55 protein-coding genes (1 of these 55 cut by a window edge) are annotated in these 56,743 nt (G+C 68.8%); 40 read left to right on the forward strand and 15 right to left on the reverse strand.

All coding sequences use genetic code 11. The annotated features are described in order from the left end of the window. Positions 1 to 163 precede the first annotated feature (163 nt). The 3 genes from IEZ09_RS27390 (at position 164) to coaD (ending at position 2,064) form a co-directional block, all read left to right on the forward strand. Positions 164 to 847, forward strand: coding sequence for an SDR family NAD(P)-dependent oxidoreductase (locus IEZ09_RS27390; protein ID WP_189256651.1), 684 nt, complete (start codon positions 164 to 166; stop codon positions 845 to 847). 126 nt (positions 848 to 973) lie between these two features. Beyond that, positions 974 to 1,528 (forward strand): 16S rRNA (guanine(966)-N(2))-methyltransferase RsmD, encoded by a 555-nt coding sequence (rsmD, locus tag IEZ09_RS27395; RefSeq protein ID WP_189256652.1) that lies wholly within the window; start codon positions 974 to 976, stop codon positions 1,526 to 1,528. A gap of 53 nt (positions 1,529 to 1,581) precedes the next feature. Beyond that, on the forward strand, positions 1,582 to 2,064 hold the full coding sequence (coaD, locus tag IEZ09_RS27400; protein WP_189256653.1) for a pantetheine-phosphate adenylyltransferase: 483 nt from the start codon (positions 1,582 to 1,584) through the stop codon (positions 2,062 to 2,064). On the opposite strand, the gene IEZ09_RS27405 is transcribed toward coaD, so the two are convergent. Continuing rightward, positions 2,061 to 2,453 carry a GNAT family N-acetyltransferase gene (locus tag IEZ09_RS27405; RefSeq protein ID WP_189256745.1) on the reverse strand — a complete coding sequence of 131 codons (393 nt, stop codon included), beginning with the start codon at positions 2,451 to 2,453 and terminating at the stop codon, positions 2,061 to 2,063. The genes coaD and IEZ09_RS27405 overlap by 4 nt on opposite strands. 148 nt (positions 2,454 to 2,601) lie before the next feature. Between IEZ09_RS27405 and IEZ09_RS27410 the strand changes: the two genes are divergently transcribed. The 6 genes from IEZ09_RS27410 to mutM all read left to right on the forward strand — a co-directional run bounded on the left by IEZ09_RS27410 (position 2,602) and on the right by mutM (position 6,120). Next, positions 2,602 to 3,318 (forward strand): ATP synthase subunit B family protein, encoded by a 717-nt coding sequence (locus tag IEZ09_RS27410; RefSeq protein WP_189256654.1) that lies wholly within the window; start codon positions 2,602 to 2,604, stop codon positions 3,316 to 3,318. Positions 3,319 to 3,466: 148 nt separating this feature from the next. Further along, a complete protein-coding gene (locus tag IEZ09_RS27415; protein WP_189256655.1) occupies positions 3,467 to 4,048 on the forward strand; it encodes a YceD family protein in 582 nt (193 codons plus the stop codon). 2 nt (positions 4,049 to 4,050) lie between these two features. Next, the gene (gene rpmF / locus IEZ09_RS27420) at positions 4,051 to 4,233 is read left to right on the forward strand and encodes a 50S ribosomal protein L32 (protein WP_189256656.1); all 183 of its coding nucleotides are present in this window, start codon (positions 4,051 to 4,053) and stop codon (positions 4,231 to 4,233) included. Between the two features lie 16 nt (positions 4,234 to 4,249). Then, the gene (rnc, locus tag IEZ09_RS27425; RefSeq protein ID WP_189256657.1) at positions 4,250 to 5,053 is read left to right on the forward strand and encodes a ribonuclease III; all 804 of its coding nucleotides are present in this window, start codon (positions 4,250 to 4,252) and stop codon (positions 5,051 to 5,053) included. Between the two features lie 7 nt (positions 5,054 to 5,060). Next, positions 5,061 to 5,261, forward strand: coding sequence for a hypothetical protein (locus tag IEZ09_RS27430; protein WP_189256658.1), 201 nt, complete (start codon positions 5,061 to 5,063; stop codon positions 5,259 to 5,261). Between the two features lies 1 nt (position 5,262). Continuing rightward, the gene (gene mutM, locus IEZ09_RS27435) at positions 5,263 to 6,120 is read left to right on the forward strand and encodes a bifunctional DNA-formamidopyrimidine glycosylase/DNA-(apurinic or apyrimidinic site) lyase (RefSeq protein ID WP_189256659.1); all 858 of its coding nucleotides are present in this window, start codon (positions 5,263 to 5,265) and stop codon (positions 6,118 to 6,120) included. On the opposite strand, the gene IEZ09_RS27440 is transcribed toward mutM, so the two are convergent. Beyond that, positions 6,121 to 7,347: a toll/interleukin-1 receptor domain-containing protein gene (locus IEZ09_RS27440; protein ID WP_189256660.1), complete on the reverse strand. Its 1,227-nt coding sequence runs from the start codon at positions 7,345 to 7,347 to the stop codon at positions 6,121 to 6,123. An 84-nt stretch (positions 7,348 to 7,431) separates the two neighbouring features. Between IEZ09_RS27440 and IEZ09_RS27445 the strand changes: the two genes are divergently transcribed. Continuing rightward, complete coding sequence (locus IEZ09_RS27445) at positions 7,432 to 7,758, forward strand: PadR family transcriptional regulator (protein ID WP_167976464.1); 327 nt, start codon at positions 7,432 to 7,434, stop codon at positions 7,756 to 7,758. Next, a complete protein-coding gene (locus IEZ09_RS27450; RefSeq protein WP_189256661.1) occupies positions 7,755 to 8,855 on the forward strand; it encodes a DUF1700 domain-containing protein in 1,101 nt (366 codons plus the stop codon). Before IEZ09_RS27445 ends, IEZ09_RS27450 begins: the two co-directional genes overlap by 4 nt. A gap of 34 nt (positions 8,856 to 8,889) precedes the next feature. Here the strand turns inward: IEZ09_RS27450 and IEZ09_RS27455 are convergent, their stop codons facing one another. Continuing rightward, entirely contained in the window at positions 8,890 to 9,330 is a 441-nt protein-coding gene (locus IEZ09_RS27455; protein WP_189256662.1) for a MarR family winged helix-turn-helix transcriptional regulator, read from the reverse strand. A gap of 329 nt (positions 9,331 to 9,659) precedes the next feature. On the opposite strand from IEZ09_RS27455, the gene IEZ09_RS27460 reads away from it, so the two are divergent. Both IEZ09_RS27460 and IEZ09_RS27465 read left to right on the forward strand, forming a co-directional pair. Then, positions 9,660 to 12,149, forward strand: coding sequence for a sensor histidine kinase (locus IEZ09_RS27460; protein ID WP_229813006.1), 2,490 nt, complete (start codon positions 9,660 to 9,662; stop codon positions 12,147 to 12,149). Beyond that, a complete protein-coding gene (locus IEZ09_RS27465) occupies positions 12,146 to 12,826 on the forward strand; it encodes a response regulator (protein WP_189256664.1) in 681 nt (226 codons plus the stop codon). Before IEZ09_RS27460 ends, IEZ09_RS27465 begins: the two co-directional genes overlap by 4 nt. A gap of 34 nt (positions 12,827 to 12,860) precedes the next feature. Here the strand turns inward: IEZ09_RS27465 and IEZ09_RS27470 are convergent, their stop codons facing one another. Beyond that, positions 12,861 to 13,361 carry a hypothetical protein gene (locus IEZ09_RS27470; RefSeq protein WP_189256665.1) on the reverse strand — a complete coding sequence of 167 codons (501 nt, stop codon included), beginning with the start codon at positions 13,359 to 13,361 and terminating at the stop codon, positions 12,861 to 12,863. Positions 13,362 to 13,538: 177 nt separating this feature from the next. Here IEZ09_RS27470 and IEZ09_RS27475 point away from each other — a divergent pair, with 177 nt between their 5' ends. Further along, complete coding sequence (locus IEZ09_RS27475) at positions 13,539 to 13,988, forward strand: hypothetical protein (protein WP_189256666.1); 450 nt, start codon at positions 13,539 to 13,541, stop codon at positions 13,986 to 13,988. Here IEZ09_RS27475 and IEZ09_RS27480 read toward each other — a convergent pair. Next, a complete protein-coding gene (locus tag IEZ09_RS27480; RefSeq protein WP_229813007.1) occupies positions 13,982 to 14,704 on the reverse strand; it encodes a CAP domain-containing protein in 723 nt (240 codons plus the stop codon). The two genes, IEZ09_RS27475 and IEZ09_RS27480, sit on opposite strands and share 7 nt — an antisense overlap. Positions 14,705 to 14,785: 81 nt before the next feature. On the opposite strand from IEZ09_RS27480, the gene IEZ09_RS27485 reads away from it, so the two are divergent. Genes IEZ09_RS27485 through smc form a run of 4 tightly spaced genes read left to right on the forward strand, consistent with a single transcriptional unit; the run spans position 14,786 to position 19,923 of the window. Continuing rightward, on the forward strand, positions 14,786 to 15,058 hold the full coding sequence (locus IEZ09_RS27485; protein WP_189256667.1) for an acylphosphatase: 273 nt from the start codon (positions 14,786 to 14,788) through the stop codon (positions 15,056 to 15,058). Between the two features lie 33 nt (positions 15,059 to 15,091). Then, complete coding sequence (locus IEZ09_RS27490; protein WP_189256668.1) at positions 15,092 to 15,598, forward strand: sigma-70 family RNA polymerase sigma factor; 507 nt, start codon at positions 15,092 to 15,094, stop codon at positions 15,596 to 15,598. After that, on the forward strand, positions 15,595 to 16,227 hold the full coding sequence (locus tag IEZ09_RS27495) for an anti-sigma factor family protein (RefSeq protein WP_189256669.1): 633 nt from the start codon (positions 15,595 to 15,597) through the stop codon (positions 16,225 to 16,227). The genes IEZ09_RS27490 and IEZ09_RS27495 overlap by 4 nt, the downstream gene beginning before the upstream one ends. Positions 16,228 to 16,287: 60 nt before the next feature. Beyond that, on the forward strand, positions 16,288 to 19,923 hold the full coding sequence (smc, locus tag IEZ09_RS27500; RefSeq protein ID WP_189256670.1) for a chromosome segregation protein SMC: 3,636 nt from the start codon (positions 16,288 to 16,290) through the stop codon (positions 19,921 to 19,923). Between the two features lie 236 nt (positions 19,924 to 20,159). On the opposite strand, the gene IEZ09_RS27505 is transcribed toward smc, so the two are convergent. The 3 genes from IEZ09_RS27505 to IEZ09_RS27515 form a co-directional block, all read right to left on the reverse strand. Further along, entirely contained in the window at positions 20,160 to 20,873 is a 714-nt protein-coding gene (locus IEZ09_RS27505) for a lysophospholipid acyltransferase family protein (protein WP_189256671.1), read from the reverse strand. Positions 20,874 to 20,897: 24 nt separating this feature from the next. Continuing rightward, positions 20,898 to 21,236 (reverse strand): hypothetical protein, encoded by a 339-nt coding sequence (locus IEZ09_RS27510; RefSeq protein WP_189256672.1) that lies wholly within the window; start codon positions 21,234 to 21,236, stop codon positions 20,898 to 20,900. Positions 21,237 to 21,311: 75 nt separating this feature from the next. Then, positions 21,312 to 21,737 carry a tetratricopeptide repeat protein gene (locus tag IEZ09_RS27515; RefSeq protein ID WP_189256673.1) on the reverse strand — a complete coding sequence of 142 codons (426 nt, stop codon included), beginning with the start codon at positions 21,735 to 21,737 and terminating at the stop codon, positions 21,312 to 21,314. Between the two features lie 66 nt (positions 21,738 to 21,803). Here IEZ09_RS27515 and IEZ09_RS27520 point away from each other — a divergent pair, with 66 nt between their 5' ends. Next, positions 21,804 to 22,727 carry a GNAT family N-acetyltransferase gene (locus IEZ09_RS27520; protein WP_189256674.1) on the forward strand — a complete coding sequence of 308 codons (924 nt, stop codon included), beginning with the start codon at positions 21,804 to 21,806 and terminating at the stop codon, positions 22,725 to 22,727. Here IEZ09_RS27520 and IEZ09_RS27525 read toward each other — a convergent pair. Together IEZ09_RS27525 and IEZ09_RS27530 are read right to left on the reverse strand one after the other, a co-directional pair. Further along, positions 22,677 to 24,236: a sodium:solute symporter gene (locus tag IEZ09_RS27525; protein ID WP_189256675.1), complete on the reverse strand. Its 1,560-nt coding sequence runs from the start codon at positions 24,234 to 24,236 to the stop codon at positions 22,677 to 22,679. The genes IEZ09_RS27520 and IEZ09_RS27525 overlap by 51 nt on opposite strands. Beyond that, on the reverse strand, positions 24,224 to 25,345 hold the full coding sequence (locus IEZ09_RS27530) for an anhydro-N-acetylmuramic acid kinase (RefSeq protein ID WP_189256747.1): 1,122 nt from the start codon (positions 25,343 to 25,345) through the stop codon (positions 24,224 to 24,226). The genes IEZ09_RS27525 and IEZ09_RS27530 overlap by 13 nt, the downstream gene beginning before the upstream one ends. Before the next feature lie 120 nt (positions 25,346 to 25,465). On the opposite strand from IEZ09_RS27530, the gene ftsY reads away from it, so the two are divergent. Both ftsY and IEZ09_RS27540 read left to right on the forward strand, forming a co-directional pair. Beyond that, positions 25,466 to 26,719, forward strand: coding sequence for a signal recognition particle-docking protein FtsY (gene ftsY, locus IEZ09_RS27535; RefSeq protein WP_189256676.1), 1,254 nt, complete (start codon positions 25,466 to 25,468; stop codon positions 26,717 to 26,719). Positions 26,720 to 27,308: 589 nt separating this feature from the next. Further along, complete coding sequence (locus IEZ09_RS27540; protein WP_189256677.1) at positions 27,309 to 27,965, forward strand: YdcF family protein; 657 nt, start codon at positions 27,309 to 27,311, stop codon at positions 27,963 to 27,965. A 102-nt stretch (positions 27,966 to 28,067) separates the two neighbouring features. On the opposite strand, the gene IEZ09_RS27545 is transcribed toward IEZ09_RS27540, so the two are convergent. Beyond that, the gene (locus IEZ09_RS27545; RefSeq protein WP_189256678.1) at positions 28,068 to 28,808 is read right to left on the reverse strand and encodes an IclR family transcriptional regulator; all 741 of its coding nucleotides are present in this window, start codon (positions 28,806 to 28,808) and stop codon (positions 28,068 to 28,070) included. 76 nt (positions 28,809 to 28,884) lie between these two features. Between IEZ09_RS27545 and aceB the strand changes: the two genes are divergently transcribed. From aceB to IEZ09_RS27565, 4 genes are all read left to right on the forward strand, one after another. Next, positions 28,885 to 30,369: a malate synthase A gene (gene aceB, locus IEZ09_RS27550; protein WP_229813008.1), complete on the forward strand. Its 1,485-nt coding sequence runs from the start codon at positions 28,885 to 28,887 to the stop codon at positions 30,367 to 30,369. Then, positions 30,369 to 31,538, forward strand: coding sequence for a DUF6986 family protein (locus IEZ09_RS27555; RefSeq protein WP_189256679.1), 1,170 nt, complete (start codon positions 30,369 to 30,371; stop codon positions 31,536 to 31,538). Before aceB ends, IEZ09_RS27555 begins: the two co-directional genes overlap by 1 nt. 75 nt (positions 31,539 to 31,613) lie before the next feature. Then, positions 31,614 to 32,081, forward strand: a complete 468-nt coding sequence (locus IEZ09_RS27560) for an Imm1 family immunity protein (protein ID WP_189256680.1) — start codon at positions 31,614 to 31,616, stop codon at positions 32,079 to 32,081. A gap of 30 nt (positions 32,082 to 32,111) precedes the next feature. Continuing rightward, complete coding sequence (locus tag IEZ09_RS27565) at positions 32,112 to 33,410, forward strand: FAD-dependent oxidoreductase (protein WP_189256681.1); 1,299 nt, start codon at positions 32,112 to 32,114, stop codon at positions 33,408 to 33,410. Here the strand turns inward: IEZ09_RS27565 and pucL are convergent. Next, a complete protein-coding gene (pucL, locus tag IEZ09_RS27570) occupies positions 33,337 to 34,215 on the reverse strand; it encodes a factor-independent urate hydroxylase (protein ID WP_189256682.1) in 879 nt (292 codons plus the stop codon). The two genes, IEZ09_RS27565 and pucL, sit on opposite strands and share 74 nt — an antisense overlap. Before the next feature lie 5 nt (positions 34,216 to 34,220). After that, positions 34,221 to 34,742, reverse strand: a complete 522-nt coding sequence (gene uraD / locus IEZ09_RS27575; protein ID WP_267899906.1) for a 2-oxo-4-hydroxy-4-carboxy-5-ureidoimidazoline decarboxylase — start codon at positions 34,740 to 34,742, stop codon at positions 34,221 to 34,223. Positions 34,743 to 34,824: 82 nt separating this feature from the next. Between uraD and IEZ09_RS27580 the strand changes: the two genes are divergently transcribed. The 7 genes from IEZ09_RS27580 to IEZ09_RS27610 all read left to right on the forward strand — a co-directional run bounded on the left by IEZ09_RS27580 (position 34,825) and on the right by IEZ09_RS27610 (position 43,050). Next, a complete protein-coding gene (locus tag IEZ09_RS27580; RefSeq protein WP_189256683.1) occupies positions 34,825 to 35,571 on the forward strand; it encodes a hydroxypyruvate isomerase family protein in 747 nt (248 codons plus the stop codon). After that, a complete protein-coding gene (locus IEZ09_RS27585) occupies positions 35,568 to 36,425 on the forward strand; it encodes an NAD(P)-dependent oxidoreductase (protein WP_189256684.1) in 858 nt (285 codons plus the stop codon). Before IEZ09_RS27580 ends, IEZ09_RS27585 begins: the two co-directional genes overlap by 4 nt. A gap of 1 nt (position 36,426) precedes the next feature. Then, positions 36,427 to 38,127: a glyoxylate carboligase gene (gene gcl, locus IEZ09_RS27590; RefSeq protein WP_189256685.1), complete on the forward strand. Its 1,701-nt coding sequence runs from the start codon at positions 36,427 to 36,429 to the stop codon at positions 38,125 to 38,127. Then, complete coding sequence (locus IEZ09_RS27595; protein WP_189256686.1) at positions 38,124 to 39,128, forward strand: glycerate kinase family protein; 1,005 nt, start codon at positions 38,124 to 38,126, stop codon at positions 39,126 to 39,128. Before gcl ends, IEZ09_RS27595 begins: the two co-directional genes overlap by 4 nt. Before the next feature lie 5 nt (positions 39,129 to 39,133). Beyond that, entirely contained in the window at positions 39,134 to 40,438 is a 1,305-nt protein-coding gene (allB, locus tag IEZ09_RS27600; protein WP_189256687.1) for an allantoinase AllB, read from the forward strand. After that, on the forward strand, positions 40,435 to 41,427 hold the full coding sequence (gene alc, locus IEZ09_RS27605) for an allantoicase (protein ID WP_189256688.1): 993 nt from the start codon (positions 40,435 to 40,437) through the stop codon (positions 41,425 to 41,427). Before allB ends, alc begins: the two co-directional genes overlap by 4 nt. 114 nt (positions 41,428 to 41,541) lie before the next feature. Beyond that, positions 41,542 to 43,050, forward strand: a complete 1,509-nt coding sequence (locus tag IEZ09_RS27610) for an alpha/beta fold hydrolase (protein ID WP_189256689.1) — start codon at positions 41,542 to 41,544, stop codon at positions 43,048 to 43,050. Between the two features lie 51 nt (positions 43,051 to 43,101). On the opposite strand, the gene IEZ09_RS27615 is transcribed toward IEZ09_RS27610, so the two are convergent. Next, positions 43,102 to 43,815 carry a hypothetical protein gene (locus IEZ09_RS27615; RefSeq protein WP_189256690.1) on the reverse strand — a complete coding sequence of 238 codons (714 nt, stop codon included), beginning with the start codon at positions 43,813 to 43,815 and terminating at the stop codon, positions 43,102 to 43,104. A 240-nt stretch (positions 43,816 to 44,055) separates the two neighbouring features. On the opposite strand from IEZ09_RS27615, the gene IEZ09_RS27620 reads away from it, so the two are divergent. From IEZ09_RS27620 to IEZ09_RS27645, 6 genes are all read left to right on the forward strand, one after another. Further along, complete coding sequence (locus IEZ09_RS27620) at positions 44,056 to 45,393, forward strand: ammonium transporter (protein ID WP_189256691.1); 1,338 nt, start codon at positions 44,056 to 44,058, stop codon at positions 45,391 to 45,393. Beyond that, positions 45,390 to 45,728: a P-II family nitrogen regulator gene (locus IEZ09_RS27625; protein ID WP_189256692.1), complete on the forward strand. Its 339-nt coding sequence runs from the start codon at positions 45,390 to 45,392 to the stop codon at positions 45,726 to 45,728. Before IEZ09_RS27620 ends, IEZ09_RS27625 begins: the two co-directional genes overlap by 4 nt. 19 nt (positions 45,729 to 45,747) lie before the next feature. Then, complete coding sequence (locus IEZ09_RS27630; protein ID WP_189256693.1) at positions 45,748 to 48,072, forward strand: [protein-PII] uridylyltransferase; 2,325 nt, start codon at positions 45,748 to 45,750, stop codon at positions 48,070 to 48,072. Between the two features lie 303 nt (positions 48,073 to 48,375). Then, positions 48,376 to 49,404: a hypothetical protein gene (locus IEZ09_RS27635; RefSeq protein WP_189256694.1), complete on the forward strand. Its 1,029-nt coding sequence runs from the start codon at positions 48,376 to 48,378 to the stop codon at positions 49,402 to 49,404. Positions 49,405 to 49,471: 67 nt separating this feature from the next. After that, positions 49,472 to 50,032, forward strand: a complete 561-nt coding sequence (locus IEZ09_RS27640) for an AAA family ATPase (RefSeq protein WP_189256695.1) — start codon at positions 49,472 to 49,474, stop codon at positions 50,030 to 50,032. After that, positions 50,029 to 50,643 carry an HAD family hydrolase gene (locus tag IEZ09_RS27645; RefSeq protein WP_189256696.1) on the forward strand — a complete coding sequence of 205 codons (615 nt, stop codon included), beginning with the start codon at positions 50,029 to 50,031 and terminating at the stop codon, positions 50,641 to 50,643. Before IEZ09_RS27640 ends, IEZ09_RS27645 begins: the two co-directional genes overlap by 4 nt. On the opposite strand, the gene IEZ09_RS27650 is transcribed toward IEZ09_RS27645, so the two are convergent. After that, entirely contained in the window at positions 50,636 to 54,238 is a 3,603-nt protein-coding gene (locus IEZ09_RS27650; RefSeq protein WP_189256697.1) for an nSTAND1 domain-containing NTPase, read from the reverse strand. The two genes, IEZ09_RS27645 and IEZ09_RS27650, sit on opposite strands and share 8 nt — an antisense overlap. Positions 54,239 to 54,338: 100 nt before the next feature. On the opposite strand from IEZ09_RS27650, the gene ffh reads away from it, so the two are divergent. Together ffh and IEZ09_RS27660 are read left to right on the forward strand one after the other, a co-directional pair. Beyond that, complete coding sequence (gene ffh, locus IEZ09_RS27655; RefSeq protein ID WP_189256698.1) at positions 54,339 to 55,889, forward strand: signal recognition particle protein; 1,551 nt, start codon at positions 54,339 to 54,341, stop codon at positions 55,887 to 55,889. A 2-nt stretch (positions 55,890 to 55,891) separates the two neighbouring features. After that, positions 55,892 to 56,743: the 5' portion of an amidohydrolase family protein gene (locus IEZ09_RS27660; protein WP_189256749.1), read on the forward strand. Its footprint extends 204 nt past the window's final position; 852 of the gene's 1,056 nt are visible here — the first part of the coding sequence; its start codon is at positions 55,892 to 55,894; its stop codon lies off the right edge, out of view.

Raw genomic sequence — 56,743 nt, forward strand, 5'->3', positions numbered from 1 at the left:
CCTCCCTGGGCGCGGCGAACGATCAGGCACGACTCGTGACGGGACCCACCCCACCAGCCGGGTATGCCAAGGACTGCTCGGCTGCGCCATCGCTTGGGCTCGCCTTCGGCTTCGCGGTTGATCAGTTGCGTAGGTTGGAGGCATGACTACTTCGGGGGAAGTAATGCGCACTGCTGTTGTCACGGGTGGTGGTACTGGGATTGGCCGGGCCATCGCCCTGGAGCTTGTCGAGCAAGGGCTGGACGTCACCATCACCGGGCGTCGGGCGGAAGTGCTGGCCGAGGTGCCGGGGGTGAAGTACGTCGCCTTCGACGCCACCGACCCGGACGCGGTGGCGAAGGCGTTGGACAGCCTTCCGTCCAAGGTGGACGTTCTGGTCAACAACGCGGGCGGCAACATCAGCCACGACGACACCAAGTCGAGGTGGCTCGCCAACTACGAGGCCAACGTCATCAGTGCTGTGCTCGTCACGGAGGCGCTCGCGCCCAGGTTCGCCGACAACGGTCGCGTGATCAACATCGGGTCGATCGCGGGGCGGCGGGGTGGTGGCAGCTACGGGGCCGCGAAGGCCGCGATCGAGGCGTGGACGGCGGATCTCGCCGGTGAGCTGGGGCCGCGCGGGATCACGGCCAACGTCGTGTCGCCCGGGTTGATCGTTGACACGGAGTTCTTCGGCGACTCGATGACCGAGGAGAGGTTGAACACCCTGATCGGGCAGACCAAGAACGGGCGGGCCGGTACGCCTCGGGACGTGGCTGCGCTGGTGGCGTTCCTCGCGTCGGAGCACGCGGGGCACATCACCGGGCAGGTGCTCGCGGTCAACGGTGGGGCGCACCTGGGGCGGTAGTGCGGAGTCGGCGGACGGTTCGACCGGATGCGTTCGTAAGGGCGCACGACCGCCAGCGTGCAGAGGCAGTCGCCGGAGTCGCGGTGGCGGGTCATGCGCACAGGATGCACCTGGGACGATGAGCGGGTGACGCGAATTGTTGCCGGGACCGCGGGAGGCCGTCGGCTCAAGGTGCCGCCCAAGGGGACCAGGCCCACGTCCGAGCGGGTCAGGGAGGCGCTCTTCAGCTCGCTGGAGTCCATGATGGACCTCGACGGCGTGAAGGTGCTGGACCTCTACGCGGGGTCTGGGGCCCTCGGGTTCGAGGCGTTGAGCAGAGGGGCCGGGCACGCGACGTTCGTGGAGTCGGATCGGCGGGCCGCCGAGGTGCTCAAGGCCAATGCGAAGGAGCTCGGGTTCGGCAACACGACGGTGGCGAACCGCACGGCCGAGGCGTACGTCACGGCCGAAGGGGAGAAGTTCGACGTCGTGTTCGCCGATCCGCCGTATGCGGTGACGGACGACGAGTTGAAGAAAGTGCTGCACGGGCTGGCGCATCGGCTCGCGGGGGACGCGGTGCTCATCGTGGAACGTGCTTCGCGAAGCAACGAACCAGCGTGGCCTGATCAAGTAGAACCCTTGCGTGCCAAGCGATATGGCGACACGGCGGTGTACTGGGGACAGGTGCGTTCCGATGGGTGACGAGAACCACGGACACGCCTGGAGGCGTCCGATCGGGTGCTAACGTCCGCCTCATGACGCGTGCCGTGACGCCCGGCTCCTACGACCCGGTAACCAACGGTCACCTGGACATCATCGGGAGAGCAGCGCATCTCTTCGATGAGGTCGTTGTCGCCGTGCTCATCAACAAGACCAAGCGCACGCTGTTCTCCGTCGAAGAGCGGATCGAGATGCTGCGCGAGGTCACGGCGCCGTGGCCGAACGTCCGGGTGGACTCCTGGCACGGCCTGTTGGTCGACTACTGCCGCGAGAACGACATCAAGGCGATCGTCAAGGGGCTGCGCGCCGTCAGCGACTACGACTACGAGCTGCAGATGGCGCAGATGAACCACCAGCTCACCGGGGTCGACACGCTGTTCATGCCGACCACGCCCGCCTACTCGTTCGTGGCGTCCTCGCTGGTCAAGGAGGTCGCGACGTACGGGGGAGACGTGTCGTCGCTGCTGCCGAAGAGCATCGAGAAGCGTCTCCAGCAGCGCCTCGACGAGAACCGTTAAAGAGGAAGCTTCATCCCCACGTGCGACGCGGTGAAGCCGAGTCGCTCGTAGAAGCGGTGCGCATCGACGCGTGACGCGTCGGTGGTGAGTTGAACCAGGCCGCAACCGCGGGCGCGGGCCTCGTCGATCGCCCATGTCACGAGGCGCTCGCCCAGGCCGTTGCCGCGCTGGTCCGAGCGCACCCGGACGGCCTCGACGGTCGCGCGGGTCATGCCCTGGCGGGACAGGCCGGAGGTGAACGTGAGCTGCAGCGTGCCCACCACCTCGCCGTCGGCCTCGGCCACGGCGAGGAACTGGTGCGGGTCGGCGTCGATCACCTCGAACGCCTTGAGGTAGGCAGGGTCGCCCGGCTTCTCGCGCGTGGCGCCCAGCGGATCGTCGGCGAGCATTGCCACGATCGGGTCGACATCGGTGGCGGTGGCCCGCCTGATGGTGAAGGTCACGGCAAATCCTGACACGCCCTGCCGATCTCCCTCTTTCGGGGAGATCGGCAGGGCACACTTGTGGGTGGGAGTCACAGGGGTTAGGGAGTGAGACGTGTACCGGGTGTTCGAGGCACTCGACGAGCTCGTCACGATCGTCGAGGAAGCGCGCGGAGTTCCGATGACCTCGGGCTGCGTGGTGCCGCGCGGTGATGTGCTCGAACTGCTCGACGACGTGCGCGACGCGATCCCCGCGGAGCTCGACGACGCGCAGGACGTGCTGGACCACAAGGACGAGCTGGTCGGCAAGGCCAAGCACGAGGCAGAGGCCGGGGTGTCGAAGGCCCGTGCCGACGCCGAGCGGATCCTCGCGGAGGCCCAGGCCGAGGCGGAGGCCATGCTGTCCGACGCCCGCGCCCGCGCCGAGCGGATGATCGCCGAGGCCGAGGACCAGGCGGAACGCACCGTCGCCGCCGGTCGGCAGGAGTACGACGACCTGGTCGGCCGCGCGCACAGCGAGGCGGAGCGGATGATCCAGGCCGGTCGCGCCAACTACGAGCGCGCCACCGAGGACGGCCGTGCCGAGCAGGCGAGGCTCGTCAACGAGCAGGAGGTCGTCCGGGCCGCGCACGCCGAGGCCGCGCGGGTGCTCGACGCCGCGCAGAACGAGGCCATCCGGCTGCGGTCGGAGTGCGACGCGTACGTGGACGGCAAGCTCGCGGACTTCGAGGACCTCCTCGCGCACACGCTGCGGTCGGTCGGCAAGGGCCGTTCGCACCTGCGCGGACCCGCCGTCGCGGGGGCCGCGGCGCCGTTCGACTACGGTGCCTGACGAACCAGCCGGCTTCAGGCACGACTGAACGTGTGATTCGCGCTACGTCTGACAGGTGCGATCACCTGCCGATTTCACGCGTGAGCCCGTCGTCCCGTACCCTGGACCGGCTGGACGTGGTAGGTCCCCGCCGGCAACCAATCTGATCATGACTGAGCATCGTCACGCGTCCACGCGTCCCACAGCATCAGGGCCCTGGGTCATCGACACCAGGGACCTCGGCCGTCGCGCCGGGTCGAGCCGACCCTTCGTCCGGTCGGTTCCCGCGGCAGGTGTGGGGCTGCTCGGCGTCATCGCGGTGCCGGATGGCGGAGAGGTGGAGCTCGACCTCCTGACCGAGTCGGTCGTGGAGGGTGTGCTCGTGTCGGGGACGGCGTTCGCCAAGGTCGAAGGGGAGTGCTCGAGGTGTCTCGAGCCGCTCGCCGACGAGGTCGAGGTCCGGATCACGGAGCTGTACGCGTGGCCGGACAGCACCACGGACGAGACCACTGATGAAGACGAGGTCAGCCGGATCGAGAACGATCTGATCGACCTCGAGCCTGTGGTGCGGGACGCCATCGTCCTCGCGCTGCCGCAGGTGCCGCTCTGCGAGCCGGACTGCAAGGGGCTTTGCTCCGAGTGTGGCGGCAGGTGGGCGGAGCTCGGGCCCGACCACGGGCATGAGACGATTGACCCTCGGTGGGCCGCGTTGCAAGAGCGGTTCAGCGATGACAACAACGAGGAGAAGTAGTCGTGGCCGTCCCGAAGCGGAAGATGTCGCGCGCCAACACCCGTGCGCGCCGTTCCCAGTGGAAGACGTCTGCCGTGCACCTGGTGGCGTGCTCCAACAAGGCTTGCCGCCAGCCGAAGCCGCAGCACGTCGCCTGCCCGGCCTGTGGTCAGTACGCTGGCCGCCAGGTCGCTCAGCCGGCCTGATCTCCTCGGTTTCGTAGTGGGGGGAAAGCCGCCGCGCGCTCCGCAAGCTGACCGCGCGACTTTGCTCGAGGCGCTCGGCGTCCACCTGGACGCCGAGCTGCTCGCGCTCGCACTCACCCACCGGTCGTACGCGTACGAGAACGGCGGTCTGCCGCCGAACGAGCGTCTCGAGTTCCTGGGAGACGCCGTGCTCGGGTTGGTCGTCACCGACCACCTCTACCGCACCCATCCCGACCTTCCAGAGGGTCAGCTCGCGAAGCTCCGCGCCAGCGTGGTGAACATGCACGCACTCGCGGGCGTGGCGCGTGACCTGGGCGAAGGCGGGCTCGGTGCACACCTGCTGCTCGGCCGCGGCGAAGAGCTGACCGGCGGCAGGGACAAGGCGAGCATCCTCGCCGACGGCCTCGAAGCCGTCATCGGTGCGGTGTACCTGCAGTTCGGTATCGATACCGCACGAACGTTCGTTCACCGGCTGTTCGATCCACTCTTGGCCAAAGCTCCGCTTCTGGGTGCTGGACTGGACTGGAAGACAAGCCTGCAGGAGCTCACCGCCCAAGCCAGCCTCGGCGTCCCGGAATACCGCGTGGACGACCAGGGGCCGGACCACCGCAAGGAGTTCACCGCCACGGTGCTCGTCGGTGGCCAGCCCTACGGCAAGGGTGATGGGCGCACCAAGAAGGAAGCCGAGCAGAAAGCCGCCGAGGCGGCTTATCATGTTCTGTCGGAGCGGGTCAAGGCCGAGCAGGAGTCGGCCGCATCCGCAAACGGACAGAACGGCGCCTCGGTGACGCCAGGGACCCTCCCATCCGAGGAAGACTGAGAACGCAATGCATGCGACCAGGTACCGCACGAACCGCCGCAGCCGCTCCGCTCGCGGCCCGTTGAACACCTCCCGCAGCGGAGGAATCCAGGGACTTGTGCTGGTCAGGGACACGAGCCGGGCTGGCGTATGGGTGCTCAAGCCCACCAAGCCGCAGGCCGCCGTGATCGAGGCGCAGCCCGTCGACGAGGGCAAGTCCGAAGACTGACGTGCCCGAACTCCCAGAGGTCGAGGTAGTCCGCCTCGGCCTTGAAGCTCACGTCGCCGGACGGGTCATCTCCTCGGTGGAGGTCCTCCATCCGCGAGCCATCCGGCGACACGACCTGGGCTCCGCGGACTTCTGCGCGCGCCTGGCAGGCCAGCCCATGGCCGCCGCCAGGCGCCGCGGCAAGTACCTCTGGGTGGAACTGGCCGACAAAGCCGCCATGCTGGCCCACCTGGGCATGAGCGGCCAGATGCTCGTCCAGCCGTCCTCGGCCCCGGACGAGAAGCACCTTCGCGTCCGGTTCCGGTTCGCTGACGGCGGGCCGGAGCTGCGCTTTGTCGACCAGAGAACCTTCGGCGGTCTCGCGCTGGCCGAGCTGGTCGAGGTCGACGGCACCCTCGTTCCCGACTCGGTCGCCCACATCGCGCGCGACCCGATGGACCCTCTGTTCTCCCGTGATGCTGCCGTGCGCGCGTTGCGCCTGCGTCACACGGAGATCAAACGTGCTCTGCTGGACCAGACGCTGGTCTCCGGCATCGGCAACATCTACGCCGACGAGGCGCTGTGGCGAGCCAAGCTGCACGGCACCCGGATGACGGACAAGCTGACCAAGGCGAAGGCCGCTGAGCTGCTGGATCACGCCACGGACGTGATGCGGGAGGCGCTCGGCCAGGGCGGCACCTCGTTCGACGCGCTGTACGTCAACATCAACGGGCAGTCCGGCTACTTCGACCGGTCGTTGAACGCCTACGGCCAGGAGAACGAGCCCTGCAAGCGGTGCGGGACGGCGATCGTCCGCGAGCCGTTCATGAACCGGTCGTCGTTCTCCTGCCCGCGCTGCCAGCCGCGCCCGCGGACCTGATCAGAGCTTGTCCAGGATGCGCTGGGCCTGGGCGTGCACCTCGTCGGCCAGGGTCTGCCGCACCCACCGCTGCCTGCGAAAAGCCGCCTCGACGGTGACCGCCGCGACGCTCGCGAGGACCACGACCAGCGCGACCGTCGTCGTCATTCCCACGATCGCCGCCGCCCACGCCGCGTAGAGCGTCAACGCCGCCGGCTGATCGCTGACCAGCCAGATCCACCGTCCGCGGTTCGCGTCCCTGGAGAGCACGTCGGCGGCGTTCTCCAGGTGCCGGACGTGCCATCTGATGCGTTGCTCGTCGCCGGTGGCGAGCTTGCGGCGCAGGCGTTCGAGCTCCCGGCGCACCGGGGCGGCCCGCACCGGCTCCGGCAGCCTGGCCGGCCAGTCCCGCTCGCGGTCCAGCTCGGCGCGGTACTGGCGGATCACGAGGAAGACCAGCTGGAGAGTGGCCAAACCGGTGACGAAGATCAGGAACGGGCGCAGCTGGGGCGCCACCGGCGAGCTGAACACCACAGCCACGGTCAGCGCGACCAGGAAGATGCCGCCGGGAACGCCCACCCACAGGTAGTACCGGGTGGGGTCGAAGTCGTGCACCAGCCGTTCGCTCTCGTTGATCGGCTTGCGGGCCAGTGACACGACGCCAACGGAGATCATCACGGCGATCAGCACCGCCGTGCCGAAGCCCGAGGCGTAGATCGCGACGTCGTCCGGCACGAGCAGTGCCGCCGCGGCGAACGCCACCGCCGCCGCGGTGATCGCGAGCGGGCCCGTCCACCGGCGACGCGGTGTCTGGCGGACGGCGGTGGACCTCTGCAGCGGGTCACCGATCACGTCGAGCAGCGCGTCCAGGTCGTCGCCGACGGCCTGGAGATGAGCGAACTCCCGGATCGAGCGAGGCAGCTCCTGCGCGGTGGGCATCCTGGCGCCGGCCAGCAGCAGCGGAATGATCGTCTTGCCCTCGGCGAACGCGTGCTCGATCTCCCAGCGCACCCAGTCGGTGCCCGAGCGCAGGTCCTGCACCCACTCGGAGTGGACGATCGCGATCACCACGTCCGCCCGGTCGAGGTGGCGGCGCAGCCGGTTGGGGTAGCGCTCGCCCGGGTTGATCGACGTGACGTCGAGGAACACGTTTCCGCTGGTGAAACGCGAGGCCAGCCGCTCGTGCAGGGCCACGGCGAAGGCGTCGCGCGCCGGGTGCCGCCGGTAGTTGATGAAGACGCCCCCCATGCCGCGACACGGTAGCGCTAACGCATTCGACAGTACTGTGTGATGCGTAGTAGTGTCCACGGCGCAAGAGTGGTCGGAGGGGTCATGGACACGAGTCAACTGCTCAAAGGGGTGCTGGACCTGGCCGTGCTTGCGGTTCTGCGCAAGGACGACGGCTACGGGTACGACGTGGTGCGCAGACTGCGCGCCGGGGGGTTGAACGACGTGGGGGACGCGTCGGTCTACGGCACGCTGCGGCGCCTCTACAACGCGGGGCTGCTGACCTCGTACGTGGTGCCGAGCGAAGAGGGGCCGCACCGCAAGTACTACAGCATCAACGAGACCGGGCGGGCGCGCCTGGCTGAGTCGAGGGAGACGTGGAGGTCGTTCGCGAGCACGCTGGACGGCCTGCTCGAGGAGGTCGCAGCATGAACACGCAAGCACTCGGTGTCGAGCACTACCTGGCCGGGATGCGTGCGGCCCTCGACGACCTGCCGCCCGCCGAGGTCGCCGAGATCATGGAGGACGTCGAGGCGCACGTCGCCGAGCTGTCCACCGAGCTGGGGGAGAACGAGACCCTCGAGCAGCGGCTCGGGCCTCCTGAGCGGTACGCGCAGGAGCTCCGGCAGGCCGCGGGCTACCCGCCGCGGACCGAACGGCTGCCGGTCACGACCAAGAAGCCCCTGGTGACCAGGCCGCGGGCGGCGGCGTGGGGGCTTGCCATCGCCACGGGGATCACGCTGCTCGTGGGGGCCAGCACGTTGCGGGAGCCGGTGTTCCTCCTCCTGCTGCCGGCGGTGATCCTGGTGCTCAGCCTCGCGCTGGTGCACGACCGCGGCCCGGCGCAGGCCGAGATCATGGACCTGCCGGAGACCCGCCGGATCCAGCAGTGGCTGACGCCGGAGGAAGGCACGCCGGCGGAGCGGGCGATCACCTACCTGAAGTCGCTGCAGCCCGCGTGGTGGCTGGCGCGGGCCGTCCTGCTCGGGCTCGCGGCAGTGTTGCTCGCCGGCCGCGACATCCCCGGGTTCCTGTTCCTCGCCGCGATCGCCGTGATCTCGGTGTTCGCGGGGCCACGCGCCAAGGTCGACCGGCGGTGGCTGTGGTTCAGCCTGCCGGCGTCCGCGCTGGCGGTCGGGTTGGTGTTCCAGGTGGTCGACGTGGTGGCGAACAACCTCGCGTACAACACGTCGCGGCAGTCGTACCCGGCGCCGATGGTGGAGACGTACGAGAACATCTACGCGTACGACGAGAACGGCAAGTTGCTGACCAACGTGCTGTTGTACGACCAGGACGGCAATCCCATCAACGCGTCCCGCCAGTACTACGGCTGCAACGGAAGTGGCCCGGAACCGATGATTCCGGCTAACAGGTATCCGCGACCGAAGATCGACTACGAAAACGGCACCTGTTACACCGTGGCACCGAGCGTGTCCGCTCCGTCATCAACGCCGAGTACGCCGCCTTCGAGTTCTGGAAGCGCACCTTCCAGCTCGGTGGCACCCACTTCTGTGTCACCCAGCAAGTAAAGGCGAGGAGCGGGACCTGTCGGGGGTCCCGCTCCTACTTGTTTTCCTGCGGTTCCGCCAGGTGGCGCAATACCGGCATGGCCGAACGCAGGAGGTCTCTGTCTTCCGGCGAAAGTTCGGACATTCTTTCACTCAATAGTTCGGCCTCGCCGTGAGCCAGCGACAGGATCGTCTCCCTGCCGACTTCGGTGAGCACGACTATCGTCGCCCTGCCGTCGGCGGCATCGGGCTCTCTGCGGACGAGTCCGGTGGACTCGAGGCTGGTCACGACCGTTGTCGCGGTCGGCTGCGAACACAGCGCGCGCACCGCGATCTCGCCGATCCGCATCGGGCCGTGGGCGCTCAGTTCTGACAGCACCAATAACTGGGTGGGTTGCAAACGACGGGCCGGAGCGGCCTGTCGAAGACTTCGCACCAGCCGGTGCACGGCCACCACGAGTTGAAGAGCCTCGTGGTTGGTGACGGTGGTGGGCATCGTTTCTCCGCGCGCATGTGATTGTCCGAATTCGGACACGAACCCTGGAACTTTCCCTCATTCACGCTCCGCGCGCTATCCGCCAACTGCCGATAACCCATTCGGCCGTTGTGGTGACGCGGGGTGTCACGGCGCGCGTCCGGCACAGTTAAATGTCCTGGTAAACGGCGTAAAAAGCGCACGGAGGCTCACTCGAACGGGCGCCGTGCTGAAGCATGATTCAACGAGACAGATCTCCGGTCAAAGGTGTGGGAAGGAGCACGTGTGTAGCGGGCGGCGCAGCGCGTACCCCCGAACAGCCCACGGGGGGCCAGGAGCAGACTGGTCCGGTGAGTGCGAAACCCAGGCGTGGTGAGCTCCGGATCTACCTCGGAGCCGCTCCCGGTGTCGGCAAGACGTTCTCGATGCTCGGCGAGGCGCATCGGCGGCGGGAACGCGGCACAGATGTGGTCATCGGATTTGTGGAGACCCACGGCCGGGCGAAGACCGCTGAACTGGTCGACGGCCTGGAAATCGTGCCGCGCCGGCACTTGACGCACCGCGGTGTCGAACTCACCGAGATGGACGTCGACGCCGTGCTGGCCCGCGCGCCCGAGGTGGCCGTCGTCGACGAACTCGCGCACACGAACGCGCCCGGATCCCGTAATGCAAAAAGGTGGCAGGACGTCGAGGAACTCCTCGAAGCCGGGATTGACGTGCTCTCGACCGTCAACGTGCAGCACCTGGAATCGCTGAACGACGTCGTGCACCGCATAACGGGCGTAGCGCAGCAGGAAACCGTGCCCGACGAGATCGTGCGCAAGGCCGACCAGATGCAGCTCGTCGACCTCACGCCGGAAGCGCTGCGCCGGCGGCTCGCCCACGGCGACGTCTACGCGGCGCACAAGATCGACGCGGCGCTCGGCAACTACTTCCGCGTCGGCAACCTCACCGCTCTCCGCGAACTCGCGCTGCTCTGGGTCGCGGACCAGGTCGACGTCGCGTTGATGCGCTATCGGGCCGAACAGCAGATCACGGACACATGGGAGACACGCGAACGCGTCGTCGTGGCGATCACCGGCGGCAATGAGAGCGAGACGCTCATCAGGCGCGCGCGTCGCATCGCCACGCGCGCGGGTGGCGACCTTCTGGTCGTGCACGTGCTCAGAGGTGACGGGCTCGCGGGAGCCGACCCTCACGCCCTGACGAAGTACCGCAAACTCGCGGAGGACGTCGGCGCCACCTTCCACACCGTTGTCGGCGATGACGTACCGACGGCGTTGCTGGAGTTCTCGCGCGGCGTGAACGCCACACAGCTCGTGCTCGGCACCTCGCGCCGTTCACGGTTCGCGCGCGTGTTCTCCGCAGGTATCGGCTCCACGGTCGTTCAGGAGTCCGGCGCGATCGACGTGCACATGGTCACGCACGAGGCGACGACCAGCGGCTGGCGCGCACGGTTCGTGGGCAGCCCGCTCAGGCCCACCAGGCTCGCGTGGGGATGGTTCCTCGCGATCGCCGGCCCAGCGGTCGTGACGGTGGCCGGCACGTCGTTGCACCACCACCTGAACTTCTCCACGAACGTCATCGCGTACCTGCTGGTCACGCTGGTGGTCGCGATCGTCGGCGGACTCGGCCCGGCGATCACGGCGGCGTTGGCCAGCGCGTTGTTGCTGAACTACTTCTTCACCGAGCCCCTCTACACGTTCACGATCGACGCGCAGCAGAACGTGCTCACCTTCTTCGCGATGATCGTCGTGGGCGTCACCACCGCGATGGTCGTCGACAACGCCGCTCGCCGCGCCGCACAAGCAGCGCGCGCACGCACCGAGGCAACGCTTCTCGCGTCGTACGCGCGCACCGTGCTCACGAACCCGTATCCGCTCGCACGGCTGCTGGAGAAGGTGAAGGAGAACTTCGGTCTGACGTCGGTCGCGCTGCTGGAGCGTGTCGACGGCGAGTGGGGACGCGTCGCGTGCGTCGGTGCGAGCCCGTGCGACGAGCCCGATGACGCGGACGTCGACATCGCCGTGACCCCGGACGTGCACCTGGCGTTGCGCGGCCGCTCGCTTCCCGCGTCCGACCGTCGCGTCCTGGAGGCGGCGGCGGGCCAGGCGCTCCTGGCGTTGCGGCAGCAGCGCATGGCCGACCAGGCCCTCGAAGCCCAGCGGCAGGCGTCCAGGACCGAACTGCGCACGGCGCTCCTGAACGCTGTCGGCCACGACCTCCGCACACCCCTGACGTCGATCAAGGCCGCCGTGGGCTCGTTGCGCGACCCGGAGCTGCGGCTGTCGGAGTCGGACACGGCGGAGCTGCTGGAGGCCGTCGAGGAGTCCGCGGACCGCCTGACCGCCCTGGTCGACAACCTGCTCGACTCCTCCCGGCTCGCGACCGGCGCCGTCGAGCCGCAGTTCCGCGCCGTCGGCTACTACGAGGCCGTGGCACGGGCGCTGAGCGGCCTGCACGGCGACATCGAGGTCGACGTCCCCGAGTCGCTCCCACCCGTGCGGGCCGACGTCGGTCTCCTCGAACGGGTGATCGCGAACGTCGTCGGCAACGCGCTGCGCTACGCGGGCGCCGTGGCGCTGCGCGCGTCGGCGCACGGTTCCGACGTGGAGCTGCGCGTGGTGGACCACGGCCGCGGCCTGCCGAGCGGTACGGCGGAGGAGGTGTTCGCCCCGTTCCAGCGCCTCGGCGACCGCACGCCGGGTGGCGTTGGTCTCGGTCTGAGCGTGGCGAAGGGCTTCACCGAGGCGATGGACGGCACGATCACCATGGAGGACACGCCCGGCGGCGGCCTCACCGTGGTGATCTCACTCCCGGCCGATGAGAGGGCTTCGTGACGAAAGTACTGGTGGTCGACGACGAACCGCAGATCGTGCGCGCACTGCGGATCAACCTCGCGGCCCACGGCTACGAGGTCCTCACGGCCCACGATGGCGTCACGGCGCTGAAGCTCGCCGCCGACGGCAAGCCCGACGTCGTGGTCTTGGACCTGGGTCTACCGGACATGGACGGCGCGGACGTCATCGCCGGTCTGCGCGGCTGGACCACCCTGCCGATCATCGTGCTCTCCGCCCGCACCGACTCGTCGGACAAGGTCGACGCCCTCGATGCCGGTGCCGACGACTACGTGACGAAACCGTTCGGCATGGACGAGCTCCTCGCCCGGCTGCGCGCCGCCGTCCGCCGCTCGGCCGTCGCGGGCCCCGAGGACGAGCCGGTCGTGAGGACCGCCTCGTTCACCGTCGACCTGGCGGCCAAGCGGGTGTTCAAACAGGACGTCGAGGTCCATCTCACCCCGACCGAGTGGGGACTGCTGGAGGTCCTCGCGCGCAACGCCGGAAAGCTCGTCGCGCAGAAGCAGCTGCTGCGCGACGTCTGGGGGCCCGCGTACGAAAAGGAGACCCACTACCTGCGGGTCTACCTCGCGCAGCTGCGGCGGAAGCTGGAGCCGGAACCCGCACGGCCGCGGCACCTGCTGACCGAGCCCGGCATGGGCTACCGGTTCGAGCTGTAACCGCGCGCTCTGCACACCGGTCGCGCCGTGCCGGTCAGGGCTTCGGGTCCGGCGTGGCCGAGCTGGAGCTGGAGGACGACGGCGGCGGGGTCGTCGGCGACGCCGAAGAAGAAGAGGTGGACGCCGGCGGTTCCGTCCACGACGTGGGCGGATTGCTCTGCGTCTGCGTCGGCTCACCGGGGTTGGTCGTGAGCTGCGGCTGTTGCTGCTGCGGAGCACCTGGCTTTGGCTGCTCGTTCGGGCGCGCCGCCTGCTTGCGGTCCGGCTTGGCCGACGACGCGGGCGCGCCGGAGGACACGGTGACGACGACCGTGCTGGTGCTGCCGTCGGGGGCCACGCTGGTGATGGTCTGGACGACGTCCGCGGACGTGCGTTCCGGGTTCGCCTCCTGACCGCTCGCGGCGAGCATGGAGGCGACCGTGGCGAACAGCGTCGCCACCACCACGCCGCCCGCAGCCAGCATCACGGCCGTGCCGACGCGCTTCTTCGGCGGTGCGGCGTCGGTTGGTGACTGCGGATGATCTTCCTCGAACACACCCATCTCCTCGTGGGAAACCCGGTCGGATGGACTTGCGTTCGAGTTATCGGCGGAAACGCACCAAAGCCTCAGCGACGCCACACCTTCGTGTAGCTCTGCGTCACGAGGCGGTGACTGGCGTAACTCTAGGAGTTCGTCGTCGTTGTTGTCGGGTCCGTCGTCGTGGTGGTCGTCGTGACCGGATCGGGCCTCGTGGTCGTCGGGACCGGGTCCTGCTTCGTGGTCGACGTGACGGCCGGCGGCGGGTCATCGGTCGTGACGGTGGTCGTGGTGCCGTCAGGACGCGTGATGGTGGTGACGCGCGGGTTCTTCTTCGGCGTCGTCGTGGTGGCCGTCGGGCTCTCCGAGGAAGAGGACGACGAAGTCAGCTCGACCGAAGACGTGGTCGCGGACGTCGGCACGATGCTCAGGGCGTCGCGCACGGCCTCCTTGCGCGGCGGCTGGGTCGACGGCGTCTCGGAGGCGTTGTCCGAGCCCGCCGCGAGCGAGGCGACGGCGGCGAAGATCGTCGCCAGAACGACGCCGGACGCGGCGAGGATGATCTGCGGTGCACCGCGAAAGCGCGAGCGCGAGTCCGGTTCCGGGCTCTCGTACACGAAGTTTCCCCTGCTCAACCGTCAGTAGCCGAAGTTCTGGGTCCAGTAGTTGCCGCGGGTGTCAAGACCCAGGCCCATCGTCGTGAACTCGCAGTTCTCGATGTTCTCCCGATGGCCCTTGGAGCCCATCCAGCCGTCCATGACCGCCTGCGGAGTGGCGTAGCCCATCGCGATGTTCTCGCCGCCGGGCTTCGGGTAGCCGGCTTCGCGCATCCGCTGGTCGAACGTCCTGCCGTCCTTCGACACGTGCGAGAAGTAGTTCTGGGTGGCCATGTCCGTGCTGTGGCCCTGCGCGGCGGTGGTGATGCGGTCGTCGATCACGAGGGCCTTGCAGCCCTTCGCGGCGCGGGCGTCGTTCACGAGCTCCAGGACGGCCTGTTCGGGGGTCTTGTTCCCCGGCACCTGCGGCGGCTGGGCCGGCGGCTTCGGTGCCGCGGGAGGCGTCGTCGTGGTGGTGGGAGCCGCTGACGAGGAAGAGGAGGTCGGGGTCGCCGTCGTCGAAGAGGTGGTGGGAGCGGAAGAAGACGACGATGTCGCGGGGTTGCCGACGCCGGTGTTGTCCGAGGACGTCTGTCTGTTGGGTGCTGCCGCGTTGCCTGTGCCGAACTGGTTCGCTGCGTCGGTGGTCTCCTTCTGCGCGGCAGTCGTGAAGCTGATGCCGAGAGGAGAGGTTCCGGTGACGGCCAGACCGCCGACGCCGGTTGCACCGATCAGCAGGCCGAGTAAGAGGCTGCGGGCACTCACGGGTCGGCACCGTACCACTAATGGGTGATAAACCCCGAGTGCGTCTTCGGTCACCTTGGGTGACTACGCAACCATTCGGGGGTGGACGTGCGACTAAACGCGTGGGTGCGTGGACGGGTTCAGGGTGTTGGTTTTCGCTGGTGGACGCGGGCCAGGGCGCTAGAACTGGGCCTGGTCGGGAGCGCTTCGAACCGGCCGGACGGACGGGTCGAGGTGGTCGCCGAGGGTCCGCGCGAGAAGTGTGAACAACTGCTGAAGGCTCTCCGTTCGGGTGAAACCCCTGGACACGTCGAATCTGTGGGTGAGCAGTGGTCCGACGCCAGGGGTGACCTGACCGGGTTCATCGAACGCTGAACCTTTCCGAAAGAGGTGGCGTAGTAAGGGAGCGTGGACTCCGCCGAAGACGTCCTCATCCAGCTCTACGACCGCTGGAGAGGCCCGCTGCTGCACTACGTGCTGCGGCTGGTCGACGGCGACTACCAGCAGGCTGAGGACGTCGTGCAGGAGACGTTGCTGCGCGCGTGGCGGCACTACGACGAGCTGAACCCGGACGACGCGGCACCGTGGCTCTACACGGTCGCCCGCAACCTGGTCATCTCCGGCTACCGCCGCCGCAACGCGCGCGCGACCGAGGTGCCACTCGAACCGGTGGATCTGCCGCCGGTCGGCGACCAGGTCGAACACGTCCTGCAGACGTGGCAGATCGCGTCGGCGCTGCGGGCGCTCACGCCAGAGCACCGGACGGTCGTCATCGAGCTCTACTACCGCCGCCGCACCGTCGCGGAGGCCGCCAAGAAGCTCGGCATCCCGCCGGGCACGGTGAAGTCGCGCTGCTTCTACGCACTGAGGGCGCTGCGCGACGCGTTGGAGGAAAGAGGGGTGACCGAGGCGTGAGCTGCCAGCACACCGTCGACGTCGGCGCCTACCTCTTCGGATCGCTCGACCCCAAGGAACGGTCCGCGTTCGAACGGCACCTGCCCGGCTGCGAGGCGTGCCGGGCCGAGATGCTGCGGCTGGCTCCGCTGCCGGGCCTGCTCGGCCGGCTGAGCCTGGAGGACGTCGAGCACCTCGACGACCTCCCCGCCCCGCCGAAACCGAACCGGCAGCGCGGCGTGCTGATCGTGTGCGCGGCCGTCCTCGCCGCGCTCGCGCTGGCCGGTGGAGTCCTGGCGTTGAGACCGGCCTCGGCACCGACCTCGGCACCGGCGTCCACCTCGGCCGCGCCTCCGCCTGCTCCGACGTGGGCCGCGCAGGACCAGAAAACGGGCGTCGGCGCCAGCGTCGCCATGATCACCAAATCGTGGGGCACCGAGATGCGGTTCAAGTTCGAGCACGTCAAACCGGGTGCGCGCTGCAAGGTGATGGTGTTCGACAAGGGCGGCCAGCGCGAGATCGGCGGCTGGTGGGGTTCCGATCATGCCCCTGACGAGGAGATTCCCGGCTCCACGTCGTTCCGGGTCGACCGGATAGATCGCCTGGAAGTGTCCGACGAAAGCGGGCTCCTGGTTACTCTCCGTCCATAGAAAGGCAGGTCACGGCCTGCCTAACGCATCCCTCGCAAGCGTTTGGGTACTCTGCCCCGCGTGCATCTCAAGAGCCTGACGCTGAAGGGCTTCAAGTCCTTCGCCTCGGCTACCACGCTGCGCTTCGAGCCCGGCATCACCTGTGTGGTCGGCCCCAACGGGTCCGGCAAGTCCAACGTGCTCGACGCGCTGCGCTGGGTGATGGGCACGCAGGGTGCCAAGGACCTGCGCGGCGGCAAGATGGAGGACGTCATCTTCGCCGGCACGTCCGGCCGTGCGCCGCTCGGTCGCGCCGAGGTGACGCTCACGATCGACAACTCCGACGGCGTCCTGCCGATCGAGTACACCGAGGTGTCGATCACCCGCCGCATGTTCCGCGAGGGCGCCACCGAGTACGAGATCAACGGCAACTCGTGCCGCCTGATGGACATCCAGGAGCTGCTCTCGGACTCCGGCATCGGCCGCGAGATGCACGTGATCGTCGGTCAGGGCCAGCTCGCCGCGATCCTCGAGTCCAAACCGGAGGAACGGCGGGCGTTCGTCGAAGAGGCCGCCGGTGTCCTCAAGCACCGCAAGCGCAAGGAAAAGGCGCTGCGCAAGCTGGAGGCGATGCAGGCGAACCTGACGCGCCTCACCGACCTCACCGCCGAGCTGCGCCGTCAGCTCAAGCCGCTGGGCAAGCAGGCCGAGATCGCTCGCCGCGCCCAGGTCGTGCAGTCCGAGCTGCGGGACTCGAAACTCCGCCTCCTCGCCGACGACCTCGTCACGCAGCGGGAAGCCATCGCGCAGGAGGAACACGACGAGGCGAAGGCCCGCGAGCGCCGCGCCGAGGTCGAGAAGGCGTTGCAGGCCGCGCAGTACCAGCAGAACGAGCTGGAGGAGCGCGTCGCCGCAGACACCCCGAAGCTGCAGGCCGCGCAGGACACCTGGTACCGGCTGTCCGCTTTGGAGGAACGTCTCCGCGGCACGGTCCGCCTCGCCGCCGAACGCGCGCGGCACCTGTCCGCCGAGCTGGACGCGCCCTCGCGCGGCCGCGACCCCGACGACCTCGAACGCGAGGCCGAGGAGACCGCCGCGATGGAGCTGGAGCTCCAGGAGGGCGTGACGGAGGCCCGCATCGCGCTGGCGGAGGCCGTGGAGACGCGATCCGAACTGGAGCGCATGGTCTCCCAGGCGGAGAAGGCGCACATCGCGGCCGTCCGCGCGATCGCCGACCGCCGGGAGGGCCTCGCGCGCCTGTCCGGTCAGGTGGAAGCGTTGCGCAGCAAGACGAACGCGACCGCCGAGGAGATCGAACGGCTGTCCGTGACGCTCGCCGAGGCCACCGAACGCGTCGAGGTCGCGTCGATGGAACTGGCCGAGGCACGCGAGATCACCGGCACCGAGGACGAGGACGACCACGACCTCGACGAACGCCACCGCCAGGCCGTGCTGGCCAACGACCAGGCCAAACAGCGCGTCGACGAGCTGGTGAAGGCCGAACGCACCGCGGAACGCGACATCGCGTCGTGGCGGGCCCGCGTCGACGCCCTCTCGCTCGGTCTGACCCGCAAGGACGGCGCGGGCGCGCTGCTCGCGTCCGACGTGCCGGGCCTGCTGGGATCCGTGGCCGCTCTGCTGACCGTCGAGCCGGGCTACGAGGTGGCGATGGCCGCCGCGCTCGGCCCGATCGCGGACGCCGTCGCGGTGTCGTCCGGCGAGGGCGCGCTGCAGGCGCTGAAGCTGTTGAAGGAGAAGGACGCCGGCCGCGCCGGTGTGCTGATCGGCTCCTCAGGGTCCACTGTGGACACCTCTGCCTGGGGTCCGCTGCCCCACGGCGCACGGTGGGCGATCGACGTCGTGCACGCGCCAGAGGCGTTGCGCCCGGCGCTGGCCCGCGCGCTGGATCGCCTTGCGGTGGTCGACGATCTGGACACCGCGGCCCGGTTGAACGTCCGCGCGGTGACCCGTGACGGCGACATCTTCGGCACGGACTGGGCGATCGGTGGTTCGTCCGGTCAGGGCCAGAGCGTCATCGAGGTGCAGGCGGCCGTCGACGAGGCCAAGGAGCAGCTGGCGACGGCGGAACGCGCGCTGGACCACGCCTCTGCGGCCCTGGAGGGCGCCCGTGCCGAGCAGCAGGCCCGCCGCAAGGTGCTCGACGCGGTCAAGGAGGCCATGCAGGAGGCCAAGGTCCGCCAGGCCCGCTCCGGCGAACGGCTGAACCGCATGGTCGCGGCCGTGCGGTCGGCGGAGGCCGAGGTCAACCGCATCGCCGAGCAGCGCGCCAAGGTCGAACGCTCCCGCGAGGAAGCCCTGCTCAAGCTGGGCGAGCTCGAAGAGCGGCTGCTCATGGCCGAGGAGGAGCAGACCCTCGAGGACGAGCCGGACACCGAGCAGCGCGACGCGCTGGCCGCGGAACTGGCTCAGGCGCGTCAGGCCGAGATGGACGCCCGCCTGGTGCAGCGCACGGCCGAGGAGCGCGCACGGGCGCTCCAGGGCAAGGCGGACGGCCTGCGCCGGGCCGCGCGCGCCGAGCGTGAGGCCCGCGAACGCCACGCCCGCGCGACGGCCCACCGTGCGCGCGGTGCCCAGGTCGCGAAGGCCGTCGTGCGCGCCGGCGAGCAGGCGCTGGAACGCATCGAGATCTCACTGGCCCGCGCCGCCCGTGAGCGCGACCAGGCCCAGGAACGCCGCACGCAGCACGAGCTGCTGCTGACCCAGGTGCGCAACCTGGTCCGCGAGATGTCCGGCGAGCTGGAGAAGCTCGTCGACGCCGTGCACCGCGACGAGGTCCTGCGCGCCGAGCAGCGCCTGCGCATCGAACAGCTGGAAACCAAGATCGCCGAGGACTTCGGCATCGGCCTCGACGACCTGGTCGCCGAGTACGGCCCGGACTGCCCCGTGCCTCCGTCGGCCCAGGAGATGGCCGAGTACCAGGCCGCGAAGGAACGCGGCGAGCAGGTCTCCGAGCCGCAGCCGATGCCGTACGACCGCGACACCCAGGCCCGCCGCGCCAAGCGCGCCGAGCGCGACCTGTCGTTGCTGGGCAAGGTCAACCCGCTGGCGCTGGAGGAGTTCGCGGCGCTGGAGGAGCGCTACAAGTTCCTCTCGACCCAGCTGGAGGACATCAAGGACACCCGCCGCGACCTGCTCACGGTCGTGAAGGAGGTCGACGACAAGATCCTCGAGGTCTTCACGTCGGCCTACGAGGACGTGGCGCGCGAGTTCGAGATCGTCTTCAAGGTCCTGTTCCCCGGCGGCGAGGGCCGCCTGGTGCTGACCGAGCCCGACGACATGCTGACCACAGGCATCGAGCTGGAGGCCCGCCCGCCCGGCAAGAAGGTCAAGCGCCTGTCGCTGCTGTCCGGTGGCGAGAAGTCGCTGGCCGCGGTCGCGATGCTGGTGGCGATCTTCCGCGCCCGCCCCTCACCCTTCTACGTGATGGACGAGGTCGAGGCGGCGCTGGACGACACGAACCTGCACCGGCTGATCGGCCTGTTCGAGCAGCTGCGGGAACGGTCGCAACTGCTGATCATCACGCACCAGAAGCCGACCATGGAGATCGCGGACGCGCTCTACGGCGTCTCGATGCGCGGCGACGGCATCTCGCAGGTGATCTCGCAGCGGCTGCGCACCCGTGGCGACGAGGCGGCGTCGAAGGAGCCCTCAGGGGCTGCTGAGCCCACGCCTGAGGCGGCGGACGCCGAGGCCTGAAGAGGGGCGGTCGGAGCGGTGCCTGGGGGGCTTAGACCAACCCCGACCGCGGCCTCTTGCCTCGGGCCGCGTCCCGCCCGGTGACCTTCCTCTTAGGGGAGGGAGGTCCCCCACATCACCGGGACGGACGCAGCCCGGCGCCCGAAGGGGTGAAGTCCCCCAGTTCAACCTCACCCCTTCAGGTGCGCACGGACCACTCTGCCTGACGGGCCTTGTGAAAACCTTGTATCGCCAGGTCAGCGCCCGCTCGCGTCCAGTTGCGCCGCCTCTTCCGGCGTGGGTGCGCTGCCACCGAGGTGCCTCGGCGCCCACCACGCGCCCGGCTCGGTCGGGTAGCTCGCCTGCGCGGTGTCGAGCAGCTCCTGCATGCGCTTGCGCAGCAACGCGTCGCCGGAGTCGCCGGGGGAGGGCTCGAACGGCTCGCCGATGAGGATGGTGATCGGCACGTGGCGCTGCGTCAGGTTCTTGGGCCGGCCCTTGGTCCACAGGCGCTGGGTGCCCCACAGCGCCATCGGGATGAGCGGAACGCCGGCCTCGTGCGCCAGGCGGTTCGCGCCGGACTTGATGTCCTTGACCGTGAACGACCGGCTGATGGTGGCCTCGGGGAAGATCCCGACGACCTCGCCGCTGCGGAGCGCGGACAGGGCCTGCTGGAAGGAGGCCTGGCCCGCGCTCCGGTCGACGGGGATGTGGTGCATGCCGCGCATGAGCGGGCCTGCGATCTTGTTGGCGAAGATCTCGTGCTTCGCCATGAATCGCGTGAGGCGCCCCGAAGGGCGCGCGCCGTAGCCCGCGAAGATGAAGTCGAGGTAGCTGACGTGGTTGGACGCCAGCACCGCTCCTCCGCTTCGCGGGACGTGGTGCGCTCCTTCGACGGTGATCCGCAGGTCCAGCACGCGGAACATGAGCTTTGCTGCGGCGATCACCGGGGGGTATACGCGATCCGACATGCTCCGAACGGTAGCCGGAGAGGGCTACTGACCGGTAGCGGCGCCTTCCTTGTCTCGGATGACCCTTGGCACACCCGCGAGGTCCTCGTCGTTGCACAGCAGCTTGAGGTCGTAGTACGGGTTGCCCTTGGTGTCGTCGTAGTCGAGATGGACTGCGATGACGTCCACGGGTTCGCCCAGCCACTCCTGGGTTTGCCGCAGCCACGCGGCGGCACGTTCCAGAGCGGTGGGCAGATCATCGTCACGGAATTCGACCGGCCGGTACGGAACACCCTGGACGCCGTCCCGGTTGTTCGTCGGCAAGGGCAGGTCGACGGCCACCCCGGTTTCGTTGAGATCGAGTTGGATCGTTTCCTCACTCACCGTAGAAGAGTCCCCCACCCTCACCAGCCCTGCAAGCCCGAATCTGGGTGGCTTCCCGGTCGTGTGAGGCGTACCTCAGGTGGATCTGTGCAGAAACGCGATGTCGCGCTTCAACTTGGTGATCCGGTCGTGGGTGGGCATGAGCGTGCGCGACAGGGCCACCAGCAACTGCTCCAGCTCCTCGGCCGCCCCTGCCGGGTCGCCCGCCTGGTAGCGCAGGTTGGCCAGCAGCTGCCTGGTCTCCACCGTGTCGGCGTGCTCAGGGCCGAGCACGCGGACCTGGTCGCGCAGCAGCGGCTCGCAGACGGCGATGGCCCTGGTGTGCTTCTTGGCGGTGCCGAGCACCCTCGCGAGGTCCAGGCGAGCGCCGAGGGTCTCCGGGTGGTCCGCACCGGTTCGCTCGGTCAGGGCGTCGACGAGTGCCCTGAGTTCGCGCGCCGCTCGGCCGAGGTCGCCTCCGTGGGCGGCCACGAGCTCTTCCAGTTCCCGGACGGAGGACATCCGCGCCATTTTACCTGGCCAAAAACTCCCTCGCGTCGAACCGTCGCGGGAGCAACCATTCCTTCCATGTACGACATCCGTTTCGCCGAACCTGGCGACCTCGGCGCCACGATGGCGCTGCTGGTCCGGCTCCAGGCCGACAACGCGCATCACATCGGGTACCTCGGTGAGACAGTCGAAGAGCTCCGCGCGGAGCTCGGCGAGTTCGAGCCCAGCTGGGCCGACTGCACGGTGGTGGCCGTCGACGCCGACGACAACATCACCGGCATGCTCAGCGTGGAGATCGATCCCGAGCTGGGCCGAGCGTGGCTGCACGGACCGTTCGTCGACGTACCGGTCAACCACCCCGCGGGCAGCCGCATCTGGGACCAGACCGCCGACGCGATGTTCCGGCGCGCCGCCGAGCTCCTCACCGGCATCACCGACCTCGAGCTCTACGGGCACACCGCCCACCGGCGGCTCGCGGCGTTCGCCGAACGCCACGGCTTCTCGGCCGGCAAGGCGAGCGCCATCCACATACTCGACAACGGGGAGCTGCGCACGTTGCTGCTGAGGGACGCCAAGTGCCCCAGCGAGCGCGAGATGCGCGTCCTGCCCACCGACCGCTACGTGCACGAGGCCGTGGCCGTGTTGCACGAGCGGTGTTTCCCGCGGACGTATCTGTCCGGCAAGCAACTCGTCGAATCCAAACCCCAGACCCGCACCGTCGTCGTCGCCATGGACGGCGAACGCGTCATCGGGTACGCGGCGGGCAAAGCCCAGCCCGAGGAGTACTACGTCGACTTCGTGGCCGTCGAACCCGATGTTCGCGGTCAGGGCGTGGGCGCGGCGTTGATCACCGAACTGTTGTGGAAACTCGCGGCGGACCACGGTGCACGACCGCAGGCCGCCGCGTCGATCTACTCGGGCAACGAGTCGTCGCAGAACATGTTCGCCCGCCTAGGCTTTCGTCTCCACGTCGAGCTGGTCGCCTACCGGCACACCGCTTGAGTGGCGCAGTGACAACAACCCACCCACGAGCAAGGTGACCGCCACCCCCAGGGGCGTGTTCCACCAGCCGGTCAAGGACTTGCGGGTCGCGTCGGCCTTTGCGAAGTCGATCGTCGGCGTGCTGCCGACGAACTTGACCCCGAGAATCACGAAACCGACGACCAGCACCGTCGTCATGAACGCGATGATCGCGTCCGCCTGCGAGGCGCGCTTGAAGATGAGGCCGAGGAGGAAGGCCCCGAGCAGCGCGCCGTAGGTGTAGCCGGCGATGCCGAGCGCCTGCACCACGATCGGATCCGCCGTGGTCTTGTTCGAGGAGGCGAACAGGCCCGCGCAGACGATCAGCAGTCCCGCCCACACCAGGGTCCAGATCCGGCCGTGGCGCAGGCGTTCCTCGTCGGTCATCGGGGCCTTGCGCACGCGTTCGTAGACGTCCGTGACCGTGCTGGAGGCCAAGGCGCCCAACGACGACGACAGCGCGGCCGCGAGGATGCCTGCGATCACGAAGCCGGAGAGCCCGCTCGGCAGGTCGTTGACGATGAAATGGGCGAAGAGCTCGTCCTTGTTGTTGAGCCCCAGGCCCTTCACCGGGTCGACGCCCTGGTAGAACGCCCACATCATCACGCCGATGAACAGGAAGAACGCGAACTGCAGGAACACCACGAAACCGGAGGCGATCAACGCCTTCTGCGCTTCCTTCACGTTCCGCGTCGCCATCAGCCGCTGCACGATCAGCTGATCCGCGCCGTGCGAGGCCATCGACAGCAACGCGCCGCCGAAGAACGCGGCCACGAACGGGTAGGCGCCGGTCAGCGGCGACGAGGTGAAGTCGAAGAGCTGGAACTTGTTGGCGTCCACGGCGCTGCCGAACCAGCCGTCCGGCAGCTGCCCCGCCAGCACCCAGATGATCGCGACGCCACCGAGGACGTACCAGAGCATCTGGATGGCGTCGACCCACACGACCGCACGGGCGCCGCCGAAGAAGCTGTAGAAGACCATCGCGATGCCGAGCGCGACCACGATCGTCCAGTACGACGCGTCGACGCCGTAGTCCTTGAGCACGACCTTGATCGGGATCGCCGTCGCGAAGAGCCGGATGCCGTCCGCGAGCAGGCGCGTGAACAGGAACGTCACGGACGCGGTGGCGCGCATGCCGTCGCCGTACCGCCGGCCCAGATACGCGTACGCCGTGACGAGGTCGCCGGCGATGTAGCGCGGCAGCAGCACGAAGCTGACGATGATCCGGCCGACGACGTAGCCGAGCGCGAGCGTCAGGTACGTCATGCCGCCCTGCGCGGGTGTCGCCATGTAGGCGATCACCGGCACGCTCAGGACGGTGAGCGTCGACGTCTCCGCGGACACGACCGACAGGCAGACCACCCACCACGAGATGCGGCTCTCGCTGACGAAGTAGTCGGTGGACGACTTCTGCCTGCCGCCGATCCACGTGCCGAGCAACGGCATGCCGACGAGGAACAGGGCGATGATCGCGAGATCTAGAGCGCGCATTTCGGTTCCCCCACTTTCAGCTTGGTCACGGCGGTGGTGACGGGCTCCGGCAGCCTCAACGGCCCGTTTCCGGGCGTGATGCTCCCGAGCAGCCGCGGCCCGGACGCACCGGTCGCGGACGGCGTGTTGCCCGCGATCCCGTGCCACGTCAGGAATCCGAGCAGTGCGGCGAGGTAGGCCTCCTTGCCGTCGCGCGGCAGGCCCAGCGAGTCGCTGATCTTGAGCGGAATCGGGTCGAGCGCCTTCGCGAGCGCCTCGACGAGCACCGGGTTGCGCATGCCGCCACCGGACGCCACGACGGTGCTCGCGTCGTGGGCGCGGCAGGCGTCGGCGATGGTGCGGGCGGTCACCTCGACGAGCGTGCGCAGCATGTCCTCGGCCGGAACCGTCGGAAAGCCCTGCAGGTACTCGGCGTTGAAGTGCTCCTTGCCCGTCGACTTGGGCCAGGGCTTCGAGTAGTACGGGTCGGCGAGCAGCTTCTTGAGGACGTCTTCGCGCACGTGGCCGCGTTTGGCGAACTCGCCGTTGGTGTCCTGGCGTCGCTGGCCGTGGGAGATGACCTCCATGACGGCGTCCATCAGCGCGTTGCCTGGCCCTGTGTCGTAGGCGATCGGCGGCGTTCCCGGCCGCACGACGGTGATGTTGGCGATGCCGCCGATGTTCAGCGCGACCGCCGGTGCGTCACCGGCGAGCCAGAGCGCGTCGAGGGTGCTCGCCAGCGGGGCTCCCTGGCCGCCCGCGGCGACGTCGCGCACCCGCAGGTCGGCGACGACCGGCAGACCGGTGCGTTCGGCGATCCACGCGGGCTGCCCGAGCTGCAGCGTGCCGAGGCAGTCGCCGTCCTGCACCTCGTGGTGGACGGTCTGCCCGAGCGAGGAGATCAGGTCCGCCGGCAGGTACCCGGCGGCGACTTCGCCGAAAGCCTGCCCGAGCGCCGTGTCGAAGGCGCACACTTCAGCGAGGTTCCGCGGTTTCTCCAGCAGGTCCTTGGGGAAGGGGTGCTCGGCGCACTGCACCGGCACGAGCTCGACGACGTCGCCGTTGATCGACAGGTCGGCGACGGCCACGTCGATGCCGTCCATCGACGTGCCGGAAATCAGTCCGATCACCCTCACGACGTGTGGTCTATTCCACACTGTGGCCGGACGCAAGGGCTTTGGTGAAAACTTCGCCGAAATGAGCCATATGTGGTTGATGGGTCACATGACACCCTGTGAAACCATAAGGCCGTGTCGACCTCTTCCCTTGTCCTGATCCTCGTCGTCGTGGCGGTCGTGCTGATCGCCGCGCTGGTGACCGGTGTGGTGCTGACGCGTCGCCGTCGCATCAGCCTGAGCCAGAAGGAGGAGGGTCCTCGCACCGGCTACGAGGCCACGTCCGGGATCTCGCTGGCCCCGGCCAAGCCCGAGGTGGTCGAACCGGTCGAGCACCCGGTGGCCGACCGCACGGAGGTCGACGGCCAGCCCGGAGTCGGCGACGACGCCTCCGTGCCGCGCGACTCGGTGAAGCGCGGCTTCGTCGAGGTCGACCTGCCGGAACAGGCCTCAGAGGTCGAGGAGATCGAGCCGACCGAGGGCCGCCTGGAACGCCTGCGCGGCAAGCTGTCGAAGTCGCGCAACGCCTTCGGCACGTCGTTGCTCGGCCTGCTGGGCGCCGGCGACCTGGACGAGGACTCCTGGCAGGACGTCGAGGACACGCTGCTGATCGCCGACCTCGGTGCCGCGACCACGACCGAGATCGTCGACACGCTGCGCACGAAGATCGCCGGCTCCGGCGTGCGCACCGAGGCCGAGGCCCAGGCGCTGCTGCGTTCGGTGCTCGTCGACGCACTGGACCCGTCCATGGACCGGTCGTTGAAGGCGTTGCCGCACTCCGGCAAGCCCGCCGTGTTGCTCGTGGTCGGTGTCAACGGCGTGGGCAAGACGACCACCACCGGCAAGCTCGCGCGGGTCCTGGTGGCTGATGGCCGCACGGTGCTGCTGGGAGCCGCTGACACGTTCCGCGCGGCCGCGGCGGACCAGCTGGAGACGTGGGGCAAGCGGGTTGGCGCGGAGACCGTGCGCGGACCAGAGGGCGGCGATCCCGCCTCGGTCGCCTTCGACGCGGTGAAGCGCGGGATGGACTCCGGGGTCGACACGGTGCTGATCGACACGGCCGGGCGGCTGCACACCAAGGTCGGGCTGATGGACGAGCTCGGCAAGGTCAAGCGAGTCGTCGAGAAGCAGGCCGTGGTGGACGAGGTGCTGCTCGTGCTCGACGCGACCACCGGGCAGAACGGGTTGACCCAGGCTCGGGTGTTCGCCGAGCAGGTCGACATCACCGGGATCGTGCTGACGAAGCTGGACGGGACCGCCAAGGGCGGGATCGTGTTCCAGGTGCAGAGGGAGCTGGGTGTGCCGGTGAAGCTGGTCGGGCTGGGTGAGGGGCCTGACCACCTGGCGCCGTTCGAGCCGGGCGCCTTCGTGGACGCGCTGCTCGGCTGATCTTGTCGGACCCCGCGAGTACGTTGGGTTCTACCGATTCGCTGACCTACCAGTGAGCTGGGAACACTCGCCTGGTTGCTGCTACTGACGGGCCGCCTGTGAGCTGCGCCGTAACGGGTAGCACCTCGCGAACGCCGAACAGCGTCGCTGTGTGGTGCTACGCGTGCACGTTCTTGCGGAGGAGTGTCCCTGGCGTCGCCGCTACCAGCCGTCAGCGGTTGTCGAGCCTGTGTTCAAGCCAGCGGCGCGCGCCTTCGGTGGCGTCTGTCCCGGCGAACTTCCGCTCCCAGAGGCGTACGAGAGAGGCGGTGTATGCGGTGATCCCGTCCGGATCCGCTGCCCGGAACCCGTCGAGTTGCCCGGCCCATGCTTCAGCGTCTGAGGGCGAATGTCCTGCGGCGATGAGCCGAACAGCGACTTGAGCGCCGTCAACCCACGGAGCGCCAGACCTCCACCACGCCCGATCCACGACACGAGCGCGGTTCCGCGAGATGATCAGACTGCCTCGTCCTGCCACCCGCGCCGTCGAGTTGGCTCACCGGATGGGTGTGCACGGCACCGACCCTCGTCAGCCGTAAGGTGCCTCGACATGGCGACCACCATGCCCCCCCGAGACTTGCGCGCGGATGTCGAGACCTTGTGGGGATACCACGACATGGGGCACGAACCTCGCCGCTGCGACGTTGGTATCGGACTGGGCAGCCACGACCTCGGTGTCGCCACTCACACCGCCGAGCTCTATCACCAGGGCATGTTCCCGCGCATCGTGTTCACCGGCGCAAATGCGCCCACCACGATCGAACGATTCCCTCGCGGTGAAGCCGTGCACTACCGCGAACACGCCATCGCGCTCGGCGTGCCCGCCGAGGTGATCAGCATCGAGACCCAGGCCACCAACACCAGCCAGAACCTCACCAACAGTCGTCAGGTCCTTGCCGAGGCGGGGGTCCGACCCGAGTCGGTCATGCTGATCTCCCGGCCGTACCAGCAGCGACGAGCCTATGCGACCTGCCGCAAGGTATGGCCTGAGATCAACGTCGTGTGCTCGTCCCAACCGCTACCGCTCGACGAGTACATCGCCGGCATCGACGACGTCGACCGCGTGATCAACATGTTGGTCGGCGACACCCAGCGCATCACCGAGTACGCCCGACGAGGATTCGCCATTGAGCAGGACATGCCCGCCAACGTGGTCGATGCTTTCCAGCGACTTGTTGCGGCCGGGTACACCAGCCGCCTGATCTGACTACCGCTGACACGCGACCATCCCTCCAACGACTCGGAATAGGTCGCCAGGTCGGCAGATCTCTTGAGATGCAGGGGTTCCCAGCTCGGGGGTACCCCTGCGTCAGCTCGCCCGGTCCGCGAGCCTCTTCGCCACCGCCTGCACCTCCGGCAGGATCCGTGACACGGCCTCCTTGGTGAGCCGTCCCTCCGGCCCCGACACCGACACCGCCGCCAGCGTCGGCCCGCCGATCACCGGCACCGCGATGCACCGCACCCCGAGCTCCTGCTCGGACTCGTCCAGCGCGTAGCCGCGCTCGGCGATCTCGTCCAGCGAGTCCAGCAGCTCGGACGCGTCCGTGATCGTGTTCGGCGTGTAGGCCGGCAACCCGGTGCGTTCCAGCAGCGCCCGGACCTCGGCGCGCGGCAGCTGCGACAGCATCGCCTTGCCCACCCCGGTGCCGTGCGGCAGCAGGCGGCGGCCCACCTCCGTGAACATGCGCATCGAATGCTTCGACGGCACCTGCGCCACGTACACGACCTCGTCGCCGTCCAGCACGGCGAGGTTCGCGGTTTCCTCCACCGAGTCCACGAGCTGCGCCAGGAACGGGCGTGCCCAGGTGCCGTACTGGCGGGACGCGGTCTCGCCCAGGCGGATCAGGCGGGAGCCCAGGGTGTAGCGCCGGTTGCTGTTCTGGCGCACATAGCCCAGCGTGACAAGGGTGCGGATGAGCCGGTGGATCGTGGGCAGGGGAAGGCCCGAGGTCGTCGCGAGCTCCGAGAGCGAGGCCTCACCGCCTGCGTCTGCCAGGCGTTCCAGCAGGTCGAAGGCTCTTTGCAGGGACTGCACGCCACCAGTGGACACGTGCGGCTCCTCTCATTGCAGTTCCGCAATGCAAAAACTATAGTCCACACAGCAAAACCGAGAGAGGTGGATCCAGGTGCAGGTCCTCACCGAAGAGGCTCTTGAGTTCGTCGCGAAGCTGCACGAGGCGCACGCCGCGCGCCGGGACGAGCTGCTCGCCCTGCGCAAGGAACGGCGGCCTCTCGGGTTTCTGCCGGAGACGCAGCACGTCCGCGACGGCGAGTGGCGGGTGGCCGAGGCGCCAGAGCCGCTGCGGGACCGGCGCGTCGAGATCACCGGGCCCACCGAGCGCAAGATGACGATCAACGCGCTCAACTCCGGCGCCAAGGTGTGGCTCGCGGACCTCGAGGACGCGAACACGCCGCACTGGGACAACGTCGTGCAGGGGCAGGTCAACCTCTACGAGGCGGCGCGCGAGACGATCGAGTACACCTCACCGGAGGGCAAGGAGTACCGGCTCAAGGGCGGACCGTACCCGACGATCGTCGTGCGGCCGCGCGGGTGGCACCTCGACGAGCGCAACCTGGAGTTCGGTGGTCGCAAGGCCGTTGGCGCGCTCGTGGACTTCGGTTTGCACTTCTTCCACAACGCTTCGTTGGGTAAGCCCTACTACTACCTGCCGAAGATGGAGTCGCACCTCGAAGCGCGGCTGTGGAACGACGTGTTCACCACGGCGCAGAAGCTGCTCGGTGTTCCGTACGGCACCATCCGCGCGACGGTGCTCATCGAGACGATTCCCGCCGCGTTCCAGATGGAGGAGATCCTCTACGAGCTGCGCGACCACGCGTCGGGGCTCAACGCCGGACGGTGGGACTACCTGTTCAGCGTCATCAAGTACTTCCGGGACGCGGGCGCGGACTACGTGCTGCCGGACCGCAACAGCGTGACGATGACGGCGCCGTTCATGCGCGCGTACACCGAGCTTCTGGTGAAGACGTGCCACAAGCGCGGGGCGTTCGCCATGGGTGGCATGGCGGCGTTCATCCCGAACAGGCGCGACCCGGAGGTCACGGAGAACGCGCTGCGCAAGGTCCGTGAGGACAAGACGCGCGAGGCGAACGACGGCTTCGACGGGTCGTGGGTGGCGCACCCGGACCTGGTGCCGATCTGCCGCGAGATCTTCGACGGCGTGCTCGGCGACAAGCCGAACCAGATCGACAAGCAGCGGCCGGACGTCGAGGTCACGGCCGAGCAGCTGCTGGACTTCAAGTCGGCAGGCGGTTCGGCCACGCGAGCCGGGCTGGAGTCGGCCGTGGACGTCGGCGTGCGGTACATCGCGTCGTGGCTGGGCGGCAACGGCGCGGCGGCGATCCACAACCTGATGGAGGACGCGGCCACCGCCGAGATCTCGCGCTCGCAGATCTGGCAGTGGATCAACAACAAGGTCGTGCTCGATGACGGCACGCAGGTCACCGCCGACGCCGTGCGCGAAGTCCTGGCGCGCGTCGGAAAGGAGCTCGAGGGTCCGCACGTCGCGGCGGCCGTCGAGCTGTTCGAGCAGGTCGCGTTGTCCGAGGACTTCGTCGACTTCCTGACGCTGCCGGCGTACGAGCGCATCTGATGTACCGGACATCGCTGTCACCCGACGACGTCGCGCGGGTGACCGCGCGGTTGTCCACTGTGGAACGCAGCTGGCCGGTGGGCCGTCAGCCCGTGCACACGTGCTACGTGCCCGCCGGTCGCATCATCGCCACCACGATCAGCGACTGGGGCCGCGAGGCGCTGCAGTCGATCGAACCGGACCTGCTGCCCGAGCTGCCCGACGGCGTGCTCGACCGCGTCCGGGCGAAGCTCGTCCGGGAGCCGATCGAGGACCTGCGCATCGACTTCGAGGACGGCTACGGCGCGCCCGAGGACGACGTCGAGGACATGGACGCCGAGAGCACGGCGCACCTCGTGTCCCGCTGGCTGGAGGAGGGCAGCGCGCCGGCGTCGTTCGGCGTGCGGATCAAGTCGTTCGACACCAAGGCGTTGCGCGAGCGCGGCCTGCGCACGTTGGACATCTTCCTGACAGCACTGGGAGAGGTTCCGCCAGGTTTCGTGATCACCTTTCCGAAGGTGACATCTGCCGACCAGGTCGAGGTGTTCGGCGAGGTGCTCGACCTCTTCGGGAAGGATCTGAGGTTCGAGATCCAGGTCGAGACCACCCAGTCCATTGTGGACGGTGAGGGCAGGCTGGCGATCCCGAGGTTCATCGCGGCGGGCAGGGGCCGGGTGACCGGTCTGCACTTCGGCACCTACGACTACACGGCGGGCTGCGGGCTGTCCGCGGCGCAGCAGCACCTGGCACACGGCGCGTGCGACTTCGCGCGGCACGTCATGCAGGTTTCCGCTGCTGGGACCGGGGTGCGGCTGTCCGACGGCTCCACCAACGTGCTCCCCGTCGGAGATCAGAAGCAGCACGGCTGGGACACCCACTACCGGCTGGTGCGGCGATCACTGGAGCACGGTTTCTACCAGGGCTGGGATCTGCACCCGGTACAACTGGTGACACGATATGCGGCCGTTTACGCCTTCTACCGCGAGGGTTTGGCCGCCGACGCCGGCCGGTTGAAGTCCTATGTGCAACACGTCTCCGGTGGCGTGCTGGACGAACCCGCTACCGCCCAGGCGTTGTCGTCCTTCTTCCTCCGAGCGGTGGACTGCGGTGCGCTCGATCCGGTGGAAGTGCAGGTCGCGACGGGTCTGGACGAGTCAGCACTGAGAGACCTCGCAACCCGATCGGGCTGACCGGGTCATCACCCGTTCGTGTGTTTCTGTCAATGGGTGTCGAATGTTCCCGGCAATGGGTGCAGGGTGACTCGCATGAGCATGCGTGCTGGTCTCTGGACCGGGCTACCCGACCTCGACGCGGCGGAGCACAAGTACCAGGTCGTCGCGTGCGAAGCGGATGTGGACACGTTGATCGGCCTGCTCGCCAGGCCCGAGTGCAACGACGGATCGCTCGACCACTTCGGCAGGCCGCTGACCGCCGAGGGCGATCCGGACCACAACGTGGTGCTCGCCGTGCGGGGCGGCTGGGGCTACATGTACTACGTCGACAACGCGTTCATGGGCTGGCCGAAGGGGTCGGACGAGGCGCCTTACGTCAACGAGAAGTACACCGACTTCCCGCCTGGCGTGGGCGTTCCACTCGACCTGTACAGGCAGCTGATCATCGAGTTCATGACGACCGGGGAGCGGCCGACCGGGGTGGACTGGTACTGCGAGGCGGATCTGTTCCACTCGTGGCGGGACCAGCAGATGTCGTTGCGGGGAACCGAAAACCGCTGACTCTCAGCTTCCGGCTGGTTCAATGGCTCCATGAAGGCCGTGGTGATCGGTGGGGGAATCGCCGGCTTGTTGGCGGCTCGGGTGCTGACCGAGTCGTTCGACGACGTGGTGGTCCTGGAACGCGACAAGCTGTCCGACGAGCCCGAGTACCGGGCGGGTGTGCCGCAGGGCAGGCACGTGCACGGGTTGCTCGTGCGCGGCGGCGAGATCATGGAGGGGCTGTTTCCCGGTCTGCGTGACGAGCTCGTGGAGGCCGGAGCGCACCTGATGGACGCCGGGGAGATGCGGATCCTCAACCCGCTGGGGTGGGTGGCCTCGACGCGGACCGGGCTGCCGCTGCTCGTGGTGAGCAGGCCGTTGCTGGAGACGCACGTCCGGCGGCGGGTCACCGCGAAGATCGTGGACGACGTGCAGGTCACCGGGCTGTCGTTTCGTGGATCCACTGTGGACGGTGTGCTGACGGCGGACGGGCGGGTCGACGCGGACCTCGTGGTGGACGCGTCCGGGCGCTCGTCGAAGCTGCCGAAGTGGCTGGCAGGGGCGGGGATCGTGGTGCCGGAGCCGGACGAGGTCGACTCGCGGACCGGGTACGCGACGCGGCTCTACACGGCGCCGGAGGGCTTCCCCGTCGTGATCGCCGAGTCGCTGGCCTCGCCGGACGTCTCCCGTGGCGGCATCGTGATGCGCATCGAGGGGGATCGGCTGATGGTCACGGCGCAGGGGGCCGGTGGTGATCACCCGCCGCGGGATCCCGAGGGGTTCCAGCGGTTCCTGGACTCGTTGCGCGGGCCCATCGCCGGGATGCTGGCGGAGGCCGAGCCGCTCACGCCCGCGTACCTGTTCGCGCGGACGGCCAGCCGGCGGTTCGCGTTCGAGCGGACGCCGGGGTGGCCCGGTGGGCTCGTCGCGGTCGGGGACGCGGTGTGCGTGTTCAACCCCGTTTACGGGCAGGGGATGACGGTTGCCGCGATGGCCGCGCTGTTGTTCCGGCGGCACGAGGACTTCAGTGCGAAGGGGTGCCGGGACTTCCAGCGCAAGGTCGCGAAGACGGCGCAGAGCGCGTGGGTGCTGTCCAGCAACGCCGATCAGGGTTGGGTGGAGGGCGCCCACGCGCCTGGGCCGATCAAGCGCGCGTTCGGGTGGTACATGAAGAAGTGGCAGGTCGCGCTCGTGCACGATCAGGACGTGTTCCGGCGGTTCGTCCGGGTCGTGCACATGGTGGATTCGCCTGCCGCGCTCATGAACCCGGTGGTGTTCAGAAGGCTGGCAAAGTACTCCAGGCGAGACCCGCGTCGGGGGCGTCGTCGCGCAGGACCGAACCCTCGATGAGGCCGTACGGGCGGTCGGCGGCGTAGAAGACCTCGTTGTCGTTCTCCAGGCCGAACGGGCTGAGGTCCACCAGGAAGTGGTGCTTGTTCGGCATGGAGAGCCGTACCTCGGCCACCTCCGGGCGGGCCTGAAGCACCGCCTCGCCCATCGCGTAGAGGGTCTGCTGCAACGACAGGGAGTGCTTGTCCGCGAACGTCTTCAGCATGATCGAGCGGATCTCGGTGAACGACTTCGCCCAGTCCACGTCCGTGCCGACGTAGCGCCACCGCGCGGTCACCGACGTCGCCAGGATGCGGTCGTTCGTCTCCTTCAGCGTCGTGTACGGGTCCTTCGGGTAGCCGTGGAACTCCGAACCGGTGGACTTCAGCACCACCAGGTCGCGCACGCCGGACACCACCCAGGCCTGGGAGCCTTCGATCGTCACGGCCGTGGTGCGCTTCTCGTCCGAGCCGCGCACGAACGAGTGGTCGTGGCCGTCGATGCGCTCCCAGCCGTGCTCGTCGATCAGGATCCGCGCACCCGTGATCGCCTCCTGCGACGACACGAAGTGGCGGCCCAGGCGCAGCGCGAAGTCCTCGATCTCACCGACCGGGGCCTGCTTGGCGAACGCGTAGACGGTGTTCTTCTGCGTGTCGGTCGCGAGCACCTTGGCGTTGTCGCCGGTGAGGTGCGTGTCGGCGAGGTCGCCGCGCAGCGACGTGCTGACCGTCAGGTCCTTGATCGTGTGCACGGAACCGTTGCGCGACACCGTGACGAGGCGGTTCTCCGCCTTCCCGTACTGGTTGGGGCCCAGGACTATGGCCATGTTGTTCAGCTCCCGATCAGCTTCTGCAGCCGCAAGGCGGCGATCTTCGCGAGTTCGTCGTTGACGACGCGGAGCTCGACGTCCGGCGGGTTGTCCATTCGCGAGGACAGGTTGTCGAGCATCTCCGCACCGCTCAGGCCGGTCGCGCACACCAGGTAGATGTGCCCGAACCGATCCTCGTACGCGGCGTTCGCAGCCGCCAGGCGATCAGCCTGGGAGCTGTCCACACCGGACTGTTCGGACCGCGACCACTTCGCCGACACCCCACCTGTCTTCTGTCGTTCGCCGATGCGCGGGTGCCCGGCGATGGCGCCGAGCACCTCCTCGTCGGAAAGTCCTTGTGCGGCAACGTGAGAAGCCGCGAGGAGTGCATCCATCGACGCGTACGGCCTGCCCGCCACTATCGCGTCGACCCAGCGGGGTACCGCGAGGCACTCGGTGAGCAGAGGTCGCAGTTCGGCCTCCGGGGCGCTGTTGAAGCTCTCCACGGCTCTCCAAGTTTCTGTATCGCGGAATCTAGTTTCCACATTCTTGACCCGCGCCAAGTGAGATGTCTAGTGTCTCCGTAGAACGAAATCCAACTTCCGCAATGTGGAAGGAACTCGCCAGATGTTCGACGCAAACCTGTCCATGCTCTTCACCGAGCTGCCGTTGCTGGAACGCCCGGCAGCGGCGCGGGCCGCCGGGTTCGACGCGGTCGAGATCTGGTGGCCGTTCGCGGACGCCGTACCCGAGACGCGCGAGATCGAGGCGTTCGAGAGCGCCGTCTTCGACGCCGGGGTGCGCCTGGTCGGCCTCAACTTCTACGCGGGGGACATGCCGGCAGGAGACCGCGGGCTCGCGAGCTGGCCCGGCCGCGAGACCGAGTTCCGCAACAACGTCGAGGTCACCGTCGCCATCGCCGCCCGCCTCGGCTGCCGCACGCTCAACGCGCTGCACGGCAACTTCGAGACCACCGCGCAGACCATCTCCAACTACCGCTTCGCCGCCGACGTCGCGGCGGAGATCGGCGCCCAGATCGTGATCGAACCGCTGAGCGGCGCGCCGAAGTACCCGATCAAGACCGCCCACCAGGCGTTCGAGCTGATCGACGAGATCGACCGCGGCAACGTCAAGCTGCTCGCCGACCTCTACCACCTCGCCACGAACGGCGACGACCTCGACACCCTCGCCGACCACGTCGACCGCATCGGTCACGTGCAGATCGCCGACGCTCCCGGACGCGGTGAGCCCGGCACCGGCGAGCTCGACCTCTTCGGGCACCTCGCGAAGCTCCGCGCCAACGGCTATTCGGGCTTCGTCGGCGCCGAGTACAAGCCCGTCACCCACTCCTTCGCTTGGAGGGACAACGCATGACCCGCATCGGTTTCATCGGTCTCGGCATCATGGGCAGCCCGATGGCGGCCCACCTGGTAGCCGCCGGGCACGACGTGACGGGCTTCGACCTCAGCTCCGCGTCTCTGGAAAAGCTGGTCGTGGACGGTGGCAAGGCCGCCGCGAGCGCTCAGGAAGCCGTGAGCGGCGCCGAGGTCGTCATCACGATGCTGCCGAACCACCCGCAGGTCGAGGCGGTCGTCAACGAGGTCACGTTCGACGACGGCACGTTGCTGATCGACATGAGCACGATCCGCCCGTCCACGTCGATCGAGATCGCGCGCAGGCTGAGCCACGTCCGCGTGCTCGACGCGCCCGTGTCGGGCGGTCAGACCGGTGCCCAGCAGGCCAGCTTGAGCATCATGGTCGGCGGCGAGGAAGCCGACTTCGCGGCCGCGCGCCCGTTCCTGGAGATCGTCGGCAAGACGATCGTCCACGTCGGACCGCATGGCGCGGGCCAGGTGGTGAAGGCCGCGAACCAGCTGATGGTCGGCGGCATCTACGCGCTGGTCGCCGAGGCGATCGTGCTGCTGGAGGCGTCCGGCGTCGACCCCAAGGCGGGCCTCGACGTGCTCGCGGGCGGTCTCGCGGCCAACCGGATCCTCGACCTCAAGCGCGAGACGATGATCGCGCGCGAGTTCCAGCCCGGCTTCCGGATCGACCTGCACCACAAGGACATGGGCATCGCATTGGACGCGGCACGCGCCGCCGACGTCGCGCTGCCGGTCACCAACCAGATCGCCGCACTGGTCGCGGCGGCCCGCGCGCAGGGTTACGGCTCGCTCGACCACTCCGCGCTGCTCAAGGTCATCGAGAACTTCGCGGGAAGGGCCTGACATGCCGAAGATCCCTGTCATGCAAGCGGTCGTCGAGATCCTCAAGTCCGAGGGCATCGACACCGTGTTCGGCTGCCCCGGCGCCGCGATCCTGCCGCTGTACAAGGCGATGGAGCAGGACGGTTCCATCGAGCACCTCATCGTCCGCCACGAGGAGGGCGCCACGCACATGGCCGACGGCTGGTCGCGCACGACCGGCAACGTCGGTGTCGCGATCGGCACGAGCGGTCCCGCCGGCACGAACATGATCACCGGCCTCTACACCGCGCAAGCCGACTCCGTGCCGATCCTTTGCATCACCGGCCAGGCCGCGGTGTCGAAGCTGCACCAGGAGGCGTTCCAGGCCGTCGACATCGTCTCGATCGCCGCGCCCGTCACGAAGTGGGCGGTGCAGGTCAAGGAAGCCGCGCAGATGCCGTGGATCTTCCGCGAGGCGTTCCGGATCGCCCGCTCCGGCCGTCCTGGCCCGGTCCTGATCGACCTGCCGATCGACGTGCAGAAGCAGGAGATCGAGTGGGACCCCACGATCGACGAGCCGTTGCCGGTGCAGAAAAGCGTTCCGAGTGACGCGCGGGTCGAGCGCGCGTTGGAGATGCTGCTGGCCGCCGAACGCCCGCTGCTGCTCGCCGGAGGCGGTGTCATCCTCGGCGAGGCGTCCGCCGAGCTGCTGGAGCTGGCCGAGTACCTGCAGATCCCGATCCAGGCCACGTTGATGGGCAAGGGCGCGATCGACGAGGACCACCCGCTGTACGCGGGCATGACCGGCATCCAGACCTCGCAGCGCTACGGCAACGCGTCGTTCCTGGAGTCCGACCTGGTGCTGGCGCTGGGCGCGCGGTTCGGCGACCGGCACACCGGTGACCTCGCCACCTATCGCGGCTCCCGCAAGTTCATCCACGTCGACGTCGAGCCCACGCAGATCGGCAAGGTCTTCGGGCCGGACCTCGGGATCGTCGCGGACACCAAGCTGTTCCTGAAGGCCCTGCTGGACAAGGCGAAGCAGCAGGGCCCGCGGGCGGCGGGAGCGTGGGTCGACCGCTGCCAGGAGCTCAAGCGGACGCTGCTGCGGCGCGAGGACTTCGACACCGTCCCGGTGAAGGCGCCGCGGGTGTTCAAGGAGATCAACGAGTTCTACGGCCCGGACACCTACTTCGTCACGGCCATCGGGCTTTACCAGATCTGGTCCGGCCAGCACCAGAAGGCGCACAAGCCGCGGCACTACCAGGTGTGCGGCCAGGCCGGGCCGCTCGGCTGGGAGATCCCGGCGGCCATCGGGGTCAAGAAGGCGCGACCGGACGCCGAGGTCGTCGGCATCGTCGGCGACTACTCGTTCCAGTTCCTGGTGGAGGAGCTCGCGGTCGGCGCCCAGTACGACGTGCCGTTCGTGCTGATCATGCTGAACAACGAGTACCTCGGCCTGATCCGGATGGCCGAGGACCACGGTGGCTACGACATGAAGTACGAGGTCGACATCCACTACGACACGACCGGCTCGGACAACGTCAAGATCATGGAGGCCTACGGCTGCTCCGGCATCCGCGTGGCCGATCCCGGCGAGATCCGCAGCTCGCTGGAATGGGCGCGCAAGGAGGCCGATCGCACGCAACGCCCGGTGCTCGTCGAGATCATGATCGAACGCGAGGGCAACACCGCGAACGGCACGTCCATCGCCGCGATGAGGGAATACGAGCCCATCCCGTGAGTCATGTCGTCGTCGCGCCGGACAAGTTCAAGGGATCGCTCACCGCCCCGCAGGTCGCCGCCGCCGTCGCGCGCGGCCTGCGGGAGGCGGCCCCGGACGTGGCCGTGCGCTGCCTCCCGGTGGCCGACGGCGGCGACGGCACCGTCGACGCCGCCGTCGCCGCCGGGTTCATGAAGGTGGGGCGCTGGGTCACCGGCCCGGTGGGCAAGCCGGTGCCCGCGTCCTTCGCGATCAGGGGCACGACCGCCGTGGTCGAGGTGGCGTCGGCGGCCGGGCTGACGTTGCTGGAGCGGCCGGCACCGCTCGACGCCACCAGCCACGGCGTCGGTGAGCTGCTCAAAGCCGCGCTGGACACCGGCTGCACCACGATCGTGCTCGGGCTGGGCGGCAGCGCGTGCACGGACGGCGGCGCGGGGATGCTGGAGGCGCTGGGCGACACGTCGTTCGACGGCGTCGACCTCGTGCTGGCCTCGGACGTGGACAACCCGCTGCTCGGGCCGAGTGGTGCCGCCGCGGTCTACGGCCCGCAGAAGGGCGCTTCACCCGACCAGGTCGAAATCCTCGAAGCCCGGCTCGCGGCCTTCGCCGAACGGATCGGGCCTGACCACGCGGAACGGCCGGGAGCCGGTGCGGCCGGCGGGATCGGGTTCGCCGCGCTCGCGGTCCTGGGTGCGCGGTTCCGGCCCGGCATCGAGGTGGTGCTGGACCTGGTCGGGTTCGCCGACGCCGTGCGGGACGCGTCGCTGGTGATCACGGGCGAGGGCTCGCTGGACGCGCAGACCCGGCACGGCAAGGCACCGTTCGGCGTGGTCAGGGCATCGGGTGACGTCCCGGTGGTCGCGGTGGCAGGCCAGTGCTCCGTCGAACCCGGTGACCTGGGGCTGAAGGCGGCCTACGCGTTGCTGGACGTCGAGCCGGACGTCACGAGGTGCATGGCGCGGGCGGAGACGCTCCTCACCGGACTCGGCGGTCGCATCGCCCGCGACTGGGTGTCAGAGTGAGCGGCATGGACCTCGTCTTCCGCGCCCGCAGGGTGATCACCCCGCAGGGCGAGATCGCGTGCGACGTCGGTGTCGTCGACGGCCGGATCGTCGCCGTCGAACGGCACATCGACTCGCCGAACGTCGTGCACCTCGCGGACGACGAGGTGCTGCTGCCCGGCCTGGTCGACACCCACGTGCACGTCAACGATCCCGGCCGCAGCGAGTGGGAGGGTTTCGAGACCGCCACGAAGGCCGCTGCCGCCGGTGGCGTCACGACGATCATCGACATGCCGCTGAACAGCATCCCGCCGACGGTGGAGCTGGAGGCGCTGGAGATCAAGCGCAAGGCGGCGGCGAACGTGTCGGTGGACGTCGGGTTCTGGGGCGGCATCGTGCCGGGCAACCTGGCCGACCTGAAGCCGTTGCACGAGGCAGGGGTGTTCGGCTTCAAGTGCTTCCTGCTGCACTCCGGGGTCGACGAGTTCCCCGCCGTCACCACGGCCGAGCTGGAACTGGCGCTGCGCGAACTGGCGACGCTCGACGCGTTGACGATCGTGCACGCCGAGGACGCGCACACGGTTCGTGACGCGGAGCCGGACTACGCGGGGTTCCTGGCGTCTCGTCCGCGCGAGGCCGAGAACAAGGCGATCAGCGATGTCGTCGAGCTGACCCGCAGGACCGGCGCTCGCACGCACATCCTGCACCTCTCGTCGTCGGACGCGCTCTCGATCCTGGAGGCCGCCAAGCGCGACCGGCTGCCGATCACCGCCGAGACGTGCCCGCATTACCTCACGTTCACCGCGGAGGAGATCCACGACGGGCAGACGGAGTTCAAGTGCTGCCCGCCGATCCGCGAGGAGGCGAACCGCGAGGCGCTGTGGTGGGGGCTGCGGGAAGGCCTCATCGACCTCGTGGTGAGCGACCACTCGCCGAGCACGGTGGAGCTGAAGGAAGGCGACTTCGCCACGGCGTGGGGCGGCATCGCCTCGCTGCAGCTCGGCCTGCCCGCGGTGTGGACGGGCGCTCGGGAAAGGGACTTCCAGCTCACCGACGTCGTCCGCTGGATGGCCGCCCACCCGGCCCGCCAGGTCGGGCTGGAGACCAAGGGCGCGATCGAACCCGGCAAGGACGCCGACCTCGTGGTGTTCGCGCCGGACGAGACGTTCGTGGTGGACAAGAACAAGCTCCACCACCGCAACCCGGTCACGCCCTACCACGGCCGCACGCTGCACGGCGTGGTCCGGCAGACGTGGTTGCGCGGCAAGGAAATCGGTCAGACCAGGGCAAGTTTGCCCCAAGGAAAGCTGCTCAGAAGAGGAGAAGCATGACGGAGTGGACCCGGCTGCCCGATCTCGCCTCACGCGCGGTCGGGGGTGGTGTGGTGTGGGCGAACGACGAGCTGTTCGCCGAGCGGGAGAACCTGATCAAGCCAGCCGAGCCGGTCTACCAGACCTACACCTTCGGCCACAAAGGACAGATCTACGACGGCTGGGAGACCAGGCGCCGTCGTGAGCCGGGGGTCGACCAGGCGGTGATCCGGCTCGGCATGCCCGGTGTCGTGCGCGGAATCGTCGTCGACACGGCGTTCTTCAAGGGCAACTACCCGCCGTTCTGCTGGGTCGAGGGCGCCCAGGTCGACGGCTACCCGTCCGCCGACGAGATCACCGACTGGTTCCCGCTGGTCGAACGGTCGGCGCTGAAGGGCGACGAGAAGCACTTCTTCGACGTGCGCGAGGGCCGCCGCGTCACGCACGTCCGCCTCACCATCGACCCCGACGGCGGCGTCGCCCGGCTGCGCGTCCACGGCGAACCGATCGCGGATCCGCGGTTGCTCGTGCCCGGCATCGACCTCGCCGCACTGGAGAACGGCGCGGTCGTCACCGGTTGCAGCAACATGTTCTACAGCTCGCCCAACAACCTCATCGCGCCCGGCCAGGCCACGGTCATGGGCGAGGGCTGGGAGACCGCGCGCCGCCGTGACGACGGCAACGACTGGGTGTCCGTCCGGCTCGCCGCACCCGGCGTCGTGCGGCTGGTCGAGCTCGACACCAGTCACTTCAAGGGCAACGCGCCGGGCTGGGCGTCGGTGCGCGGCTGCGACGAGCGCAAGGATCCCGAGGCGTGGTTCGACGTCCTGCCGCGCACCCGGCTGCAGCCCGACACGCGGCACCGGTTCGTCGTGGACGGTGTCGAGGCGACGCAGGTGCGGCTCGACATCTACCCCGACGGAGGCATGGCGCGGCTCCGCGTCGTAGGCACCCCTACGAGTGACGGCCTAGAGCAGCTGCAGGCGATGTGGGCCAAAACGACTAACTGACTGTGGTTGTCCGACCACAGGCTGATTCTTTTACCTTCCTCGGTCGGTTGTCTGCGTCACACGATCGGTGGAAGCGTTTCCTCCCGCAAGATCGGGGATCTAGGGAGGAAATCCATGCAACCGATGGTGCGCGCCTTCGGGGCCGCGCTCGCGAGTTCTGCATTGGTACTGGGTATGTCGCCGCTCGCGTCCGCCGCGCCGGAAGGGCAGCCGGAGTTCCCGGTGGGCGCGATCGACTGGAAGCCGTGTGCCGAGGTGCCAACGGTCGACTGCGGCTTCCTCGAGCTGCCGATCGACTACGCCAAGCCGAACGGTGAGAAGTTCAAGCTGGCCGTGTCGCGCCGAAAGGCGACCGACCAGTCGCAGCGCATCGGCGCGATGGTGATCAACCCCGGTGGGCCGGGTGGCTCGGGTGTCGACTTCGGCATGTACGCGGACAAGTACTTCAGCAAGGAGATCTCGGACAAGTTCGACATCATCGGGTTCGACCCGCGTGGTGTCGCGCGCAGCCAGCCGATCAAGTGCTCCGCCGACCTGCTGCGCAAGCAGCCGTCGGAGTACCCGAAGACCGAGGCCGAGTTCAACCAGCTGGTCGCGTTCAACAAGGAGCTGCGCGCGGACTGCCGCAAGCAGTCCGGTTCGATCTTCGACCACGCTTCGACGTTCGACGTCGCGAACGACATCGACTCGATCCGCCGCGCCCTGGGCGAGAAGAAGATCAACTACTACGGCGTCTCCTACGGCACGATCATGGGTCAGCACTACGCGGCGCAGTACGGCCGCAACATCCGCGCCATGATCATCGACTCCAACATGGACCACAGCCTCGGCACGTGGAAGTTCCTGGAGACCGAGGCGCGCGGTGCGCAGGACATGTTCAACGAGTGGGTCAAGTGGAACGACCGCACTCCGTCCTCCCCGCTGTACGGCAAGGACGTGCGCAAGATCTGGAAGGACCTGCTCGCCAAGGCGGCCCGCGGTGAGCTGACCTACCCCGACGGCACCAAGATGACGCCGGAGAACCTCGGCTCGATGGTCGTCGGCATGGGCTACGGGCCCGCGTTCAAGCAGTTCGCCCAGCGGGTCAAGGAACTGAGCGAGGGCGCTCCGGTGGCCGCGTCGGCGTTCGCGGAGGGTGAGACGTTCGAGAACCCGTTCGCGGGCATCTTCTGCAACGACTACAACCTCCGCGTCAGCTCGTGGGGCGAGTACCGGGCGCTGAATGCCATGGAGAACCGCGTCGCGCCGGACACCCTCGGCTCGTCGATCGGCCACGGCGCGATGATGGGCTGCGTCGGGTTCCCGAAGGCCACGAACCCGCAGCGGCCGTTGAAGATCAAGAACGCGCCGAAGATCCTGATGACCAACTCCAGGTACGACACGGCGACGGTCTACGAGTGGGCGGTCAACGCGCACCGGCAGACCCGTGACACCACCGTCTTCGTGACCTACGAGGGCTGGGGCCACGGCGTCTACGACCGCAGCGAGTGCACCCTGAAGATCAACGACGAGTACCTGGTCTCGTTGAAGCTGCCACGCAACGGCACGACGTGCGCCGCCGTCGAGCCTCCTGCGCAGGCGTCGATCCTGTCCGAGAAGCCGAAGATCGCAGGACCTTTCTAGATCCGGTGGTCAGGTGACGGGGGCGCTTTCCCGAGGTCCGGGGAAGCGCCCCTAACAACGTTCGCCTGGACGCCATCGCTCGCCACACCACACGAAATGCCCGTCGGCGTCAGCGGGCCGGGGTTCGGTGACCAGTCCCTGCTGCGGCGGCGCGAGCTGGGTCCTGGTGACGCCGTCGAGCGTGTAGTCGACCTCGACCTGCCAGTCGGCGGCCATGTCGCCGTGCACCTCGACCTCGATGTCCTGCCGGTAGCCCTCCACCGGCACCTGCTGCGGGAACGAACCCGCGACGGCGTACACGGTCTGTTTGCCCGCGTCGACCTGCACTCGGGTGGCGGCGGGTTCGGCAGGCCCGGCGCAGTGGTACAGGTACTTCGCCTTGCGGTGCAGGGGTGTGACGGCGTCCACCCGGAGCCGGACCGCGGTGATGACGAGCTGCTGCTGCGGCTGCGGCCGCACCTCCAGGGTCACTCTGGTGTGGCCGGAGTGCGGGACGACCTTCATGGCGGCGAACGGATCGGCACAGGTCCCCGTCGTGGGCCGGACCTCGCCGACCACCTGTTCTCCCTGCGTGATGACGTCCCACCCGTGTGCGCTCGCGACGGTGACCTTCAGCTCCTGGGGTGCGGGACCAGGCGGCGTGGTCGTTCCCGCTGGACGAGCCGCTGGGGCGTACGGGAAGAAGCTGACGTTGGACATGACGACGGCGAACGCGATGAAGGCCGAACAGGTCACGACCACCAGGGCGATCCCGAAGAGGCGCATCAGCCGACGGTATCCAGCAAGCCCGCCCGGTGTGGTCGATTGCCTCGGAAGAGGGAAGACCTGGGTCACTCGTCGTTATCGGCCCGGCACCGTGAGGGTGCGGAATCGTGACCGTGAACCCCGCGAAACGCAGACGTAACACGTCCAGGTCGTCAGTTCACCTCCGCGAAACGTTCCACGTAAGCGGGTGAAACAGGACGTCTCGATGCTCCCTGCAACCGACGTGCAGTGGAGGTCGACGTGAACACAGGTGACACGGCCTGGGTGCTGATCAGCGCAGCGCTGGTCATGCTCATGACGCCGGGCCTGGCCTTCTTCTACGGGGGCATGGTCCGTTCCAAGAGCGTCCTGAACATGCTCATGATGAGCTTCATTTCCCTGGCCGTGGTCAGCGTCCTCTGGGTGCTGTACGGCTACAGCCTGGCGTTCGGCAACGACCTCGGAGCGGGTCTGCTGGGCAACTTCGACAACATCGGGCTCAAGGGGATCATCGGCACGCTGGGCGGTCCGGCGGACCACCAGTTCCCGACGATGGCCTTCGTGATGTTCCAGCTGATGTTCGCGATCATCACGCCCGCCCTGATCTCCGGTGCGATCGCCGACCGCGCGAAGTTCTGGGGCTGGACGCTGTTCATCGGCCTGTGGGTCACGATCGTGTACTTCCCGGTCGCGCACTGGGTGTTCGCCTTCTCCAGCGCTGACGGTTCCGTCGTCGGTGGCTGGATCGCCAACAACCTGAAGGCGCTCGACTTCGCCGGTGGTACCGCGGTCCACATCAACGCCGGTGCCGCGGGTCTCGCCGTAGCGCTCGTGCTCGGCAAGCGCAAGGGCTGGCCGAAGGAGCCGATGCGGCCGCACAACCTGCCGTTCGTGCTGCTCGGTGCCGCTCTGCTGTGGTTCGGCTGGTACGGCTTCAACGCCGGTTCGGCGCTGGGTGCCAACGAGACCGCCGCCGTCGCGTTCACCACGACCACCGTTGCCACCGCCGCCGCCGTCCTCGGCTGGCTGCTCGTCGAGCAGATCCGCGACGGCAAGCCGACCACCCTGGGTGCCGCGTCCGGTGCGGTCGCCGGCCTCGTCGCGATCACGCCCGCCTGTGCCTTCGTGAGCCCGCTCGGCGCCATCGCGATCGGCGTCATCGCCGGTGCGCTGTGCAGCCTCGCCGTCGGCCTCAAGTTCCGCTTCGGCTACGACGACTCGCTCGACGTCGTCGGTGTCCACCTCGTCGGCGGTCTCGTCGGTACGCTGCTGATCGGTTTCTTCGGCACCACCAGCGTCAACTCGGCCGGCGCCGACGGCCTCTTCTACGGCGGCGGGTTCGGCCTGCTCGGCAAGCAGGCGGTCGCGGCCGTCGCGGTGCTCGCCTTCTCGTTCGTCCTCACCTTCATCATCGCGTTCGTGGTGAACAAGACGGTCGGCTTCCGCGCTCCTGAGGAGTCCGAGGTCTCCGGCATCGACGAGGCGGAGCACGCCGAGTCCGCGTACGAGTTCGGCGCGTTCTCCAGCGCTCGCGGTGCGAACAAGGGCAGTGTGACTGCGGGTGCGACCGCGGTTCTCGAGGGGAGCAACAAGTCATGAAGCTGGTCACCGCGATCATCAAGCCGTTCACGCTCGACGACGTGAAGAGCTCCCTGGAACAGCTCGGGGTGCTGGGCATGACCGTCAGCGAGGTGCAGGGCTACGGCCGCCAGAAGGGCCACACCGAGGTCTACCGGGGCGCCGAGTACTCCGTGGACTTCGTGCCCAAGATCAAGATCGAGGTCGTCGTGGACGACAACCAGGTCGACAAGGTCCTGGAAGCGGTGGTCGAGTCCGCCCGCACCGGCAAGATCGGTGACGGCAAGGTCTGGGTCACTCCGGTCGACGCCGTGGTGCGAGTGCGCACGGGCGAACGTGGATCGGATGCGCTCTAAATAATTGAGGAGACGGCCCGTGGAGAACAACGAAACGGCCGTCGTCACGGCTGACGACCTGGTGCGAGCACGCGAACGGCTGCTCGCGCCAGGTCGTCGTCGCCTTGCCGCCGAACCTCTGCGCGAAGCACTCGTGGACCTGCACGAGTTCTGGTTGACCAAACACGCGGGGGGAGCGGGGATATCCGGATCGGGTATCGCGCTCGTGGCGGTCGGCGGGCTGGGGCGGCGTGAGCTCGTGCCCTACTCCGACCTCGATCTGGTTCTCGTCCACAACGGCGTCAAGAACATCGATCAGATCGCCGAGAAGCTCTGGTACCCGCTGTGGAACTCCGGCATCGGCCTCGACCACTCGGTCCGCACGGTCGGTGAGGCGCTCCGCGTCGCCGCGGGCGACCTGCGGACCGCGTTGGGACTGCTGGACATCCGGCACATCGCCGGTGACCAGGAGGTCTCGCAGAAGCTCGCCGAGGGCGCGCGGCAGGCGTGGCGCGGCAACGTGCGCAACCGCCTGGACGAGATCGCCGAGTCGTCGCAGAAGCGCTGGGGACGCGGTGGCGAGATCGCGCACCGCGTCGAACCCGATCTGAAGCACGGCCGTGGTGGCCTGCGTGACCTGACCATTCTGGACGCCTTGTCCGTCGCTCAGCTGGTGGACCGGCCGTCCGCGGATGTCGGCGAGGCCCGCAAACTGCTCTTGGACGTGCGCACGGAACTTCGCCGGGTGGCACGGAAACCGCGTGATGTCCTGCGGGCGCAGGACGGTGACGAGGTCGCCTCGGCGCTGGGGCTGACCGACCGGTTCGCTTTGGCCCGTTCGCTGTCCTCGGCCGCACGGACGGTCGTCTACGCGTTCGACGTCGCGATGCGGACGGCTCGTGCCGCCGCACCGAAGCGCGGCCTCGGGGCCTTCCTGCGGGGGCAACCGCCGCGCCGACCGTTGGACGAAGGCGTTGTGCTGCACGGGTCCGAGGTCTCTCTGGCTCGTGACGCGATTCCCAGCCGTGATCCCGCGTTGTTGTTGCGGGTTGCCACGGCCGCGGCTCGCAGCAAGCACCCGATCGCGTCCGGCACGTTGACGCGGCTCGCGGACTCGGCGCCGGAGCTGCGCCAGCCGTGGCCGCGGGAGGCTCGCGAGGAGCTGCTGGCGTTGCTGGGCAGCGGCAGCGGGCTCGTGGACGTCGTGGAAGCGTTGGACCGCACGGGTTTGTGGGGCCGGCTGTTCCCCGAGTGGGGTGCGGTGCGGGACCTGCCGCCGCGCGACGCCGCGCACATGTGGACGGTCGACCGGCACCTGGTCCAGACGGTCGCGCAGGCGGCGCGGCTGGCGACGACGGTGTCGCGGCCGGACCTGTTGCTGCTGGGCGCGTTGGTGCACGACATCGGCAAGGGCCGGCCGCAGGACCACTCCGAGGTGGGTGCCGCGCTGGCGACCCAGATCGGCGAGCGGATCGGGTTGTGGCCGCAGGACGTCGAGACGCTGTCGATGATGGTCCGGCACCACCTGCTGTTGCCGCACACCGCGACCCGGCGTGACGTCGAGGACGAGGCGACCGTGCACCGGGTCGTGGAGACGCTCGGTGGCGACGCCGTCCTGCTCGAACTGCTGTACGCGTTGGCAGAAGCCGATTCCCTCGCGACCGGCCCCGGCGTGTGGACCGACTGGAAGGCCGCGTTGCTGGCCGACCTGGTCAAGCGCTGCCGCAAGGCGATGGCGGGGGAAGCGTTGCCCAAGCCGGAACCGCTCGATCCCGCGCACGTGGCGATGGCGGAACGCGTTGCGGCGTCGGGGAAACCGGACGTGCTGCTGGAGAAGCAGGAGCACGCGGCGATCGTGACGGTGCTCGCGCCGGACCGTCCCGGCATGCTGTCCAAGGCGGCGGGCGTGCTCGCGTTGAACTCGTTGGAGGTCCACGCGGCGACGTTGCGCTCGCACGGCGGCGCGACGGTGGACGCGTTCACGGTGTCGCCGCGGTTCGGCTCGCTGCCGGACGCGTCGTTGCTGCGGGAACAGCTGTCCAGGGCGATCGAGGGCTCGCTGCCGTTGGCGGACAAGCTCGCTGCGAAAGAACGCGACTACGGCGGCCCGCCGCAGGACCCGCCGCCCGCGAAGGTGCTGTGGTTCGACGACGAGGCGACGGGCGCGGTGGTGCTGGAGCTGCGCGCGGCGGACCGGATCGGGCTGCTGCACAAGGTGGCAGGAGCGTTGGAGCAGTGCGGCGTCGACGTGCAGTGGGCGCGTGTGTCCACGTTGGGCGCGACGGTCGTCGACTCGTTCAGCATCACGGGCGCGGACCTGGATCGGCGCCGGATCGAACGGGCGGTGCTGGAGGCGGCCAGGTAGAGGTTGAGTAGCACTACGCACAACCTCTCCGGGTGCTCACGCTCCTGCGCGGTTCCGGCACGCTGCAGTCTTGTGGTGTCCGGAAAGCGTCCTCGAGGGGTGGACCACTTTCTGGACGGGTGGACCCGGCCGGGGCAGGCCGGCGGTGATCATTCGCGGCGCCGGGGGAGGCACCGTGCAGTGACACCGCCGGACTCTCCGGCCGGTGTTTTCCCGCGCTGACAACGAGACAGCTCGCTGGACAACGGCGTCCGGGCAGGAGCACTGTGGCAGCAGGGAATTCGCGAAGCTGGGGGATGCATCGTGAAGAACACACTGTCATTGCTCTTCGTCGCGGCCGTCGTCGTGACGACTTTGTCCGCTCCCGCCGCGCAGGCCGCTGTCGCCGTGCAGGACCTCGGCACGTTGCCGGGTGACGTCCGCAGCGTCGCGCAGGACATCAACGAAGCCGGTGCCATCGCGGGAATTTCGATGGGCGCGGGAGTCTCGCAGCACGCCGTTCGCTGGGATCCGGGCTCGCCGATCAGGAAGCTCAACGATCTCGGCTTCGACACCGTGGCGTTCGCCATCAGCAGCCAGCGCACGGTCGTCGGCTACGCCGTCGACGCGGCGAACCGCACCCAACCGGCGCGCTGGGACTTCAGCGGCGCGCTGACCGTGCTGACCGTGCCCGGAGCGGTGAGCGGGGTCGCATACGACATCAACGACTCCGGCGTCGTGGCCGGCAGCGCGGTGATCAACGGCGTCAGCCACGCGGTCGTCTGGGACAGCGCGGGCGTGGCGACGGTGCTCGGCGAGGGCTCCGGCCAGTTCGTGACCGGCGCGGGCACGGTGATCGGCTACTCCGGCGACCAGCCCGCGCGGTGGACCGACGGCGGCGGTCTCTACGTCTACGACAACCACGGCGCGTTGGTGCTCGGACACAACCAGGCCGCCGACGCCGTGGGCACGTCCGGCGGCGAGGGCGTGCTCTGGCTCGGCCGCCGCCGCGCACCGCTGGGCCAGGACACCAGCCCGCGCGACATCTCCGGCACGGGCTGGGCCGTCGGCGTCGCGGGCGGACGGGCGGTCCGCTGGGAAGCCTCCGAGTTCACCACCGCCCAGCCGCTCGCGCCGGCCCCGTCGGCGGCGTCGGACGTCAACGACGCGGGTGTGATCGCGGGCACGGTCGGTTCGTGGGCGGCGACCTGGGACGCGGCCGGTGCGCAGACGATGCTGCCCGTCCTGCCGGGGTCCAACCGCAGCGCCGTCTCGGGCCTGTCGGAGAACGGCCAGGTCATCGGCATCGCAGGTTTCGCGGACGGCACCTGGCGGGCAGTCGTCTGGCGCTGAGCCTGTGCATTTCGCCAGAAATCGGACCAAACTGAACGAGAGGGAAGGTCAACACGTCTTCTAGGACATGACCGCCGTGTTGAACACGCAGACCACCGCCGTCCGAGTGCAGCCCCGCTCGCTCGTGGTCCTCGCCGGCATCCCCGGCGCGGGCAAGACGACGCTGCTCACCCGCCTGGACGCGGAGGAGCCGGTCACCGTGCTCGACTCCGACCAGGTGCGCACGTGGCTCGAACCGCGCGTGCCCCTGCCGTACCGGTACTGGCGCGTCTTCGTGCACCTCACCCACCGCCTCCGCGTGTTCTGGGCAGCGCTGTTCAGCACGGGCCTCCTCGTCGTGCACGAGCCGTCCACCCGCCCCGGCACCCGTTTCATGCTGGTCCTGGCGGGCCTGCTTTCGGGCCGCCCCCGCCACTTCCTGTGGCTGGACGCCTCGGCGGCCCAGGCCCTGGACGGCCAGATCGCCCGCCGCCGCGTCGTGCGCACCCACGCGTTCGAACGCCACGTCCGCCGCGGCCAGGAGATGCGCGCGCGGTTCGAGTCGGGCTGGGTGCCGGCCGGATTCGGCGGCGTGACGCTGCTCACCCGTGCGGGAACATCGGGTGGTCTGCGCATCATGGTGTCGTGATCAAGGCGGTTGTGTTCGACTTCGCAGGCACCCTGTTCGGGCGCCCCACCTACCCGTGGCTGTCACCTCAGCACCTCTCGGTGCTGCGCGCCCCGGCGCCGTACATCGCCCGCATGAACGCCGCCGAGCGCGCGGTGTGGGACGCCCGCGACCTCACGGCGCTGGCGAACCGCTCCGCCTACTGGACCCTCTTCCGGCTGGCGGGCCTCTCGATGCCCGACTCGATCTTCCAGCGCCTGCACGACCCGGCGTTCTGGCTGCCCTACCCGGACACGGCCGCGGCGTTGGAGGTCGTGCGGCCGTTGAAGGTCGGCGTGCTGAGCAACATCTCGTGGGACATCCGGGGCGTCTTCGCGCGCGAGTCGCTGTCGGTGGACGCGTTCCTGCTGTCATACGAGATCGGCGTGTCCAAGCCTTCTGCTCGTGCTTTCGAGGCGGCCTGCGTGCGGCTCGACGTGGCGCCTGACGAGTGCCTGTACGTCGGCGATGATCCGGTTTCGGACGGTGCGGCGGTGAAAGCCGGGTTGCGGTTCGAGCAGATCTCCACCGCTCCCGTGGGACGTCGTCAGCCGGTGCTGCTGGAGGCGCTGGCACGCCACGGGATCAACTGATCCGCAGCCGGGCTTCCGTGATGAGATCACCGACGTCGTCGCCGCGTGCCGTGCCGGACAGCGGACGCGTGAACCCGTCCGAGACGTCCCAGTACCGCACGGTCCTGTCTCTGGAGCCGGTGACCACCGTTCCGTCCGGCAACCAGAGGGCGGCGGTGACCGCATCGCCGTGGCCGAGCAGCGCCGTGCGTTGCCCGCTGGTCACGGGATCCCAGACACGGGCCGTTGCGTCCGATGACGCGCTGAGGAGACTGCGGCCGTCCGGAGACCAGGCCATTGCGCGGATCTCGTCCGCGTGGCCGTGCAGTTCGCCGATCTTGACGAGGTCGTCGGTCAGGCGAAACAGCACGATGGTCGCATCGGCGCACCCCGCGGCGAGCACGTCGTGTTCCGGATGCCAGGCGATCGAGGTGAACCACTTGCTCTCCACGAACGAGTACAGCGTGCGGTCCATCGAGTTCACCGTCACGTTGCCCTCACCAGCGACAGCGAAGATCTGGCGGTGCGGATGCCATGCCACCGCCGTGAGATTCCCGGAGTGCCGTGTCCACGTCGCAGAGGTGAGCAGCTCGCCATCACGGCTGTAGACCCTGGGAAGCCATGTTCGGTCCCGCGAGACAGCGGCCAGCAGTGTTCCGTCCGACGACCACTGCAGGTCATCGATTTCGTCGGTCGTCTCCGCGAGCTGCGCGACCAGCGCTCCGTCCTGGTCCTGGATGGTGACCACCCCGTCGTCGGATCCGATCGCAAGCCGTTGCCCGTTCGGTGTCCAAGCGAGGGAGCACTGTCCGTTGAAGATGGGATCGATGAGGGACTTGAGACCGATCGTCAGTTCACCGGACACGGGATTCCGCGCGAGCGCGAGCACCTCGCCCTTCGCGTAGAACCAGTTGGCGGTCGGCTCCGAGCCGATCTTCCACGCGCGCTGGGTGCCGTCTTCAGCGACCGTGGCCAGCTGATCTCCCTCGTGTGACCAGGCGACGTCGCAGACGCCTTGATGGTGGCCGCGCAGGCACAGCAGCTCCCTTCCGGTCACGGCGTCCCAGACTCGGGCGGTTCCGTCCGCCGAGGCACTGGCGATCCTGGTACCGCACGGCGACCAGCTCACTCTGCGCACGCCGTCTGAATGCCCGCGGAGGTGCGTTTGTCCGATGGGGCGGTCGAGCACGGCCGTCGAGCGTCCGTCCCCACTCGCCCAGATCTCCGGGTCGTGCGGGTGGAACCGGACCGATCGCGCCGCCGCGTCCGTCCAATGGCGTTCTGACAGTGCGTGCGTCAAACGATGGCCGACTCCCTCGAGTGCGACCCTTCCGTCGTCCCTCGCGATGGCGATCCACCTGCCGTCGGACGAGATGTCCGCATCCCACAAGCGCACGGTGTTCTGCTCGTCGTTCTTGACCACTGCCCGAACCGCGTGCACAGGCGCGTCATTCCGACAGGCGACGTCCCACAGGTAGACACCACCGTCCGCACAGCCGACCAGCACCCGGTCACCCGTGGCGTTGAACCGCACCGACCACGGAAGGCCTGGCAGCGGAATCACGCGGATCTCCCGCTCCTCGCGGGGGGACCACAATCTCAGCGTCGCGTCGGTCGCCACCGACGCCACGACATCGCCGTTCGGGGACCAGGCGACCGATCGCACCCAGCAGGGGCCGGTGCCGTGCGAGAACACGTGCAGGCAAGCAGCGGTCCCGGAGTCCCACACCCGAACCGTGCCGTCCTTCGATCCGGTCACCAGCTTCGTGTCGTCCGGTGACCAGTCCACACCCCAGATGCCGGCGGTGTGTCCGCTGAACGAGCGCAGCCGGTGAGTGGAGGCCATGGCACGCAACAACAACAGCCGCCAGCTCGACAGATCCGGGGCGTGCGGGAGCAGCCGTACCGTGAAGTCGTCACCGGCGAGAACCTGCAGCGCGTCGACCGGATCGAGCGCGACCGCCCGCCGCACGTCGTCGTCCACCTTCTGTTGCGACGACAGCTGGAGCAACCGCTGTGCGTCGGCGGAGAGGTGCTGCGGCCGCATCTCGGCGAACGCGTCGTCCGCAGGTGAGAGCACCGAGAGCAACGAGGCGAGGCGGGACGGGGCGATGAGCTGGTCGGGGTGCTTCACCGACTCCTTGGCGATGTCCTCGATCTCCCGCCGTGCCCGCAAGGCGGCATGGTCGCGTTCCAGGCTCTCGCGCAGCCGCGGCCAGCGCAGGAACAGGCTTTCGTGGGCCACCTCGATCGACTCGTGGGTCGCGGTGAGCACCCGGTTGGTGATGAACGGGGCGAGCAGCTGCCGTTCGTCCGCGGAGAGCTCGGCGACCGCCACCGCTCGTTTGGTGAACTTCCCGCCTTCGTCCACCGACACCAGGGTTCGCAGGGTGCGCAGCACCCGGCGTTCGGCCTCGCCGGCCTTCGGCCACGAGCCGTCGTCCTCGCGCACCAGGTCGCGTGCCATGGCCAGGGCCTCGTCGGCCTGCTGCCGCAGCACGTCCATCACACGTCCGGACGCGACGTACTCGGCACGGGTGATCGGCCGGGGCGCGCGTTCGCCGTCGCGGTTGACGTGGCGCCACAGGTTCTCCAGCGCGAACGCCAGCAACGGCAGCGACTCGCGGCTCGCGTCTTCCTGGATGAGGCCCAGCGCGGCGTCGTCGACGCTCCAGCCGAGTGCCCGCAGCGGACCGTTGACCACCACCGGGATCTCGGCCTTGGCGAGCGGCGCGACCAGGAAGTTGTCGCGGAAGAGCGGCTCGAGGTCCTCGTGCCGCATCAGGTCGTCGAGGAAGTCCGCGCGGACCGTGTGGACGACCCAGGCCTCGCCCCGGCTGGCGGCCACGAGTCGTCGCACCAGCGTGGTGGAGTCGCCGATCAGGAGTTCTTCGGTCTGGTCGAGCACCACGAGCCGGCGTCCGGGGCCTTCGATCGCCGGCAGCACGCCTTGCGACGGCGTGAGCGGGCCGATGATCGTCCAACCCGCCCGTCGGAGCAGAGGGATCAAACCTGCGCGCACCAGCGATGACTTGCCCGCACCCGACGGGCCGATCACCGCGAGAGCGCCGGACTCGCGGCGTCCGAGCAACGGTTGGGCCAACCGTTGGGTGTCGTCGTCGCGACCGAAGAAGAGCGAGGCTTGGTGCTCGTCGAACGCCTTCAGGCCGGGAAACGGTGACGTGGTGGTCGCGGCCTTGGTGACACCGGCTCGTTCGAGAACGAGCAACGCCGTGTCGCGGGCGGCGGCCAGTGAAGCGGCGTCGGCGTGGTCGACGCGCTGGGCCTGGAGGTCGTCGAGGATCGCGCGGTTCTGCGAGCGGGCGCTGAAGAACTCGATGCAGGGAGCGTGCGGTTTCCGTTCGCGGAAGATCGACGACTCCCAGGTGCACCACTCGGAGTAGGAGCCGGGGGAGGTGACGACGATCAACGCGTCCGCGCCGAGCAGCTCGCGGCGCAGGCTGTCCTTCCACGGTCGCGAGACGTCAGGGCCCGAGCCCGGCGCGGTGTAGGCGTGGACGTCCTCGTAGCCGGCGGCCAGCAGGGCATCGCGCAGGTGCAGCGCGATGTCGTTGCCCTCGTCGTGGCCGTGGTAGCTCAGGAAGATCCGACCCACCCGGAGCATCCTGCATCATTCGGGCCTGAAGGAGGACCCGTTGCGGGCCCGTTGGGGAGCCGTACCTCGGCTGACGGGGGCGTTGGCTAGTCTGGACGACGTGTTCTCCACGCTTTCCGACCGGCTGACCACGGTTCTCCAGGGCCTTCGCGGCAAGGGCAGGCTCAGCGACGCCGACATCGACGCCACCGCGCGCGAGATCAGGGTCGCCCTGCTCGAGGCTGACGTCGCGCTGCCCGTTGTGCGCGGCTTCATCGCCAAGGTGAAGGAGCGCGCCAAGGGTTCCGAGGTGCACCAGGCGCTGAACCCGGCGCAGCAGGTCGTGAAGATCGTCAACGAGGAACTGATCAACGTCCTCGGTGGCGAGACCCGCAGGCTGAACCTCGCGAAGAACCCGCCGTCGGTGATCATGCTGGCGGGTCTGCAGGGTGCCGGTAAGACGACGCTCGCCGGCAAGCTCGCCAAGTGGCTGAAGGGCCAGGGGCACACGCCGCTGCTCGTCGCGGCCGACCTGCAGCGCCCGAACGCCGTCACGCAGCTCCAGGTCGTCGGTGAGCGGGCGGGTGTGCCCGTCTTCGCTCCCGAGCCGGGCAACGGCGTGGGCGACCCGGTCGCGGTGGCACGGCGCGGCGTCGAGGAAGCCAAGGCGAAGCAGCACGACATCGTCGTCGTCGACACGGCCGGCCGGCTGGGTGTCGACGAGGAGATGATGAAGCAGGCCATCGACATCCGGGCCGCGGTCGACCCGGACGAGGTCCTGTTCGTGGTCGACGCGATGGTCGGTCAGGACGCGGTCAACACGGCCACGGCGTTCCGCGACGGCGTCGGCTTCACCGGTGTCGTCCTCACCAAGCTCGACGGTGACGCCCGCGGTGGTGCCGCGCTGTCGGTCCGCGAGGTCACCGGCCAGCCGATCCTCTTCGCGTCCAACGGCGAGAAGCTCGAGGACTTCGACGTCTTCCACCCCGACCGGATGGCCTCGCGCATCCTCGGCATGGGTGACGTTCTCACGCTGATCGAGCAGGCCGAGCAGCACTTCGACCAGCAGCAGGCCGAGAAGGCCGCGCAGAAGCTGCACTCCGGCCAGTTGACGCTCGAGGACTTCCTGGAGCAGATGCTCGCCATCCGCAAGATGGGCCCGATCGCGAACCTGCTCGGCATGCTGCCCGGCGCCGGTCAGATGAAGGACCAGCTCGCGATGCTGGACGAGAAGCACCTCGACCGCATCCAGGCGATCATCCGCGGCATGACCCCGGCGGAGCGCGACGACCCCAAGATCATCAACGCCTCCCGCCGGCTGCGCATCGCCAACGGTTCCGGCGTCAAGGTCAGCGACGTCAACGACCTGGTCAACCGCTTCTTCGAGGCCCGCAAGATGATGTCGGCGATGGCTGGCCGGATGGGCTTCGGCGGCGGTGGCGGCAAGGGGAAGAAGGGCAAGAAGGGGAAGAAGGGCAAGGGCGGGCGCGGCCCGACGCCACCGAAGATCAAGGGCGGCTTCCCCGGCATGTTCGGAGGCGGTATGCCCGCCGGCCTGCCCGGCATGCCTCCCGGCGGCGGCCTGCCCGACCTCGGCGGCAGCCTGAACGAGCTCCCGCCCGGCTTCGACCCGTCGAAGTTCAAGTTCGACGGCGACGACAAGAAGAAGTGACCATGCACCTGCGCGGCGTCGTCCTCCCCGACGGCGAGCCGCGAGACCTGTGGGTCGTCAACGGCCGTGTGCGCACCCAGCCGGTGCCGGGTGCGCAGACCGTTGTCGACGGCGGGTTCCTGGTCCCCGGCCTGGTCGACGCGCACTGTCACGTCGGCCTGGGCCCGCAGGGTGGTGTCGAGCTGCCAGAGGCCGTGGAGCAGGCGCTGACGGACCGCGACGCGGGCACGTTGCTGATCCGCGACTGCGGTTCGCCGATCGACACCACGCCGTTGCAGGAGCGCCTCGACCTGCCACGGATCATCCGGGCGGGCCGCCACATCGCCCGTCCGAAGCGCTACATCCCGCACATCGGCGTGGAGATCGAGTCGGACCTGCCGTCAGCCGTGGCCGAGCAGGCCGCGTACGGCGACGGCTGGGTGAAGCTCGTCGGCGACTGGATCGACCGCGGCGTGGGCGATCTCGCTCCACTGTGGACGGACGAGGAGCTGGCCCAGGCCATCAAGGTCGCGCACGACGCCGGTGCTCGCGTGACGGCCCACGTGTTCGGCGAGGACGCGTTGCCCGGCCTGATCAACGCGGGCATCGACTGCATCGAGCACGGCACCGGCCTGTCGGACGACACGATCGCGCTGATGGCCTCGCGCGGCACCGCGCTGGTGCCCACGCTGATCAACATCGAGACGTTCCCCGGCATCGCGGACAGGGCGGGCAAGTACCCCACGTACGCGAACCACATGCGCGACCTGCACGCCCGCGTCTCGGCCACCGTGTCGTCGGCGATCGAGGCCGGCATCCCGGTCTACGCGGGCACCGACGCGGGCGGCGGCATCCAGCACGGCCGCATCGTCGAC

It is taken from the genome of Lentzea flava (assembly GCF_014648475.1).
Taxonomy (GTDB): Bacteria; Actinomycetota; Actinomycetes; order Mycobacteriales; family Pseudonocardiaceae; genus Lentzea; species Lentzea flava.

Excerpts from the sequence above, each read along its gene's own strand:
- IEZ09_RS27390 (WP_189256651.1), top strand. The coding sequence starts at position 164 with ATGCGCACTGCTGTTGTCACGGGTGGTGGTACTGGGATTGGCCGGGCC.
- coaD (WP_189256653.1), top strand. The coding sequence starts at position 1,582 with ATGACGCGTGCCGTGACGCCCGGCTCCTACGACCCGGTAACCAACGGT.
- IEZ09_RS27405 (WP_189256745.1), bottom strand. The coding sequence starts at position 2,453 with ATGCTCGCCGACGATCCGCTGGGCGCCACGCGCGAGAAGCCGGGCGAC.
- IEZ09_RS27415 (WP_189256655.1), top strand. The coding sequence starts at position 3,467 with ATGACTGAGCATCGTCACGCGTCCACGCGTCCCACAGCATCAGGGCCC.
- IEZ09_RS27430 (WP_189256658.1), top strand. The coding sequence starts at position 5,061 with ATGCATGCGACCAGGTACCGCACGAACCGCCGCAGCCGCTCCGCTCGC.
- IEZ09_RS27440 (WP_189256660.1), bottom strand. The coding sequence starts at position 7,347 with ATGGGGGGCGTCTTCATCAACTACCGGCGGCACCCGGCGCGCGACGCC.
- IEZ09_RS27445 (WP_167976464.1), top strand. The coding sequence starts at position 7,432 with ATGGACACGAGTCAACTGCTCAAAGGGGTGCTGGACCTGGCCGTGCTT.
- IEZ09_RS27450 (WP_189256661.1), top strand. The coding sequence starts at position 7,755 with ATGAACACGCAAGCACTCGGTGTCGAGCACTACCTGGCCGGGATGCGT.
- IEZ09_RS27455 (WP_189256662.1), bottom strand. The coding sequence starts at position 9,330 with ATGCCCACCACCGTCACCAACCACGAGGCTCTTCAACTCGTGGTGGCC.
- IEZ09_RS27505 (WP_189256671.1), bottom strand. The coding sequence starts at position 20,873 with ATGTCGGATCGCGTATACCCCCCGGTGATCGCCGCAGCAAAGCTCATG.
- IEZ09_RS27515 (WP_189256673.1), bottom strand. The coding sequence starts at position 21,737 with ATGTCCTCCGTCCGGGAACTGGAAGAGCTCGTGGCCGCCCACGGAGGC.
- IEZ09_RS27520 (WP_189256674.1), top strand. The coding sequence starts at position 21,804 with ATGTACGACATCCGTTTCGCCGAACCTGGCGACCTCGGCGCCACGATG.
- IEZ09_RS27525 (WP_189256675.1), bottom strand. The coding sequence starts at position 24,236 with ATGCGCGCTCTAGATCTCGCGATCATCGCCCTGTTCCTCGTCGGCATG.
- IEZ09_RS27540 (WP_189256677.1), top strand. The coding sequence starts at position 27,309 with ATGGCGACCACCATGCCCCCCCGAGACTTGCGCGCGGATGTCGAGACC.
- IEZ09_RS27555 (WP_189256679.1), top strand. The coding sequence starts at position 30,369 with ATGTACCGGACATCGCTGTCACCCGACGACGTCGCGCGGGTGACCGCG.
- IEZ09_RS27560 (WP_189256680.1), top strand. The coding sequence starts at position 31,614 with ATGAGCATGCGTGCTGGTCTCTGGACCGGGCTACCCGACCTCGACGCG.
- IEZ09_RS27565 (WP_189256681.1), top strand. The coding sequence starts at position 32,112 with ATGAAGGCCGTGGTGATCGGTGGGGGAATCGCCGGCTTGTTGGCGGCT.
- pucL (WP_189256682.1), bottom strand. The coding sequence starts at position 34,215 with ATGGCCATAGTCCTGGGCCCCAACCAGTACGGGAAGGCGGAGAACCGC.
- IEZ09_RS27580 (WP_189256683.1), top strand. The coding sequence starts at position 34,825 with ATGTTCGACGCAAACCTGTCCATGCTCTTCACCGAGCTGCCGTTGCTG.
- IEZ09_RS27585 (WP_189256684.1), top strand. The coding sequence starts at position 35,568 with ATGACCCGCATCGGTTTCATCGGTCTCGGCATCATGGGCAGCCCGATG.
- gcl (WP_189256685.1), top strand. The coding sequence starts at position 36,427 with ATGCCGAAGATCCCTGTCATGCAAGCGGTCGTCGAGATCCTCAAGTCC.
- allB (WP_189256687.1), top strand. The coding sequence starts at position 39,134 with ATGGACCTCGTCTTCCGCGCCCGCAGGGTGATCACCCCGCAGGGCGAG.
- alc (WP_189256688.1), top strand. The coding sequence starts at position 40,435 with ATGACGGAGTGGACCCGGCTGCCCGATCTCGCCTCACGCGCGGTCGGG.
- IEZ09_RS27610 (WP_189256689.1), top strand. The coding sequence starts at position 41,542 with ATGCAACCGATGGTGCGCGCCTTCGGGGCCGCGCTCGCGAGTTCTGCA.
- IEZ09_RS27615 (WP_189256690.1), bottom strand. The coding sequence starts at position 43,815 with ATGCGCCTCTTCGGGATCGCCCTGGTGGTCGTGACCTGTTCGGCCTTC.
- IEZ09_RS27625 (WP_189256692.1), top strand. The coding sequence starts at position 45,390 with ATGAAGCTGGTCACCGCGATCATCAAGCCGTTCACGCTCGACGACGTG.
- IEZ09_RS27640 (WP_189256695.1), top strand. The coding sequence starts at position 49,472 with ATGACCGCCGTGTTGAACACGCAGACCACCGCCGTCCGAGTGCAGCCC.